Here is a 57671-nt window from a genome sequence, read left to right on the forward strand (position 1 = left end):
GACTAAAGAGTCTTTTGGCAGTTGTTTTACGCCAATAGCAGCACGTGCTGGGTAAGGTTGAGTGAAGTAACGTGCCATGATTTCATTCACAGTTGCAAAGTGAGATAAGTCAGTCAGGAAGATATTAAGCTTAACGATATCTGCCATACTGCCGCCTGCCGCTTCGGTAACAGCTGTTAAGTTTTCAAATACTTGAACAACTTGTTCTGAAAAGTCATCGCTAACCATTTGCATGGTGCTTGGTACAAGTGGGATTTGGCCAGACAGGTAAACAGTGCTACCTACTTTTACAGCTTGAGAATATGTGCCAATTGCTTGTGGAGCTTTATCAGTTGCGATAATGATTTTTTCTGCCATGACGCCCTCTGGGTAATTTAAATTAGATGCAAGCAAACCTAAGCCTGAATCTTATAAAAGAATCATTCAGCTTAGGTAGTTGCTTTAATCTTACTAGCGATTACGTGAGGTACGCAAGACTTCCGGTAATACACGAATACGGCGCATTACATTGGCGAGGTGAACACGGTCGTCGACCGAGATACGTAGGTTGATGAGATAAACTCGGCCATCACGTTCTTCAGTGCTCAAGTTATGAATATTTGAGCCTGCAGCTGCGATGATATTGGTGATTTTTGCTAATGCGCCTTGATGATTCACAATCTCAACACGTAGATTTGCTTGGTAAGTTTCGCCTTCGACGTTATCCCAATGAACAGGAATATACTTGTCAGGCTCACCTTGGTAACCACGAATGTTGGCGCAGTTTTCCATGTGGACCACTAAGCCTTTACCTGGACTTACGTGAGCAACAACCGCATCACCTGGAATAGGGCGACAACAGTTAGCAAAGGTCACTAACATGCCTTCAGCGCCACGGATTGGCATCAAGTGCTCTTCAGTGTCGTCATCTTTATCAGTAGTCGTCAGCTTTTGACCTAACAAACGCTGAGCAATCACAATACTCATGGCGTTGCCTAAACCGATATCAGCCAGCAATGAATTTAAATCGTCATGCTTGGTTTCTGAAATCACTTTATTGAGTTGTTCAGGGTCAATGCTATCAAGCTTGGTTTCACCCAAAGCGTGATTCAATAGGCGTTTACCTAGTGCTACAGCATCGTCACTGGTTAAGCTCTTTAACACTTGGCGTATTTTGCCGCGCGCTTTACCTGTAACCACAAAGTTTAGCCACGCCGCATTCGGGCGAGCACCTTTAGCAGTAATAATCTCAACGGTTTGACCGGAGATTAATGGCTGACTTAACGGATATGCTTGACGGTTAACGCGTGCGCCAACACAGGTATTACCTACATCGGTGTGGACTTCGTAAGCAAAATCGACTGCTGTTGAGTTAACGGGTAATTCTAAAATACGGCCTTCTGGGGTGAAGACGTAAATTTCTTCTGGGAATAGTTCGGTCTTAACGTTTTCCACAAACTCAAACGAACTGCTGGCGCTTTGTTGCAGCTCCAGCAAGCTTTGCATCCACTTATGGGCGCGAATTTGAGTGGTACTTTGTTGCGAACTATTGGTGCCGCTCTTATACATCCAGTGAGCAGCAACCCCTTTATCCGCCATGAGATCCATTTCTTCAGTACGAATTTGTACTTCAACAGGAACCGCATGAGGGCCAAATAATGAGGTATGCAATGATTGGTAACCATTGGCTTTAGGTATGGCAATATAATCTTTAAAGCGGCCAGGGTGTGGCTTATAAAGACCATGCATAGCACCTAACACGCGGTAACAGGTATCAATGGTATCGACCATGACTCTGAACGCATAGATGTCCATGACTTCTTGAAACTGCAGTTCTTTATTACTCATCTTACGATAGATGGAATAAAGGTTTTTCTCACGACCTTTGACAGTGCCTTTAATACCAGCATCTTCAAGGCGAGTCGTAATAGCACCTTCAATACTATTAATCAGTTCTTTTCTATTACCACGGGCTGCTTTGACGACTTCTTTAAGCACACGATAACGCATTGGATAATAGGCTTGGAAACCTAAATCCTCTAACTCGCTTTTGATATTATGAATACCAAGACGGTTGGCGATCGGAGCATAAATTTCTAAGGTTTCGCGGGCAATACGACGACGTTTGTCAGGACGTAATGCACCCAAAGTGCGCATGTTATGCGTTCTGTCTGCAAGTTTGATTAGAATAACGCGGATATCCTGCGTCATTGCCATCATCATCTTGCGGAAGTTTTCAGCTTGGGCTTCTTTTTTATCGCGGAACTTAATTTTGTCGAGCTTTGACACGCCTTCGACAAGTTCAGCCACAGTAACGCCGAATAACTCAGTGAGTTCTTCTTTGGTAACTGGGGTGTCTTCGATGGTGTCATGGAGCAGGGCTGCCATTAATGTCTCGTGATCGAGACGCATGTCAGCCACGATGCGGGCAACCGCAACGGGATGGGTAATATAAGGCTCGCCACTTGTGCGCATTTGCCCTTCATGGGCATCACGCGCAACAATATACGCCTGCTTGAGTAACTCTACTTGCGCGGGTTCTAAATAACCTGACGCAGACTCCTTTAGACCTTCAAACAGATACAAGTGGCGCTACTCCTTAAAGCGTACGGCCTTCAGCAATTGCAGCTACTGCAGCAATTTCAGCGGCTTCACGTTCGCGAACAGTTTGACGCTCATCAGCGTCTAAAGTGTTAGAGGTGACTAAGCCTAATTCGATTTCGCGTAAAGCGATAACCGTTGGCTTATCATTCATCTCTTCTACCATTGGGTCTTTACCTTGCACAGCGATTTGGCGTGCACGACGCGCTGCAACCAGGATCATATCAAAACGGTTGCCGATTTGTTCTACGGCGTCTTCTACAGTTACGCGAGCCATGTGGTGAAACTCCAGTGTTATATATGGGAAAAAATGACGCAAAATTGTACACTATGACAATTAATCTGCCAACAGATCGTTTATCATATCATTGTGAGTATGGATCTGACTAGCACAGGTTGATCTTTGACTGCGAATGATCGCACAAAGATCGCCTAAAGCGACGTCAAAATCATCATTAACAATAATATAATCTGCATCTTTATAGTGTGACATTTCTGATACGGCTTCAGCCATACGTCCATCAATGACTTCTTGACTGTCTTGACCGCGACCAGTTAGGCGACGTTCAAGCTCAGCTCTAGAAGGAGGTAAAATAAATACCCCAATCGCGTCAGGCATCAATTTTTTAGCTTGTTCGGCGCCTTGCCAATCAATATCTAAAAACACATCAATACCGTTCGCTAATGTTTGTTCAATAACCGTGCGGGATGTGCCGTAGTAATTACCAAACACTTCCGCCCATTCAAAAAAAGCTTCATCAGCGATAAGTGCTTTAAATTCTTCAACCGAAACAAAGTGATAATGTTGACCATTAACTTCACCTGGACGCGGTTTACGGGTGGTGTGTGACACAGACACTTGCATGTCGCTAGGTTTATCTTTTAGTAATGCAGAGATAAGTGAAGACTTACCGGCGCCACTTGGGGCAGACACAATAAATAGATTTCCATGAGCGCTCATAGTGCAATTTCCAACCAGATTATTTATCAGGGCGAGTATTATACTCAAAGCGATAAAATTTGCGAGATACGTGAAGGATAAAAGTGCACAAATCTGAGCTTTGAAAAAACAGATTTAATGCAGCGCCATTGTTTGCTAAGGCCTTTGTGGCATGCGCTTAACCCCCAGATAGACTGAAATTAACCTTAATTAAAAAGCAGACTGATTAAGCTTTCGAGCCGATTTAAGTTCAAATTGACATTTTTAGAATTTTTTAAGCCATTTTTTGGTGGTTTCACTGACTTTGGCGGTGAAATTGTTTAGTCTGCCAACAGATCATTTTTTAGATATTAGGATTTCTTGTGTCATTCGCATCCTTATTTTGTCGTCAAGGTCGAGACAACGGCCTAAGAGCTATCGCTATTCAAATAAGTTGTTTAGTGTTGGTATTACTCATCTCGCTATTATTTGCCAATACCGTTGTGACCTTAATCGCAGCTGTCATTGCGATACCTGTTTGTGCCCTAAGCTGTTTACGCCGTTTACGAGACGCCGCTAAACCTAGCTCTCTTGTCGCTGTGCCTGTGACTTTATTAATACTCTTTAGTTTATCGCTAAGCCTTAGTTTCCCCGCAGTTGTATCCAGTGTGCTGTTTATACTTGGCGTAGCGGTGGCTACTGGGTTTGGCTGGTTTGCTGATTCTAAAACGAATCAACGTAAAACAGTCTATGTGCAAGGCTATAACGGCCCGCATAACAAAGATGATGCAGGCCATGGGCACGCACGCCGAAGAAGAGAGCCAACCATTGGTGAGCAAAACCAAAGTAGCTTTAATACTGAGGACGTTGACAGTGGAAGTGACGCCAGCTTTTACGATGAAGAGCATGGATATGAGCCAGGTTACCAACAAGAAGCCGTATATAAAGAAACGCCAACGGCAGCAAACCATAGTGAGATACCTGAAGATAGTGAATCCCAATACGGCGCAGATGACAAACCAAGTTATCGGGTTGATCGCGGTGCACTAGAGTCTGGTTCATTGTCTGAATTACTTAAATCTTGGCTGATTTGGGCACAGGGCAATCAAAAAATGTTGATAATGGTCGCTAAAGGCTTAGGCGTTGTCCTAGCAATAAGCATTATTATCTATTTGATCAGTTTGCTATTTACCGGCGAAGAAGTAGAGCAAGCACCATTAGAAACAGCCCCGATTGAAGAGCCTGTTGCCATTAACGACACCACAAGGGTTAAATTACCCGATGGTTTTTGGTTAATTCTTGAAGATGAAGTATTAGTACTTCGCTGGTTAGGCGACGAAGGCGACGCACAATCTATTTGGCGACTTGATACCGCAGAAGGTGATAAGCGCTGTGCTGACATGACCTTTAATGATGGCAGCAAGTTTAGGCCAATGCAGGTCGATTTAATGGCTGACAGTGGCACAGAAGCCAGATTCTCACCATTAGATAATAGCCGCATTATTAATAATGTCGCCATGCGTGGCAGCTTTAAATTATGTGGCTATAACTTTAGCTTGAAAGGCAGCCAAGCCACGCTATCAAGTCAACCTGCCTTTGAGAAATACATTAAAGGTTTATGATAGAAAACATCGCGAATTACACTAAACGGTGTTAATTCGCGAGTAAATGTCTTTGTAAGTAAGTGTTGTGGTTTATATCAATCGTATTAAACTGTCTCGCTCGCAATGAAAAGATATGGAGAGTTGGGTGGTTGAGTTTATTAGGCAAACGATTTTGCCTTTGTATGGAATTAATGATGAACATGCGAGTATTTCGCCGTTAGGCAATGGCCATATTAACCAAACTTACTTAGTAAGATGGGCAACAGGCCAGATAGTGCTACAAAAAATTAATACCACAGTGTTTACTGAGCCTGAAGTGTTAATCGAAAATGCCGCTAAAGTCAGCCATCACCTCATTCAAAAAGCCAACAATGGTGAGTATCAGCTCGATGTGATTTCTCCGGTAGTGCTAAAAGACGGTCGCTTATCTGCCGATTTAGGCGATAAAGGATTTTGGCGCGCCATCAGCTATTTAGCTAACAGCCACACTATTGAAGTCGTAACTAATCAAGCAGAAGCCAAAATGGCCGCTAGTGCCTTTGGGCATTTCGCCCATGCATTAAGTGATTTAGATGCTAATAGCCTAAATGATGTTATTCCTAATTTTTTAAATCTCCCGCAGCGTATTACTCAGCTTAAACAAGCAATAGCAGATGATAAGTCAGCACGATTGGTTGATTGCCGCGAATGGGCAGAGCTTGTCTTGTCGCAGCAAAGCTTGTTTGATGAGCTTAAGCACGTGGAAAGTCAGCTGCCACTTCGTATTTGCCATAACGACACCAAAATCAACAATATGCTGTTTGATAAGCGTGATATGTCGAGCATGGCAGTCATCGATATCGACACCTGCATGAAAGGCTACTTAATGTATGACTTTGGTGACATGGTGCGCGCGTTTTGCTCGCCAGAGGAAGAAGACTCAACAGCGCTTGATAAAGTCATTGCACGACCAGAAATTATCAAAGCGGCTTGTGAAGCCTATACCGAGCAATTGGCAGATATTCTCACCCCGCTTGAAAAGCGCAGCCTTTGGTTAGGCATTAAAGTGATGGCACTCATGTTGGGTTCTCGCTTTTTAGCCGACCATTTAAATGGTGACGTGTACTTTGGTATTCATCGCGAAGGTCATAACCTAGATCGCGCAGCTAACCAGCTTACCGTATTCAAAAGTTTAGTCGCACAAGAGTCGTCACTTAAAGCATTTTTTGAATAAGACTTTTTGAATAAGTACCTGATTTAATAAAGGTCTTGTTGGTCAAAAAATCTTGATTAAATTGGCGATTTCGATTATTTAAATCTTCCTTATTTAAAAACATAAAGAGTAAGCAATGAAGTACCAATGGATATTGTTTGACGCAGACGAAACCTTGTTTGATTTCGATATTTTTGCTGGCTTAAAACTCATGTTTTCCCGTTTTGATATCGACTTTGATAACAATGATTTTGCTTTTTATCAGTCGGTAAACAAACAGCTCTGGGTCGATTATCAACAAGGCTTGATTGATGCAGCGCAATTACAACATACGCGTTTTTTACATTGGTCTGAAAAACTTGGGGTTACCACTAAGCGCTTGAACAGTGACTTTTTAGCTGCCATGGCAGACATTTGTCAGCCCTTACCAGGTGCAAAAAAACTGGTATCAAGCTTAGAAGGTAAAGCGACTCTGGGCATTATCACTAATGGTTTGACTGAATTGCAAAATGTACGCCTAGAGCGCACAGGCTTTAAATCTTCATTTGAACATGTGGTGATTTCAGAGCAATTTGGCAAAGCGAAGCCCGATGTGAGCATTTTCGAGCATACCTTTGAGCTCATGGGTAACCCAGATAAAAACACGGTGTTGATGGTGGGTGATAACCTTCATTCAGATATCTTAGGCGGCGTTAACGCTGGCATTGATACTTGCTGGCTTAATCATCACGGTAAAGAGACCGTTGATGGTATTACTCCTACTTTTGAAGTGAAAGATTTGCAGCAACTGCATGATGAGTTGCATGCTGTGAAGTAGGCTGCTCGTCTGTTTAGCATAAAAAGAAGCCACTCGATTGAGTGGCTTCTTTTTGGTAAATCGTTAGCTCGAAGTATTAGCCCGAACTATTAGCTCAAAGTACTAGCTCAAAGTACTAGCTCAAAGTAATAGCGTCAGCCGCTTTAGGAAATGCTTCATGATAAGCAATCATAAAGTCTTCTCTAATGTGTTGTTCTAAATGGGTTGCGCGCTCTGTTGGGCAAAAAATCATTATATGCACCATTTGCTCACCCGCAGGTCCACTATGGATATGAATGTGTGGCTCAGGTCCTGGTAAGTCAACGCCAGCATGTCTTTCGATAATATTGTTATAGCGAGTTGCCACTTCTAAAAAGTCCTCGCAATGCGCTTCAATCTTGCTGGTTAACGCTGGAAACAAAGGGTACAGATTTACAAACTCAACCACAGTAATCGTAAAGCTATGGTAAACATAACGCTTCATGAAATTGAGGTTTTTCACCGCATAACTAAAAAACATGCTGTTAGGGAAGGTGACTGTTTTACCCGTGTAGTGATACTGGCCATGGTGCAAATCGATTTCTTGGATCACCGTTGCCATTAAGTTGTGCTCAATGACCTCACCACAAAGCTTACCCACTTCAATCCAATCCCCAATCACAAATGAGCGAGAACTCGCCCGCTGAATCGAGCCAGTAAAACATAAGATAATTTCTTTAGATGCCACCACAAAGGCAATCGCAATTGCAGTCACTGACAGGGCAAATTTATTGATTTCGGTTTGCCACAATAAAAACAGGATCATGACAATTAAGATAAAAGTGCCATTTTTCGTTCGTGACATCCATTTACGTTGCCCTTCACTGACAAACGCAATATCACCGCGAATTTTAGACACCACAAAGCGTTTAAGCATCGACAGTAATAGGATGATTAATACGGTTACAAACAACTTATAGGTTGCTAAAAAGTCGATGACGATATTCAGTTCTTCCACAACACCCTCTTAAAAAACGGCAACTTAACGACAAAACAGTTAGATAACTCACTTTATCATAGCTATAGACTAAGTCAGCTTTGACCAGTGTTTTTTATTTTAAAAGAGTCAATTGGGGTTGGGTTGGATTGGGAAAGGCTTTAAAGCTTAAAAGTTGAAACCGCACTGGGTGATAAGGTGCGCGGCTTCAACTCAATTGTATGCAGGCTGTTTACTCTTTCAAGAAAATATAGCCTGCTTTTTCAGCGCCCCACACTTGTTTATCGTTACTGTCATAACCGCGATCCCAACTGACAATACTGTCTTTAGTTACCGTGACTTCAGAAGTGGCATAGCTTGCGCCGCGTAGCTGACTTAAGCAGCTTTTCTCATTAGTAGAGCCTGCAAATGATTGTGACTTATCAGACCAAGTTAACAACACAGTGCAGCCTGACTTTTCAGTTAAGTCTTTAGGCGTTAGCTCGCTCAGAGGTGCATCATCTTTATAAACGCCAGCGAAGCTTTTATCGTTTTCAAAGGTATACACTTTACTAGCAAACTCAGTTGCCGATAGTGCAGTGACCTCATAAACCCGCTGCCTGTACGGTTTTTCTAAATGTGTTGCAGCGGCTTGTTCAACATAAAGCCAAGTGGATTTATCCTCGGGCCAAATTTGCACCATATTGAGATGGATATTAAAAAAATCTTTATCACTAATAGATTGCTGTTCGCTATCAAAGTGGCCTTGCATCCACTCAAGTAATAAAGCTTGCTTGTCTTGTTCAGTTGCTTGAGACGTGATTGGCATAAAAGCCAGTGCTGAAAAAGCACTGAAAACCGCAATGCGGCTAAGAGATGTGTTCACAGGAAATCCTTTCCGATTAATGGTGTTTTTGTATTTTTAGTTCGTATTTGTAATGAGTCGTTTAGCCTCATTGCTAGGTAAGTTAACCCATCGGTTTGAAAGAGTAAAATAGGCAATGGCAGCTTATATCTGCTACAGCGTGTGAAAGTAATTTTAACGGTTATAGCGTGTGAAACTAATCTTAACGGTTGTACCGTGTAAATAGATCTTTAACGGTTATAGCGTGTGAAACTTGATTTACCTGCTGTAGCGTGTAAAGTGAATTGTATGCATGTTTATAGGTAGAAAAGTATGAAGGTAACAAACTCAAAGCAACTCAGCGCGTTTCTCAAAGATACACGGCTGAATATGAAACTGCCCCAAGCTAAAGTGGCAAGTAGCGTGGGTATTCGTCAGGATACTGTTTCAAGCTTTGAGAAAAATCCTGATTCAACAAAAGTAGACACCTTATTTAAAATCTTATCGGCATTAAACCTCGAACTCGATATTAAGGTGAGGGGGACTGAACCGGAAAGTCAGCGAACGGGTGATGACGTCAAAGCTGCGAAAGCACAGTGGAAAGAGGAATGGTAATGACCACGCTTGATGTTTACATGAATGGCTATTTGGTTGGCGAATTTACTAAATCCTCTACCGGTTCGCATGTCTTTAAGTATGCAGCACAATGGCTAAATACACCTAGTTGCCGCCCTATCTCTTTGTCTATGCCGCTGCGAGTGCAAAGCTATAAGGGAGATGAAGTGTATAACTTTTTCGATAACCTGCTGCCAGATAATATTGAAGTCAGAAATAGAATTGTTGCTCGGCATAACGCGCAATCGACCCAAGCATTCGATTTATTAGCCAAAGTGGGGCAGGACAGCGTTGGCGCGTTACAATTTGTGCCCCATGAACAGCTCCCTTTAGATGTTAAAAGCATTGAATCTAAACCGTTATCCAACATTGCGTTGGAAAAAGTCTTGCAAGGCTATCTTTCAAATATTCCGTTAGGCATGCTCACAGGTGAAGACGACTTTCGAATATCCATTGCAGGTGCACAAGAAAAAACAGCGCTGCTGAACTTAAAGAATACTCAAATAAATGCTTGGCGCCTCCCCATTAAAGCCACACCAACAACGCATATTATTAAGTTGCCGATTGGCAAAATACAAAGTCATTCCCACACAATTGATATGACAAACAGTGTCGAAAATGAATACCTGAGCATGATGATAGTCAGGGAGTTTGGCTTAGCGGTTCCGCAATGCTCAATACTAAACGTTGGCAATATGAAAGCACTGGCCGTTGAACGTTTTGACCGCAAACTATCATCAGATAAGCAATGGATTATGCGCTTACCTCAGGAGGATTTTTGCCAAACCTTGAATATCCCCTCTGCCAAAAAATACGAAAGCCATGGTGGGCCAGGTATTGAGCAAATCATGGGTTACTTATTGGGCTCAACCAATGCCGCACAAGATAGACGCGATTTTATGAAGTCCCAAGTGCTGTTTTGGCTGCTCGCTGCAACAGACGGCCATGCTAAAAACTTTTCACTGTTCATAGACGCTGGCGGCGGTTACAGGCTAACCCCTTTTTACGATATTTTATCCATGTATCCAGCAATGGGCGGCCAAGGATTAAATATTCGCGATGCCAAATTAGCCATGGGGCTTAAAGCGACTAAAGGTAAAAAATACGTTGTTGACAAAATATTACCCAGGCACTTTATCCAGACTGCTAAAGCGGTGGGGTTTGACCCGATAGTTATGACAGAGATATTGCGAGAAGTAGCAGATTCTGTGGAAGGTGTGATTCATCGAGTCACAGCCAAGTTACCAGATGATTTTCCTGAGCATATCAGGGATTCAATTTTAAATGGATTAAGTGAAAGAGCTAAAAGGCTGTCAATGAAGGAGAGTCTTCAGTAGGATCAATTTCCGACGGATAGAAAGATAAATATTGTCGGCTCACCAGTAATAAGGCGAACTCACTTTGCTCAATTATCAGCAGTTGATAATATGCGCTGTTTAGAGTACCCACATCAATAATTTTTTAATAGTAGTGAATAATGAATAGTAAACCAAATGTACTTCAGCAAGCGGAAAATCTTATCAAATCAATAGCAATGCCGCATGTGCCTGATGGTACAGAAGTTGAGGCAGTTGTTGACCAGTGGGTGCACGCTATCGCTACGGATAGTCAGTTTTTTTGTAATCAAAATTTGAAGTCCGCAGATGACCTCAAAGCTGAAGTCGTCAATCTACTAAAAGCGCATGCATTATTCATTGACCGAGAAAGCTTTTATGAGGCAGTTTTTGGGCACCTAGCATTGAAGCCTTCCAAAGATAGCGGTTTTAAGTTTATCGATTTATTCGCTGGGATTGGTGGCGTACGTTTGGGCTTCCAAAATAATGGTGGAGCATGTGTATTCTCATCAGAGTTTGATAAACATGCTCAAGCTACCTATAGCAACAATCATGGTGAGTTTCCATTTGGCGATATCACCTCAATAAACCCAACACATATTCCAGAACACGATTTGTTGTTAGCAGGATTCCCTTGTCAACCATTCTCGCATGCAGGGCTAAAGTTAGGTATCGAAGATACTCGAGGTACGTTGTTTCATAATATTGCACGTATTATTGAAGAGAAGCAGCCAAAATTTGCAATGTTAGAAAATGTAAAAGGTCTAGTCAGTCACGATAAAGGGCATACCTTAAAGGTTATTCTTAAAACGCTCACTGATATTGGGTACAGCTGTAATATTTCAAAAGAGTTGATTGAAAATGGAACGGCTAAACAGATTCAAACAGAAGCCAAAAAAATGGTTATGAAATCTGTTGATTTTGGCGTTCCACAAAATAGGCAGCGTATTTATATCGTGTTATGGAAAGATGGACTAATTGAAAAGTTTGAATACCCTAAACCGTTAAATGTAGCGACGAGAGTTGCGGATATTCTAGAAGAAGAACCTTGTGAAAAGTTAACCATATCAGATCGATTATGGGCAGGGCATCAACGCAGAAAAGTTGAAAACAAAGCTAAAGGCAAAGGGTTTGGTTATGGGCTGGTAACACCTGAGAGTGAATACACTAATACGATCTCTGCACGTTACTATAAAGATGGTAGCGAAATCTTGTTAGCTCAAGAAGGAAAGAACCCTAGAAAAATCAGCCCAAGAGAAGCTGCGAGATTGCAAGGTTTTCCTGAAGATTTTGTATTTAGCGCATCAAAAACTCAAGCTTATAAGCAGTTTGGGAATAGTGTCTCTGTACCTGTAATCGTTGCTTTAGCAAAGGTAATAAAAGGAAATTTAAATGGAATTGATTGACCTTAAATCAAAATTTAATGAAATTGAATCGAACGTTAATAAAGTAGAGTTTAGAGATGTTCGATTAGCAGAAAAATTTAAAGTAGAGTATGAAAAATACATCTCCGGTAATGCAGCTAATGGATACTCAGAAGTAGAGTGGGCTGACTTTTCCACAAGAATCATAACTACAACTGGAAAGTCCATTTTTTTAACTAACTACTGGTTCTTCATAGCATCTGAATTGGCTGGTTATTTGAAAGGGCTGAATGAACATAAGCACATTTTTAAGCAGATTTTTGAAGGTGAAAACCTTCAAGAGATAGCTGTATCCTTAAGGAAGGGATTAAATGATGTGCAATCAGAATTGATACAAAAGTTTTTTACTTCTAATGGACATTCTCTTCAGGAGTGTGAATTTTTTAAAACGTTTGTTTCTGATTACAGTAGTTGGGGTGGGGGGAAAACTATTGATAGAAATGATTATTATGTTTCTCCACTTTTACAGGCCGGTAAGCTTTTAGCTGAGACACAAAGTGCTGTTGCAGAAATTGCAAAGCAATTTGCAGAGGAATCAGCGCTTAGAGAATCATTTTTGCCAGTATTCGAGCCGCTTTCATCTAAACTGGATGTGAAAAAGTCATCTCCGTTATTATCAGAACACTCACGTGGAAAATTTGTATATTTATTAATAGAGTTCTTAATAACAAAAACAAGACAAGAACCTTTATTCAAGTACCTAATTGAAAAAGAGATCAGCCTTGGGAACTACAACCTTGAGTATAAAGGTTATAGATTAACAACTATTTTTAAGGTCTCTAATGTGCTTCTTAGCGAGGAACAACTCAGTAGTGGAGAAAAAAATCGTTTTTTTGAAAAGCCATTCATTTTAGACTCAAAGATGTATTACTTATCAAATCAATGGACTGATGGCACTTCATCTAGACTGGATATTCAGTCATTAATTCCCATATTCAATTCCTTGTACGTAAACTATGAAATACTCGTTGAGGATGGAATATATATTCTTAAGGAATCAAATAATCTAGTTTTGCAACAAGTTACCAAACCCTTCCTTCTTCTCGCTGGCATCTCAGGCACTGGTAAAACTCGCTTTGTGCGTGAGCAAGCCAAAAAAACTGGTTCTTTATCTGAAACCTATTGTCTTACCTCTGTTCGTCCCGATTGGCACGAACCCAGTGACTTACTCGGTTATGTTTCTAGGCTGGGTGGTAAACCTCAGTATGTTGCCACAGATGTATTGCGCTTTATTGTTAGAGCTTGGCGCGAAATTATTGAAAAAATTGAACGAGACAGCAACGGAGTAGCGATCGACTGGCGCGGCCATGAATTAGCTAAAATTCGTCCGTTTTGGCTGTGTTTAGATGAAATGAACCTTGCACCTGTTGAGCAATATTTTGCTGACTATTTATCGGTATTGGAAACGCGCTGTTGGAATGCACCGGATAAATTAAAAAAATCTGGTTTAAGTTATGTTTATGAATGCGACCCGCTCATTAAGGGTGAGGTCTTTAGCTCACTAGATGCTGATGTTTTCGGCAAAACTAGTGATAGTGAGAAACCTTCATCGCTGTTAGCGAAAGACCTAGGTTTTGATCTCAAAAATGATACAGATAAGGATATTTGGGACTACTTCTTAGCTCACGGAATTAGTATTCCATTTAATTTAATTGTTACTGGCACTGTGAATATGGATGAAACCACCCATGGTTTCTCTCGCAAAGTGATTGACCGTGCGCTGACGTTCGATTTTGGTGAGTTTTTCCCGAATAACATTGATGAGTTTTTTGAGGCTAAATTTGAACCGAAAAAACTCAGTTACCCAACATGTAGCCAAGCTAAGTTTGAGCAGTTTTCATCGGTAGCGGCCGACCCCAAAGCCCAAAAAACTACCGCTTTCTTTAAGGCCATGAATGCCGTATTGCAAGGTACGCCTTTTGAATTGGCATTTCGCGCCTTTAACGAGCTGTGTTTATCAGTGATTAGTTTTGCCCCTGAAAATGATGAGCAGTTAGCGGCAGTTTTTGATGACTTTTTGATGTGTAAGGTTTTGCCCCGTATCGAAGGTGATGAGGACAAGCTACAGACGCTTAAAGGTGAGGCATTATTACAAAGTTTTAAAGACGTTATAGCCAAAGAGCTTAACCATATTTGGGACGGTGAGCGTGTTGATTTACTGCGTGAAAACAAAGGTTCTGGTGAAAAGGTGATTAAGGTGCAATGTCGCTCAAAGATTAAACTTGAGAGTATGCAAACTCAGTTAAATAGCGGCTTTACTTCTTTTTGGCCGTAACAGCGTAGTAGGAATAGTCGAAGCAATGACAACCCGTAAACGCGCGACCATCAAACTTAAGCATCCAGACTTTATTGTTTATGTAAGTTGCGATGATATCGTGAGCCCGTTTAAAAAACTGACTCATACCTATTCGCAGCGCAGTGTCCCATTGCCATCAGGAGATATTATTGCTGTTTTGGCAGATGATGCCACAGCGACATTTGATGATGGGTTGCCTTTAGATAGTCCGTTCTTTTTTGAAAATCGCCAATACTGGTTTGAAATCGAGTTTGAGCCAGCGGTTACTAAAAACTCTGCGATTGTAAATCATAAGCATCGATTAATTGAGGGGGCTTTCCACTTAAACCGAAAAGGCAATGTGCTTCAAGCTGCGCTCAATTTTGGTAATGATGTTGGCCGTTGTGGTTTTAAAGTTGAGTATCAAATTGATGGCAAGCTTTGCTCGGCTAATATTAATTTTAATATTTTTGCGACTAAGATGGTGATGGAGCAAGACCTTAACCTTATTAATCTAGCCATTGATAAAGTTTACCCACTATGGCGCTACAGTTTAATTAGTAAAACCACTCAACAGGTCACTAAATCAAGCAGAAACACTGACAAGTTTGAACTGTTTTGGTTAGCCCAATTTGAAAGGTTAGTGGCGGAATTAGAGCGTGGCGTTAAGCAGATAATTAATTCCCCCCACAACCGATTGCAGTCATTTACCAAGCAGCAAAAGCTAGATCGCATTAGTAAGCAGCAAAAACCAAGACAAATTGAAAAGGCACTACAACTCATTGCGAGTGGCATTGCTAACCCACGTATTAGTGTTAGTTATAAAAAGCTCCATATAGACACTCCTGAAAACCGCTTTATTAAAATGGTGATCAATCGGATTAATGATACTTTGAAAGGCTTTATCATTGAGATTGATACTAAAGAACAGGCAAAAGTATCAGATTCATTTATCGATAAGCTAAAAACTTGGCAAAGAGTATTTAGCAAGATGACGAAGCAGCAACTTTGGCGAGAAGTTGGAAGTTATAGTGGGCTAAATAGTGACTCTAAGGTGCTCCAACAAGGTACCGGTTATGCCAAAGTTTACAAAGTATGGCAACAATTAAAATTCTACCTTAATAAGGCGGGAGGTCATGCTGATATTTCCATTAAGTCAGTGGCAGAGTTATATGAAATTTGGTGCTTTGTTGAGGTAATGGAGGTAATCAAAAGCCTTGGCTTTGAAGAACAAAAACGAGAGTTGTCTCAGTTAAAGCAAGTGCAGTTTGAAAAACACTTTAGCAAAAATGGTATGGCGGCGGCTTTTGAATTTTATCGCAGTGATGGGGTGGAGATAAAGCTTGCACATGAACCTACCTTTTCCCCTAATCATGAGGCTGAAAATCGCACTTGGCTGGCAAATCAACGCCCTGATATTGTGTTGCAAGTAACACTGAGAAATCAGGAATCATTTTTCATTATATTTGATGCTAAATACCGTATCGATAATGCTCAAATTAATGATAAAGACGCAGTACCTGAAGATGCCATTAATCAGATGCACCGTTATCGTGATGCGATTATTCATCAGCAGAAAATAACAAATGAAGCGCCAATTAAGAGCCGTCCCGTAATGGGAGCCTTTGCTTTATATCCCGGATTTTGTGATCAAACTAACTGCAATAACCCCTATCAAGATGCCATTGAACAAGTTGGTATCGGCGCGTTTGCTTTATTGCCTAGTAATGCAGACCAGCAAAATCATCGCTTGTGGTTGCAGAACTACTTGCTGCAGAAATTGGGTGCCGGCATAGATAAAGGTTTACCACTAAGTAATGATTATTATTTTGTAGAAGATGCTGCCCGAATTTCACCGTATGGGCAAAACGCGATTCGCCACACAGGCTTGACCATGGTTGCACCGGTTAACGAGATAAGCCGTGCAGAACAATATTTAGAGCATGCGAGACAAGGAAAATTACAGGGGTACCACACTCAATTGCTAGGAACCAATCGTCAGAATATTCATCGTAATATAATCCGGGAGATTCGTTATCTGATCGTCACGGTTCGCAATGAAGATTCTGATGCGGTTCAGGTAGGCAAATACCTTTACCGTGTCGCAAATGTAAAGCTGATGCCAAGGCATAGCATTGACGAACAACTAACTGGTAAAGCCAGTACAGTTGAACAGCTATATTGGTTATTTGAATTCTCAGGCGAAGCAACAAAGCTTGAAAGTGAAATCAGGCTACCTTACGAAGAACGCTTTAAGTTTAAACTGACTAAAGCGGAATACCTTAAAGAGGTTAAACACTGGAATGATATTACAGGTGAGCTTCAGCTGTATGCTGAGCTTGATGAAACTTGGTAATAGCTTTTAGGTTGATGTATCAAAATTAAAAAGCCCAGCTTTTGCTGGGCTTAGTGTTATATAACGCATGTAAAAAGGCTATTCAACGTTTTCGATCTGTTTGTAGGGTTCTTTGATATTACTTTTGTATATCAACAGTTTATGCGTTATTTTCTTGACTTTAATTTATTTTGTTCACAGATATACTCCCCCACTTAGTTTATCTGTTAAGGATCATTTGTTTCATTTCATAACTTAGTTGTTCTTGGTGTTGGTTAAAACTATCAATTATTCTGGCTCATTTGTTTTAAGCTACAAACATACCTACAAATAAACTTTGACTGTACCTTATAAGTGAAACTATAATTTCACTTAATAGCTAAAAGTGAAAGGATAGTTTCATTATGATGAGTAAGGATAAAGATGCAACACCTAAGCGTGGTGCAAGAGTATTCCCACGAAATATGAAAATACTCCATAACTTAGGTGAAAATATCGCACTGGCAATGAAGCGACGTGGGATCAGCCAAGAGATGATGTTTAGCAGGACTGGGATCTCTAAGCCGACGTTACGAAAAATCACTAAAGGTGACTCCTCTGTCTCTATTGGCCACTATGTGAATGTACTTGCAGTACTTGGTCTATTAGAAGATCTGGGTAAGGTCGCGCTTGATGATGAACTTGGTAGGAAACTACAGGACATCGAATTGCTAAATAAAAATTAGGACATTTGAAAAATGGAAATTTTTGTCTACGCTGATTGGCTTGATATCGGAACACCTCTGTTTGTAGGAACATTAAGGTCGTCGCTGATCCGCGGTAAAGAGCATTTCAGTTTTAAGTATGATCAAGGCTGGCTAGAATCTAAATACGCTCTTCAAATTGATCCATCACTTCAGTTATATATTGGGGAGCAGCACGCTGCTGATGACAATAACTTCAAAGTCTTTCTAGATTCGTGCCCTGATCGTTGGGGTCGCTTATTGATGCAACGTAGAGAAGCCGTTATCGCTCGTACTGAAGGGCGTAGAGCAAAAAAGTTGTACGAAACAGACTATTTATTAGGAGTGCACGACTCTTTCAGAATGGGCGCCTTAAGATTTTGCACTGAGTTAGGTGGCATTTTTCTTGATAGTAATGAAGACTTATCTGCGCCTGCAATAACCTCATTACCAGAGCTTGAACAAGCGGCCAACGGAATTGAAGATAAACCAGATTTTGATAATCCAGACTATCTCAAATGGCTAAATATGCTCATATCGCCAGGGTCATCACTTGGTGGAGCTAGACCTAAGGCATCAGTTAAAGATGTTGATGGTACGCTTTGGCTGGCTAAGTTTCCTAGTCGGCATGATGATTATGATATTGGCCTATGGGAGTATATCGTTTACAAAATGGCCCTTGATGCTGGGGTCAATATGTCTGAGTGTAAGGTTCAAGCTATTGGCTCAGATCATCATATCTTTCTCACTAAACGGTTTGATCGTGTAGAGGGTGGTAAAAGGCTTCAATTCACTTCTGCCATGACGCAGTTAGAGTATTTTGACGGTAATGATGAAGGGGCAAGTTACCTAGAGTTAGCTGAGTTTTTAACCTTAAATGGCTCTAACACCAAGGAAGATTTAGAGCAGCTTTGGACTCGTATGTTATTCAATATCATGGTTTCCAATAGTGATGACCACTTACGTAATCACGGCTTTATCTTTGATACTACTGGGTGGCGTTTATCACCAGCATACGACATTAACCCAACACAGAATGCTACAGGCTTACACCTAAACATCGATGATAGAGACAATGCCTTAGAGGTTGATCTAGCCTTTGAGGTTGCTGAGTACTTCCAGCTCACGGCGAAAGCTGCTAACGAAATTTATCAAAAGGTAGCTAATGCCATTTCAAAGTGGGAAGAACTTGCAATCGAAGCGGGGATTACAAGAGGTGAGCGGGATTTAATGAAAGATTGTTTCCTAGCTCCAGAGGTTTAATTATTTTATCGTTATGTTGGCTGTATTAACGTAGTTACTTTGCTACAGCTCAATATGTTTCATTTCTTCTGCTTGAGTTAGGTAGTACTCACATCGAGTTTTAATGGACTACTTATATGCAGCAGCATACTCAGATTCTGCTTCCGTAAGCTCCCCAGCTTGTTTTGCCACGTTATCCAGATTATCGATGATTGCTTTTGCCAGTTGCTTGAGGGTTAATTCAAGTATGGCTTGTTTAATTCCACATTCTTCTGCAAATGTCATTAATTGATAGGCGTGGATTTTGTTAGCTTCAAACTCATCTCCAATCGCCATTGCTAGTTCTTGATCAAAGTCTGGGTACATTTGCACGTTAACAAGGTCATACCATGGCGTCGCTTCAAGGCCTATAGGGGTAACATAGAATGAATAGTTTTTACCATGTGAGTCCGCATTGCATACGAGCAAGTTAAAGATTGTCCACCGTAGCATGTCAAACTTGGCTTGTGCTGGGTTAGCGCAGTGCTCAGCGATGCTAAATAGTTTTTTAAGGCTCACTCCTTCACGAATATCTCGCACGTTACGCCCACTACCCAGATGTCGTTCATATTTTCTTGCGACAGAATAGCCTAAAGCCTGACACGCATCGATTTGATGGCGACGCATTACTCTGTGACGCTTAGCGTCATAAAGGCGATCGAAGCGGGTGACAGATAATGCTTTGTACTTCCCTATTGGCATTATCTCAACTTCGGCTACCTGCATGCCTATAAGTTTAGCCAGTGTCATGGTCATAAATTCGTTGAGTACTAGATGCTGCTGGCTGTTCTTTTCAAATTTAATAATATGCGTTGAACAGAGATCTCCTTCGCCAAAACCGTATTCTGTATCGATGTGGAATAGGTTTAACTTTGATTGAACCCCTGCTACTGAAAGGCGTGGTTTTCCATCCCAGACTTCCATTGGCCAATATTCAGGGTCTTCGATGCGCTTGATAAGATCTGCTTTCCTAATTGGGGTAAAAGACGTCGCTGGTGCTTTAGTGCCTACTGGGAGATACAATATTGCCCCAGAGGTGTCGAATCCAATACCCTTGATCAGAGCAAATGTATTACTCCTGGCAATGCCGAGAGCTTCAATTAGGTGATCAAGTCCTTTATTTTCAGGTAATAGATTAGTTAAGTAAATGGAAATTTGAGAACTGCTAGCTTGGCCATCAAGCGGTAGTTTGGGTGAAATTGGAAACCCATCTTCTTGCCAAGCTTGAGTGTATTCGATAGAGAATTGTTCAGTGTTTATATCAAAATTTATCGCACCAATTACCCTATCTCTAAAATGCATTTCTAGAGTGTGAACATTAGAACCATTCATTGCTGCCACCAACTTTGTTATTAGGCGTATTAACGGTTAGTTTGATGCCAAGACCATTGAGGATTTTGATTATTGTTGAAAAGTACACATCATCGCCTTTCTCGACTCTAATTAAGGTTTTTTTAGTCACACCACAGAATGAGGCTGCGATTTCCTGATTCATTCCTGAGGCTTTTCGGCAGTCTTTGATGAGTTCGCCTAAACTGCTGGGGTCGAGTTGAGAGGCCATTTCATTATCCTAAAAAGTGTACGTACGGTTACTTTAGTGCTTTGAATATAACTTATCAAGCTAAAGGTGTAACAAGCTACACTATTTGACTGATTGAAAGTTGTTATTATCAAAAGGTGTATTATTGTACACTTTTAGTGGGTGTGTACCGTTATGTGCTTTAAAAGAGTAATAAGGTACACCTATTGGTAGAGCCGTCAGTCATTACTTTGTTGTTAGGGGCTGAACTTGAATGCTAATGGTTCGAGATTCGCTTATTTTTATATAGATTTTTCAATGATATTAATGCAAACAAAAAGCCCAGCATTCGCTGGGCTTAGTTTTATAAAACGTCTGTAAAAACCTTATTCAACGTTCTGAATTTGTTCTCTCATTTGCTCAATCAATACTTTAAGCTCTACCGCTGCTGCAGTAACTTCTGCGCTGATTGATTTAGACGCTAGGGTGTTAGATTCGCGGTTAAATTCTTGCATCATGAAGTCTAAACGGCGGCCTTGTGCGCCACCTTTTTTGAGGATTAAGCGCGTTTCAGCAACGTGTGCATCAAGGCGGTCCATTTCTTCTGCGACATCCATTTTTTGTGCAAGCAAAACCATTTCTTGTTCCATACGTGCTGGATCAAGTTCGCCGGTGATTTCGGCTAAACGGTTAGTGAGCTTGTCACGTTGCCATTGCATTACTGCAGGCATGTGCCCACGTACAATCGCTACTTGCTCAACGATTTGGTCTAAACGGGTTTGAAGCATAACGTTAATCGCTTCGCCTTCACGGCCACGGGCTTCGATGAATTGCTCTACTGCGCCGTCAAATGCAACCAATAATTCTTTGTTGATTGCGCCCATGTCTTTTTCTTCACCCGCCATCACACCAGGCCAGCGCAGGATATCGGCTAAGTTAAGCTCGCCTTGATTGGCTTCTTTTTTTAACCATTCAGCAGCATTGAGTAATTGCTTGGCTAAATCTTGGTTTAGGCGCATTTCACTGCTGCCTGAATCAGAGAGTTCGTAACGTAAGTTGACCTCAACTTTACCGCGATTTAAGCGTTTACGTAGGCGATCACGTAATACTGGCTCAAGGCTGCGCATTTGCTCTGGTAAACGCAGGTAAGTTTCTAAATAGCGTTGATTAACTGAGCGAAGTTCCCAAGAGGCAGTGCCCCATTCGGCTTTGTGCTCAATGCGAGCGTAGGCGGTCATACTTTGGATCATTGTTGAACCCTGATTAGTTAGCAGCAATATAGTGTGTCGATTATAGTCTGCTGAGGGCTAAGGTCAAAGCTTACAAAAACTTATGTGTGAGTTGAGGGCGGTTGTTTACAGGCTTATGCGCTTTTAGGGTTTATTGATTGTACTTCGCAGATTGCACAGTGCTGATCGTACTTCGCTAATCGTACTTAGCTAATCGTACTGTGCGGCATGAAACTAAAAGGGGTTAACTGAGTCTGAGCTTAGGGCGTTATCTTTAAGCTGTTTGTTTTTGTTTAATCGCGCCGTTTTAACCGTTTGCTTTTTAGTACTAGTTTAGTGCTGGTGAGTGATGACTATAGTGGGGTGTCGTGAGATGTTGCGGGTTAATTTCGCTTATCAAGGCTTTGTCATCGAATTAAGCTGATGAATTGTTTATAGTATGGCACATTCACGTTTAGACCTTGTGGTTTAGATGTTTTCAAATTTTGGAGTAGGCAAGTGGACCATTTTGTGTGGAACCTCGACCCAGTATTGATTTCTTTTATGGGTCTAAAAGTGCATTGGTATGGTGCGTTATTTGCGTTGGCAATTGCCAGTGGTTTTCAGGTAATGAAGCGCATGTACAAAAAAGAAGGCTTGGATGTTGAGTCGCTAGATAACCTACTCATGTATTGTGTGGTGGGGATTATTGTTGGTGCGCGTTTAGCCCATTGTTTCTTTTACGATCCGAGTTATTACTTTGCCAATCCGATGAAAATTTTAGCCATATGGGAAGGCGGCTTAGCCAGTCATGGCGGCGGGTTAGGGGCGATATTAGCGCTGTATTATTACAAGCGTAAAACCGATATGCCGTTTTTATTCTTATTGGATAGGTTGGCGATTGCGACGGCGATATTTGGCTTCTTTGTGCGTATGGCTAACTTTGCCAACTCTGAGATTTTAGGTCTGCCTACCACTAAACCTTGGGGCATTATTTTTGAGCGAGTGGACTTACTACCGCGCCATCCTGCGCAGCTTTATGAAGCCATCAGCTACTTGGTTATTTTCATTAGTTTATATGCGGTTTATAAGTTTACTAATTTAAAAGAAAAGCACGGCGTTATTTTCGGCTTGTTCTTATGTAGCGTATTCAGTGCGCGTTGGGCCATTGAAATGGTCAAAGTGAAGCAAGCAGCTTATGCCACTGAGTGGACCATGAGTGCAGGGCAGTTACTGAGTATTCCGTTTTTAGTTGTGGGTATTGCGCTGCTGATTTTACCTATGCTTAAAAAGAACAAGTAAATGCTAATTAGTTTGAGTTAGCGCTTTATTGGGCTAATAGATAAAAAGGCCGATGCTCTTAGTGAGTATCGGCCTTTTTATTATTCTGCTATTAGGTTTTGATGCTGAGGGTTCATCAAATAGCATTTTTATAAATGCTTTTAGAGAAAGCTCATTAAAAAAGCTCGCTATAGGGGTGTTATAAAAGCTCTGTGATATTGACTGGTATACCTTGTTCGAGTTTTTTGATACCGGCACAAATAGCCGCGTTAACGGGCGTGTTGACTTGATATTGCTTACCTAATTCAACAACTGCTTGGTTGAGGTAGTCTATTTCGGTTTTACGTTTAGCTTGAATATCTTCCCACATGGATGAACGCGCTTGAGGATCGATATCGAGCATCTGCTTTGCCAGTAAAGTAAATAAACCATCAGGCAGCGATAATATCAGTGGCAACCATTGAGGTTTTACTTTGGTAAATTGCGCTAGCGGTAAACGTGCTTTTTGACACACTGCTAACCATTCTTTCATCGCAAGGCTTAATAGTTTACGAGTTTGTTTTTGACTCAGTTGCTGCTTAATGGGTACATCGGTGATGGCATTGAGCGCATTATTGAGGTTAAGCAGTAGTTTGCCGTAAATGATTGGCGCCATGTCATCAACTAGTGTGCATGTTAGTCCTGCGGATTGCATTGCTTGTTGAACAGTTTGCGTATGGGGCGTGTTGGCAAAAATGAATTCGCCTTCAGTGCCCTTATGAAATGTCGCTTGCTGTTTTTGCAGGACATTAAACGGGGTTATGCCTTGTATCAGCAGTCTTGGCTGCGATGAGATGTTAGCGAGTGCTTGCTTAACTTCATCTAAACTGCCTAAGCCGTTTTGCATTAATACTATGGTGCTTTGCTGGTGGGATAACAGCAGTAGTTGCTCACTAATCTCGCGAACTTGATGACATTTTAAGGTGACAAAAATCAAATCGAATTTGGGTGTGTCTGCTTCAACTTCGGTAAACAGTGCGTTCGGCATGACTTTTTGATGTAAGCCTTGGTAGCTTGTGAGCGTGATGCCTTGATTGTCGGCAATGCTGCGTTTAATCCGCTCGCGACAAATTAAGCTGACATCGAGTTTAGCCATGAGTAATTCGCCGGCTAAGTAACATCCTGTTGAACCTGCACCAAAGATGGCTATTTTCATCATTTCCCTTAAAGCATGAGTCACATTCCGCCTACCAGTGTGCCGTTTTGTTAATAAAAATCCAATAAGGGTTTTGTTTGACGTGGCATCAAGGCTAACAAGTCACTATAATGCTGTTCAATTATGAGCGTTGATTGCTGGTTTTGTTTTGATTGAGACGTCGATTGAACGATAATTTACAGCCAATTTCAGCTTAAAACCCAATTTAGTCACTGATCCCACACAATAGGAAATGCATATGCGTCCAAGCGACAGAACACCTGCACAATCTCGTCCAGTTACGATTACTCGTCAATTTACAGCTCACGCTGAAGGTTCGGTGTTGGTCGAGTTTGGTGACACTAAAGTGTTATGTACTGCAAGCTTTGAAGAAGGCGTACCGCGTTTTCTTAAAGGCCAAGGTCAAGGTTGGGTGACTGCTGAGTACGGTATGCTTCCTCGTTCTACTCATAGTCGTATGCAACGTGAGGCGGCTCGTGGCAAACAGTCTGGTCGTACTCAAGAAATCCAACGCTTAATCGGCCGTTCATTACGTGCTGCTGTAGACATGAAAGCCTTAGGTGAAAACACTATCGTTATCGATTGTGATGTGATTCAAGCTGATGGTGGTACACGTACTGCTGCGATTACTGGTGCCTGTGTTGCATTAGTCGATGCATTAAACTGGGCGCGTGGTAAAGGCATTTTAAAAACTAACCCGCTTAAGTTCTTAATTGCTGCTGTAAGTGTGGGTATTTACAAAGGTGAGCCAATCTGCGATTTAGAATACATCGAAGATAGCGCTGCTGAAACAGACATGAACGTTGTGATGACTGAAACTGGCAAGATGATTGAAATCCAAGGCACTGCCGAAGGTGAGCCATTCAGCCATGAAGAGTTATTAAACTTGCTTGAGCTTGCGAAGCACGGCATTCGCGAAATTGTCGATACGCAAAAAGCGGCATTAAGCTAAAACGTATTTGATTAAGGGGCTCTGTTAATAAGAGCCCCTTTTTTTAAGCTTTATTTAGGCTTAATCATCATTAAATAAAAAATAGATAACAGTGTTAAGGAGATAATGTGAAAGCATATCAACGTGAGTTTATTGAATTCGCTCTTGAGCGTCAGGTATTACGCTTTGGTGAGTTCACCTTAAAATCAGGCCGTACTAGCCCTTACTTTTTCAATGCGGGTTTATTTAACACGGGTCGTGATTTAGCGCGTTTAGGTCGTTTTTATGCTGCTGCATTGGTTGATTCTGGTATCGACTACGATTTAGTGTTTGGTCCTGCTTATAAAGGTATCCCGATTGCGACAACTACCGTTGTGGCTTTATGTGATCATCACGATGTGGATGTGCCTTACTGCTTTAACCGTAAAGAAGCGAAAACCCATGGCGAAGGCGGTTCATTAGTGGGTAGCGAGCTAGCGGGTAAAATCATGTTAGTGGATGATGTGATCACCGCAGGTACAGCTATCCGTGAGTCGATGGAAATCATTGCTGCACACGATGCCAGCTTAGCGGGTGTGTTAATTGCGCTTGATAGACAAGAAAAAGGTAAAGGCGAGTTGTCAGCGATTCAAGAAGTTGAGCGCGACTTTGGCTGTGACATCGTATCTATCGTTAAGCTGTCTGACTTGATTAGCTACTTATCTGAAAAACCAGGTATGGAAAAAGAGCTAGCGTCAGTGAGTGCTTACCGCGAGCAATACGGTATTTAATCCGTCTTCACTATAAGCTAAAAGCAAAAGCCAGTCATATGACTGGCTTTTTTGATTCTGTCGTTTGGCAATGCTGCCCATTTATACCGAGTAAATTAGCACTTAGATTGGTGTAAAAACTCAGCGCGGGTAGCAGGGTTAGATTTAAAAATCCCGCCTAATGCAGTGGTGGTGGTTGAGCTGGTGGAGTCCATCACACCGCGAGATTTAACGCAGTAATGTACAGCATCCATTTTTACTGCCACATCTTTGGTTTCAAGCAAGGTTTGCAGGGCAACCAGCACTTGCTGAGTCAGCCTTTCTTGCACTTGTGGGCGCTGGGCAAAGAAGCGCACAATGCGGTTAATCTTCGACAGGCCAATAATTTTGGTACGTGGCAAATAAGCGACAGTAGCGTAACCATCAATGGTTACTAAATGGTGTTCACAGGTGCTGGTGAGGCTAATATCTTGTACTCGCACCATTTCATCAACGCCCATCTTGTTATCGATGACGGTGATTTTAGGGAAGTTTTGATAATCAAGACCAGAGAATATCTCATCAACATACATCTTTGCGATTCGACGTGGTGTGTCCATTAAGCTGTCATCTGATAAGTCTAACGCCATTAGGGTTAGCACTTCTTTCATGTGATGCTCAATTTTCTCTTTACGCACTTCAGGAGTATGAGTTTGCGGCAGCATCGGGGTTTCAAGCCCTTGCTCAGTTAGTGCTGCTTTAACTTTTATTGCTGCGTCACTTAATGCCATCTTATCCTCCAACCACAATGGTCAAACTTATTACTGAGTGTATGTTATAAATCGTCTTAGTGCTGAGTTAGAGCAAATAGCCCAGTAAGCATAAGGGACGGGGATAATAACGTGATTTGAGTCAAATTAATATTATTGAAATAAAAAAAGCCGACCTTTTTAGTCAAGTATCGGCTTTGGTGTTAGAGGATGATTATAATTTTAAATTATCTTTTAAAAACTTAAGTGATAATTGAAAGTATTCTTCCCGGCTTTCTGGGACATAAAATCCATGACCTGCTTTATCCCACACATGCTGCTGGTATGGATAGTTGGCTTTATCTAAAGCATCTGTCATCGCTTCAAATTGTTCCATTGACGCACGAACGTCTTCTTCGCCATGTAGTAATAAAATATTGGCTTTCAATTTATCAACGTTATGGCTTGGTGACATAGCTTTAAGCTTTGCTTTATCATCACCTAAGACAGTATCTAAAAAAGCTCCGCCTGAATAAGATTCTGGAATGTCACCGTTATCAAACAGTTCTTCTAGATCGTATACACCAGCTGTACCGATCGCACACTTATACATATCGGGTTCGATTGTTGGTGCCATAAGTGATGAGTACCCACCAAAGCTACCACCCGAAATACATATTCTTTCTTTGTCTGCTAAGCCTTGCTCAATGATGAACTTGGTTCCGTCAATGATGTCGTATTGAATTTTTGTTCCCCATGCTCGGTATCCATTTTCTTCAAATTGCTTTCCGTAGCCACCAGAGCCTGTAAAGTTAACTTGTAAAACAGCGATTCCATTTTGTGCTAGCAGTTGATTCTCTGAGTTGAACGCCCAGTAATCTCTAGGTCCGTGAGGTCCGCCATGAGGGTTAACTACAAATGGCATGTTCTTGTGTTCAATACCTTTAGGGAGAGTTAAGTAACCGTGAATTTTAGCGCCATAGCGATTAGTAAATTCAATAGGTTTTACCTCAGACATATGGCTTGGGTCTAACCAACTTTTTTCAGAAAATAGATATTTTATTTTCTTATTCTTAGTATCAAAAAGGTAATAGTCACCTGGGTTTTTATCATTCATGGCGAGAACAACCATTTTTTCGCCATTAAGTGTTTCACTTACAATACGAACACGATGATCAGGTATAGCCATCATTAATTGATTTAACTGTTTAGCCTTTGAGCTATCTTTATCCAAAAACTCATATTCTGGGTAACCATTTTCAAACTCAACCGCATAAAGCAGTTTTGTTTGATCATCGATATAGATTTCGGATGGATCTACCACCGGGTGTTGAATTATCTTTTCACGCTCGCCAGAAGGTAACTTGATTTGATAAATCGCTCTTGTTTGCTTATTTTCAATCGCTGAAGCATAAATAGAATTTCCGTCCTCAGAAAATGCAAGTGGGTAAAACTCTTCCAGCCCTTCAATGAAACTTGCTGCAGAAACCCATTTATCTAATTTTTCATCGAAATAGTAAACTAGATGATTATTTTTACGATCGCTCGCATAACTAAATCGAATATTTTTATCGTGATCGGCAAGAAAGTTTGCATTACTGATAGGAGAAACCGTCAACTTTTTGCGTTTGCCGTTATAGACGTTGACTTCATAAACTGATGTTGCAGCATTATTAGTGCCAGTCCATGGATATACCATGACTAAAATTTTCTTTTTATCTTCAGGTAATGTATCGAGTACGTAACCCGATGCTCTTAAGCCTTCTTTATACCCAAAAATATATTCCGAGCGACTACCATCGGCATTTACGGCAAGCATTTCGCCGCGGTAAGAAGAAGTTTCAAAGCGGACTCGTTTATACGTTTTTTGAACCACAATACGATCGGCATTAACCCAGTGGTAGTTGCCGACTTCTCCCTTGCCTTTGAAGTTGACAATGTAAGTCGGTTTGAGAGTTTCTAATTCAACAATGATGAGTGTGCGTTTATCGCTTTCTTTATCGATAACGACACCTGATAGGTAATCGCCTTCCGGTGATATTTTGATCTCGGTGAACTCAGCAGATGCACTGAATTCTTTGATTGTATTTTTTGGAGCAGCAGAAGTTGTATTGATTTGTAAGAAAAAAATCAATACAAAACTTAGAATTGCAAACCTCATAAATCTTCCTTGATGTTGCGTTTTTGTTATGTATAAAAACGCATTCTAAGTTGATAATTGAATTTTGCAATACTTAAGTTTTATTTCAGGGATTCTTGTTTTACCAACCCATTAAGAAGAAGTCGCGTATTCTTTCTCGACTGGCTTCTACACCACAAGAGATCATTTCTTCACAAGTTCTACCGGGTATATTGGTTCCAGTCCCTCTTCTCCCATTTGGATATGTAGAGTTAAAAATTGAAATTTGTAGCTCAAAGACCTCAGTGAGTTTTGGTGCTGTTACATTGATTGTTTCCATCTCATTTTTCGGCACCTGTATCTCTTGAAGCCTTAACGGCGCAGACTCGAAAATTTGGGCAAAATTGGTATCATCTTTATTGATGGCAATAAACTTCACTGTATCAGGGTATTTGTTGTCGTATGAGAAAGTTAAGTAAGATTGTGCTTTGTCGATATCTTTATCAACTAATTTACCTTCAAGATATACCAACCCAAGGAGGTGATTGGCTGCATTAAAGTCATTTTTGCTAGCTTGTTTAAGGTATTTAATACCACGTTCAATATCTTGAAACTCACCTTCTTTTAAGTAAATGACACCGGCTTTGAATTGCGCATGAGCAGAGTTGAATTTAGATGCTTTCCTATACCATTTTAAAGCTCTTTCGGTATTTTGTGGCGTTCCGTATCCTTGGTAATAAAATTCGGCTAACACATACATGGCCCCTACATATCCTTGCTTTGAGAAATTTTTGTATTTAACAAAGTAATTATGACATTCTTTTGTTTCGCAAGTGTTGACCAAACTTTTAGAGGTAGTCTGAATCATTGATTGTGCTGGAAATGTTGAAAACATTAGTAGCAATAAACCGAGCGTTAAATTTTTCATTTCAGTCCTTTGAATATTTAAGATAAAAAAAAGCGCACCTTCAAGATACGCTAATTGGTTTTAACTATATAATAGCTTGCTTTGTATATTGTGCTAGCTACGTAATAATTGTTGCTGCACAAACTGCCACTGTTCATCGAAGTGTTCTGTCGGCTTTTGCTTAAACTCACTGCGCACGAACTGAGCGATTCTGCCTTCTGCGATAGCTAAAAGTAGATTGGCTAAAATGGCTTCGTCTAAGTTAAAACCATGACCTTCGCGTAGTGTTTTCTCACGTAATATTTGCTTGATTTGAGTTTCAATTTTGGCAAATAACCCGCTGACACGGCTACGTAAACGTTCATTTTCACCTAATAGCGCATCGCCATTCAGTACCCGTGAAATACCCGGGTTACGTTCTGAAAAAACCAACAGTAACTGCAGGACTAACTCACAGCGTTTCATGGTGTCTTTTTCTTCATCCATGATGATATTAAGTCGAGACAAAATTGCATCTTCGATGAATTCTATTAGACCTTCAAACATTCTTGCTTTACTTGGAAAGTGGCGATAAAGCGCCGCTTCAGAAACACCAACTTCCGCGGCTAATTTAGCTGTGGTTATCCGTTGGCCAGGGCTGGTTTCCAGCATGTGCGCAAGACATTGTAAAATGTGCTCACGACGATTTATTTTTGGGCTAGCCGCCATTTGTTATTCCTAGGCTTGTGACTACTTGTAAAGGTTACTTGGTACCTGAGTGACCAAATCCACCTTCACCACGATCTGAGGTATCAAACTCATCGACTAAGGTAAATTGTGCTTGTACTACGGGGACAAAAACGAGCTGTGCTAATCGGTCTCCGATTTCTAAGGTAAATGGCTTATCACTGCGGTTCCAGCAAGAAACCATTAATGGGCCTTGGTAATCTGAATCAATTAAGCCGACTAAGTTACCTAACACGATGCCGTGCTTATGGCCTAACCCTGAGCGAGGTAAAATGACAGCCGCTAAGCTTGGATCTGCCACGTGCACTGCAACCCCTGTAGGGATTAATACTGTCTTACCAGGCTCAATCACCATGGTGGTATCAATCATGGCGCGTAGGTCCATGCCAGCGCTGCCCGGTGTGGCATAGCTTGGTAATGGGAACTCACTGCCGATGCGTGAGTCGAGTAATTTGAGTTCTACAGGTGTTTTCATGATGTTTTTATTTTTGTCGCTATCAGAGTAAGTAATTGTTTTGCCAACGTCAGTTTATCGGTTGCAGGCAGTTGTTGACTACCGTCTTGCCAAAAAACATGTAATGCATTGGCGTCGGCATTAAATCCAAGACCTGCTATTGATACGTCGTTAGCGGCAATTAAGTCCAACTTTTTACGTTCAAGCTTTCCGCGTGCATATTCTTCTACGTTATCGGTCTCTGCTGCAAAACCTACAGTAAAAGGTCGTTTAGTCAGCGCGGAAACGCTGGCTAAGATATCAGGGTTGCGCACAAGCGCAAGCTGCATATTCTCTGATGACTTTTTAATTTTTGACTCGGCCACTTCTGCAATTCGATAATCTGCGACTGCAGCGCAACCGATAAAAATATCTTGGTTATCGACATTATCCATCACGGCATCAAGCATATCTTGTGCTGACTCAACATCAATTCTTGTCACACCTAGCGGAGTGGCTAAGTTAACCGGTCCTGTCACTAAAGTGACTTCAGCGCCCATTTGGGTGGCTGCAGTGGCTAATGCGAAGCCCATTTTGCCAGAGCTGTGATTCGATATGTATCGCACTGGATCAATAGGTTCGCGTGTTGGGCCTGCAGTTAATAGTAGTTTATGACCTGTGAGTGGTTTAGGGCCAAAAAATTGCACTAATTGTTCAGCAATCGCTAGTGGTTCTTGCATACGGCCAGGGCCGACTTCACCACAAGCTTGATCGCCACTTGCTGGGCCCCAAACTGTGATTCCTTTGCGGGCAATATTGGCCAGGTTCTCTTGAGTGGCTTGATTACGATACATCTGTTGATTCATCGCAGGGCATACAATTACAGGTGCTTCAGTGGCTAAGCAGGTTGTGGTTAACAGCTCATCTGCCATGCCTGCATTAATGCGGGCAATGAGGTTGGCGGTTGCTGGTGCGACAATTACGACGTCAGCCCAACGTGCTAGCTCAATGTGCCCCATTGCTGCTTCAGCTGCTGGATCAAGTAAATCAGAGGCTACAGGATGGCCTGACAAGGCTTGAATCGTCAGTGGAGTAATAAACTCCATTGCGCTTTGGCTCATGACCACACGGACATCAGCGCCGCGCTCTTTAAGACGACGAATTAAATCAGCGCTTTTGTACGCTGCAATACCGCCACCAATTCCTAATAGGACATTTTTATTTGTCAGCATGTTGTGCTTAATCCTGCTATTCACTTTATTGCCGCTACGATATCACAATCCGATTAATGGGGGATGATCCGAATTTAAAAATTTAGACCATACTCTTTAGTCGCAAGTGGCCATAAAAGGTCATAAAGAAAAGAGTTAACTCGTTAACCTAGATTATAGAAGCAATAAACAAGGGAGTGTTTATGGCAATTAAAGATTGGCCAAAGGGAGAAGGACCGAGAGATAAACTATTAAAGCACGGTGCGGGGCATTTATCTGATGCAGAGTTATTGGCGGTATTACTGCGTAATGGGTTAGCGGGACATAATGCGGTTGATTTGGCCCGAGGGATGATCAGCCAGTTTGGTGGATTAAGGCCATTATTTGCAGCGCCAAAATCACAAGTGTGCAAATTGGCGGGTATTGGTCCAGTTAAATATGCTCAATTACAGGCTGCATCCGAGATTTCGAAGCGAATTTTTGAAGAAAATATGCATCGAGGGCAAATTTTAATAAATCCTGATTTAACTCGGGACTATTTAATGAGACAATTAGCAGACCGATCCTATGAAGTGTTCGCATTATTATTGTTGGATAGCCAACATAGAGTGATTCAGTTCGTAGAATTATTCCGCGGAACGATTAATTCGGCATCAGTTTATCCACGTGAAGTGGTGAGCTTAGTGCTGGAGAAAAAGGCTGCGGCAGTCATAGTGTGTCACAATCACCCGTCTGGCATTGCAGAGCCAAGTCAGGCAGATCGGCAAATTACTGACAGATTAAAAAAAGCCCTCTCAACTATCGATGTTTCTCTATTAGATCATATGGTTGTAGGCGATCAAGAGATAGTATCCTTCGCTGAACGCGGGTGGATATTATAAACAATGCTTGATCTTAGTTTTGTTATCGTGTATAAAATGCGCCCTCTTTGTGCCTCGGGCGACGGCCACACGAGGCACATAAATGCTCGAGCGTTTTAAAATTGTTTTTGGAGAAGATTGACATGTCAAGAGTATGCCAAGTTACTGGCAAGAAGCCTATGGTTGGTAACAACCGTTCGCACGCTAAAAATTCGACTCGTCGTCGTTTTTTACCTAACCTACAAAACCACCGTTTTTGGTTAGAAGAAGAAAAACGCTTCGTGCAACTACGTGTATCTACTAAAGGTATCCGTATCATCGACAAAAAAGGTATTGAAGTTGTAGTTAAAGAACTTCGTGCCCGCGGCGAGAAGGTATAATAGAAAATGGCTAAATCTAAAGGTAATCGTGAGAAGATCAAATTAGTATCTAGTGCTAAAACTGGTCACTTCTACACTACTGAAAAAAATAAGCGTAACATGCCTGAAAAAATGGAAATCAAGAAATTTGATCCAGTTATTCGTCAGCACGTTATGTACAAAGAAGCTAAAATCAAGTAATTGATTCGCATCTTTTAAAAAGCCCCTTTATTGGGGCTTTTTTTTGGCTTTTTTTCAGTTAACCAGCCCTAGCTTTTACTTGTATAAGCACGCTCTCGCTTTATCAAAACTTAGTCAACGTCACTGAAACTCACCTTTAAAACTAGCAAGATATCTTTACAGCCGTTGAATTTACTAATCCAAGTTTGGTAGTCATTCTGTCATCTTATGGGACTAGGCTGCCGATTTAGTGGCTGGCGCCTTCTGTTTCACCACAATAGCCTGATTAAAATGACCTAGCAGTGCACTGGTTGACTAGAGTCATAAATCATACTGTGTGTCCTTCGTTTGAATAGTGTGTGCAAAAATGTGTTAACACTGACGAATGATCGCCTTATTCTGTTGCTATTGTTGATGTGTTTAAACAAAGCAAATGCGACTTGTTTGAATAGAGTGGAGATGATTGAGTAGTAAATTGTTAGCCGTAATCAATAAGTATTCACTCGTAAAAGAATAAAAAGTCTTAGCTAGACCAATATAATGCTTTTAAAGTGAATTTAAATGCAATATTATTGATTAATTATATTGTTGGCGGATGCGCTAATAAAACCGATTAGTTTACTTGTTAGGGGTTAATGTGCCTTTGAGAACCACAGAACTTGTTGATGGCTTCCGTCATTCTGCGCCGTATGTCAACGTACATAGGGGTAAAACCTTTGTTGTCATGTTAGGCGGTGAAGCGCTATTACATAACCAGTTCCGCAGTATTTTAAACGATGTTGCGCTGCTGCATTCATTAGGTATTAAAGTGGTACTGGTCTATGGCGCTAGGCCGCAGATTGATGCAGCGCTTCATGATGCAAACATTGAACCGAGTTATCACAACGGCGTTCGTATTACTGATGAAGACTCGCTAAAGGTCATTAAACAAGTAGCAGGTGCGGTGCAGTTTGATATTACCGCTCGGTTATCAATGAGCCTTGGCAATACGCCGATGCAAAATGCGCAAATTAACTTAGTCAGTGGCAACTTTGTTATCGCACAGCCTCTAGGTATCGATGATGGTGTTGATTTTTGCCTAACGGGTAAAGTTCGTCGTATTGATACCCAAGGACTTGAGCGTCAGTTGAATAACAACTGTATTGTGTTGATGGGCCCTATGGCGGTCTCAGTGACTGGTGAGTGCTTTAACTTAACAGCGGAAGAGGTTGCCACCAAAGTTGCGATAAAATTGAAAGCAGACAAGATTATCGGCTTTAGTAGCACCCACGGTATTTTAGATCAAGCAGGTGAAGTGATTGCTGAGCTTATGCCAAATGGTGCGCAAACCATATGGGATGAGATGAATCAAGCTGGGCAAGCTTGTGTTGGTACTATGGCATTTTTAAAAGCCAGTATTGATGCTTGTCGAAATGGGGTTCCGCGTTGTCACTTAGTCAGTTATTTAGAAGATGGTACCTTGCTGCAAGAGCTGTTCTCTCGTGAAGGTATTGGTACCCAAATTGTTACTGAAAGTGCTGAACGTTTAAGACGGGCTAATATTGGCGATATCGGTGGGGTATTGGATTTAATCCGCCCATTAGAAGAGCAAGGTATTTTAGTACGTCGTTCACGTGAGCAACTTGAAATGGAAATTGAACAGTTCATGCTGATTGAGCGTGACAGTTTAGTGATTGGTTGTGCGGCTTTGTATCCTTTTGAAGAAGACAATGCCGGTGAGTTTGCATGTTTAGTGGTGCATCCTGATTATCGTGATGCGGATCGTGGCAGTGTGTTATTGAATAACATCATTGGTCAGGCGAGAGTGCGCGGTTATTCACGCTTATTTGCATTAACCACGCGTAGTATTCATTGGTTCTTAGAACATGGCTTTAATATCGTTGAAGTTGATGCTTTGCCGAATGTGAAAAAACAGCTTTATAACTTTCAGCGTAAATCAAAAATTTTAGCGTTAGATTTATAAACCTAACAAATTTGACGTAATAAATGCCACTTCATGGTCATACATGGGTGGCATTTTTGTTATGCTCGACAAAACTATCAGCTCGCTATTAGCACTTATAAGCCTTTGGAAAAATGATGAATATTGAACTTGCAGGACTCTCTAGTAATGCCATGGCGAATTTTATTGGCTTGTTAATTGGCTTAGTGCTGTTAACGATACTGCTCAAAGTAAAAAAATTGCCGAGTGCGGCGTTTTATTCAAGCTTAGGGATCATTATTGCAGTTTTCGCTTTGTTTTCGGTCACCATGTATCAATCGAGCCAGGCAAGGGTATCGGTAAGTCAGTCGGGTGCTGTTGAGGTGAATATTCCATTATATGGTCAACAGTTTGAGGCGGGCGAGGTGGATTGGCAGCAAGCGCAGTTAATAAACCTATCACAAGCGCCTCAATTCACCCCTAGTAGACGAACTAATGGATTGGGTCTGACTGGATACTCTTTAGGTTGGTTTACGCTTAAAAACGGCGATAAAGCCTTAGTGTCGGTAACAACTAATGAAGGTGTGCTGCTTGTGCCAACTGACAAAGGGTATTCGCTATTATTGTCAGTGGAAAATCCGCAAACAGCAATGGCTAGCATCACTGCGTTGCTAGATTAAGATTAAGTCTGCTTTAAACGTCGTCTGCGTTGCAGTGCCATGTCAGTGGTAAAGATCAGCAGTGCACTCCAAATAAAGCCGAAGGTAATGCCTTTTTCAATATCAAAAGGTTCATTGTATAAAAATATCGCCAGCACAAACATGATACTCGGGCCGATATATTGGAAGAAGCCCAGCATGGATAATGGAATGCGCATCGCAGCTCCTGCAAAACACAGGAGTGGCACTGTAGTGACAATACCGGCAGCGATAAGGGTTAAGTTCATCGTCAGATCATTGGTAAAGATGTTTGCTGTTGCCGTATCTAATGTCAGCATTAAATAGCCTAACGCCACCGGCAACAAAATCGCAGTTTCAACCAGCAAACCGGTTTTTGCATCAATGTTGACCTTTTTACGCAATAAGCCATAAAAACCAAAAGAACAGGCTAAAGCCAGCGATACCAGTGGAATTGAACCAAACGAGATAAGTTGGATCAGCACTCCAATACTGGCAAGCGCCACTGCCACCCATTGCAGTTTTCTAAGTCGCTCAGATAAGAACACCATGCCAAGTAACACATTGAATAATGGATTAATAAAATAGCCTAAGCTTGCATCTAGCATGTGGTCATTATTAATCGCCCAAATAAAAATCAGCCAGTTAACAGCAATCAGTACCGAGGTTACGGTTAACACCAGCAGTTGTTTGGGCTGTTTCAGAACGAGTTTCAGGCGCGAAAATCCACCGATAAACTGCATTAAGATAATGATAAAGAAAAATGACCACACAACACGGTGAGCCAAAGTTTCAAATGCAGACACATCGCTTAATAATTTAAAATAAAGCGGCGCAATTCCCCAAAGGAAATAGGCACAAATGGCAAGGGCAATGCCTTTACGGTGTTCAAGATCTTGCATGGAAACCAACTGCGCGGAAATAAAGAAAGGGCGATTGTAGGTTGCTCGGGATGATCACTCAAGTTATTAGCGTAATCATTTGTTTCATGATGTCTCTCAGGTACGTGATGAACTAGTGCAATATTACCCAAGTTCATCATATTAGCGCCTAGTTCCTTATATTAAACCATCACATTAGCCGACCATATAAGTGCCCGTGCCAAATGCTAAATGGGTGCCTTCTTCGTTATGCAGTTCCATACGGCATACTGAAACGCGGTTTCCTGAGCGAATAACACAACCTGTGCCTGTGAATACTTCACCGCGACCAGGGCGTAAAAAGTCTACACGCATGTCGATGGTACCTAAGGTGGTTAAGCGTTTTTCTAATTGCTCTATTGTCCAATCTTCTCGACTTGAAACTAACCCAGCAAATGCGGTTAACCCGCCAACCACATCGAGCAAGGTGGCTGTGACACCGCCATGGAGAATATTTTGATGTATATTGCCGATGAGTTCAGGCTTCATTCGAATGACAACCTCAACACCTTCAGTGTCGTAGCGTTTAATGTCTAATCCTAAAAGATTATGAAATGGCACATGCTTATCAAAAATTTCAGCCACTTGTTTTAGGGCATTTAATTGAACTTCCGTGGTCATAGATAGCCTTTTTATTGTTATTTTATCTGTAAAAACATGCTTTTAATTAGCTAGGGTCTATTGAACTTTTCTGGTTGAATTTTGTTCGAAATAAAAGCGTTTTAATCGAGGCGGATGAATTGATGCCTAGTCATCTAAGCAAAATTTATCCAACAAAGAGTAAAACGCTTTTAGTCGAACCCTTCGTGCAGCGTTTGTTGGTTATTTTTACTGCGGTATCGACTTATTATGTAGAATAACTACACTACAAAGTCTCTGCCTTGCGACCTTGATGCATAGAATGGCCAACAACTCGTTGTAAAAACAACCTTGAAAGATCAATAGACCCTAGAGTATTTAATCTAACTTAATTAGCTTTATAAAATCAATGATGCATATTTGAGCAGTTAAAGCTGGCTTAATCATATTGAGTCGAGACATCTGCACTGCAGTGCTTTAAAATGATGCTTCTTATCTGCAGCCCAATAGATGGATAGCCCTATTTCCAGTTCAAGCTCAAGCCAAGCGATAGATCAAATCGACATTGCCCCCGCTGATTCTCAACATGAGTCGCAGGATGTGCTTGGGCATCAGTTACAACAAATTTTTGGTTACCGTGATTTTCGCGAAGGGCAACGAGAGATTATTGAGCAGACACTAAGTGGTCAAGATACCTTGGTGATTATGCCTACGGGTGGCGGCAAGAGTATGTGCTACCAGCTGCCAGCATTAATTCTTCCGGGTTTAACTGTTGTTGTTTCTCCTTTGATTTCCTTGATGAAAGATCAAGTTGATAGCTTAACGCAATCGGGCGTTGCAGCCGCTTATTTGAACTCTTCTCTTCCGCGCGATGAAACCGTGGCTATTTTACGTCGTCTTCATCAAGGCGAAATTAAATTACTCTATGTCTCTCCTGAGCGTTTATTAAGACCTGACTTTATCGAGCGCTTACATGAACTCAATGTGTCATTATTTGCTATTGATGAAGCGCATTGTATCAGCCAGTGGGGACATGACTTTAGACCTGAGTACGCCGCACTTGGGCAGTTAAAACAGATATTTCCTTATATTCCTTTGATGGCACTAACGGCCACCGCAGATCAAGCGACCCGAGACAGCATTTGTCAGCGCCTGCAAATTCAGCCGTTTTGTCTTTTATCGAGCTTTGATAGACCGAATATTCGATATACCGTGGTTGAAAAACTCAATGCTGCCAATCAACTTAAGCAATTTTTACAATTGCAAAAAGGCAGTAATGGCATCATTTACTGCAGTAGTCGTCGCCGAGTCGACGAAGTCGCTGACAGGCTAAAACTGCAAGGTTTTAGTGCTGCGGCATATCATGCGGGCATGACTCAAGAAGAGCGCATTGATATTCAGGATAAGTTTTTAAAAGACAAAATTGACATTGTGGTCGCAACGGTTGCGTTTGGTATGGGGATTAACAAGTCCAATGTTCGCTTTGTGGTGCATTACGATATTCCCAAAAGTGTCGAATCTTACTATCAAGAAACCGGCCGTGCTGGGCGTGATGGCTTAGATGCCGAAGCGTATATGTTGTTTGACCCGGCAGATATTGGCCGCGTAAAACATCTGATTGAGCAATCAGAGCCAGGGCCACAGCAAGATGTTGAGTTTCATAAAATGAATACCATGGCGGCTTTTGCTGAAGCGCAAACTTGTCGTCGCCAAGTGTTATTGCATTACTTTGACGAAAGCGCAGATAAGCCTTGCGGTAACTGTGACGTTTGTATTGATCCGCCAAAGCGCTATGACGGTACTGAAGATGCAAAGAAAGTCCTTTCTTGTATCTTTAGGCTTAATCAACACTTTGGTGTTAATCAGGTGATTGATGTACTGCGCGGCTCAAAAGCCGCGAATGTGATGGACCGAGGTCATAATAAGTTATCGACTTGGGGCATTGGCAAAGAGCATAGTCATGAATATTGGTTATCGGTTACTCGTCAGCTCATTCATCGTGGACTGGCTAGCCAAGATATCACTCGAGGTTCATCGGTTAAGTTAAACGAGTCAGCAAGACCAGTATTAAGAGGCGATGTGACTTTGCAGCTAGCTGAGCCACGTATTCAGTTAGTGACCACCAAGCGCCGTTCGAGTTCATCACGTGCACCACAACAATATGATCGCAAATTGTTTGCTCGTCTTAAGTTACTGCGTCGTGAGTTAGCTGAAGAACATGATGTGCCACCTTACTTGGTGTTTAATGACGCAACCTTAGCCGAAATGTCGGCCATGGTGCCGACCAGTGCTGGCGAGATGTTGGCGGTCAATGGTGTCGGTGAACGTAAATTAAGCCGTTTCGGTAATGCGTTTTTAGATGAAATCAGTCAATACCTGATTGAGAACTAGTCCTTTCGCCTTTTATGGTGCCTTTGCTAATGTCCTTCCATAAAATGAACCCTTTAATGAACACTAAAGGCTGCGTTGTCACTCCTGAACCAATGTTTTAATTCTCGAACGATACTCACTTCTAAAAATTCTTTCTTGTGACTTACAGTAATAGCAATCAGATTAAGTTTATTTCATATTTTATATAATCAAAATGATGGATGCTTGTTCAATTTTTTTATGCAAATTTTATCCGTTGCTAACTTGGTTGTTTTTCAATGTAAAACTGAGTAAAAATAAATGCTTAAATCACTGTATATCAAGCTTTACGCTTAGTTGTTGTGTTCAAAAAGATTGGTTTTACTCCATTTATGCTAAGCAAACCTAAGGTATTCTCTTAACCAATGGTAAAAAGATGAATAAATTGGGGTTGACACAGCAGGCTGGTCACGTTAAAAAGTGGGTATAGAAAAATTTAATTTAAGAATAATTAGTTAACTTTAATGAATATTTATAGTGGTAACATTCTCCTAGGTCTCCTTCTTCTCTTACGCAATATTTGCGCGGAGTCCTTTGTGTTACTTGCTAAATAAGTTTACTGGCATTCACAAACCCCGCGCTAACAGCCGCGGGGTTTTTTGTTTCTAGAACCGATTGATTTTAAAAACAGACCAATTAAAGCAACAAATTGAACGAACAAATACAGCTAACGAATTGGATTTAAGCACGACCAGAAAGATGGGATTAAATCGTTAGCTAAGCGAACAAACTTTTACTTGAACAATAGGTTCGATGGAGAAAACTGATGTCCAATAGAGTCATAATATTTGATACTACATTGAGAGACGGCGAGCAGGCGTTAGCAGCGAGTTTAACGGTCAAAGAAAAACTGCAAATCGCACTGGCGCTTGAACGTTTAGGTGTTGATGTTATGGAAGTCGGTTTTCCTGTTTCATCACCTGGTGATTTCCAGTCGGTACAAACTATTGCGAAGACAATTAAAAATAGCCGCGTGTGTGCTTTGTCCCGTGCATTAGAAAAAGATATCGATGCTGCAGCGCAAGCAATGTCTGTTGCAGATCAGTTCCGTATTCACACCTTTATTTCAACTTCAACGATTCACGTAGAGAGCAAATTAAAGCGCTCTTTTGATGATGTGCTAGAAATGGCCGTGAGCGCAGTGAAGTACGCACGTCGTTTTACTGATGATGTTGAGTTCTCTTGTGAAGATGCTGGACGTACACCAATTGATAACTTGTGCCGCATGGTAGAGCAAGCAATTAAAGCAGGCGCGCGCACGATTAATATTCCTGACACTGTGGGCTACACAGTACCAAGTGAGTTTGGTGGCATCATTCAAACTTTATTCAACCGTGTCCCAAATATCGACCAAGCGGTTATCTCAGTGCATTGTCATGACGACTTAGGTTTATCGGTTGCTAACTCGATTACTGCAGTTGAACACGGCGCACGTCAAATTGAATGTACGGTTAACGGTATTGGTGAGCGTGCAGGTAACTGTTCATTAGAAGAAATCGCGATGATCCTTGCTACGCGCAAGAATTTGCTAGGGCTTGAAAGCAATATCAATGCAAAAGAAATCCACCGCACCTCATCGCTTGTCAGTCAGTTATGTAATATGCCAATCCAAGCTAATAAAGCGGTGGTGGGCACCAATGCATTCTCTCATTCTTCAGGTATTCACCAAGATGGCATGCTTAAAGCCAAGAACACCTATGAAATTATGACGCCAGAAAGCATTGGTTTAAATCGTAATAACTTAAACATGACCTCTCGTTCAGGCCGTCACGTGATTAAGCACCGTATGGAAGAAATGGGCTACAAGGCAACTGATTACGATATGGATACCTTGTACGAACAGTTCTTAAACTTGGCAGATAAAAAAGGCCAAGTGTTTGATTACGATCTTGAAGCATTGGTGTTTATGGAAGCGCAATCTCAAGACGATGATAACTATTCATTAGAGCACCTAATGGTGCATTCAGATTCGACAGAAGGTGTCGCAACGGCAACGGTTCGCATCATCGTGGATGGTAAAGAAATTACAGAGGCTGCGACCGGTAACGGTCCAGTTGATGCGGCGTATAACGCGATAGCTCGCGCTACTGGCCGCACCATCAATATTACTAATTACAAATTAGGTGCAAAAGGCGAAGGCCAAAATGCATTAGGTCAAGTGGATATAACTGCTGAGTACAATAAGCAGACATTCCACGGTGTTGGTCTAGCGACAGATGTGGTTGAGTCTTCAGCGCAAGCATTAGTGCATGTGATGAATTTGACATACCGCGCAGATAAGGTCGCCAATTATAAACAACAGATTCATAAAGATAGGGAGTTAGGTGGAGTATGAGTTATCAAGTAGCAGTATTAGCAGGTGATGGTATTGGTCCAGAAGTTATGGCTGAAGCACGTAAGGTGTTAAAAGAAGTTGAAGCCAGATTTGAACTAGACATTGAATATGCTGAGTACGATGTCGGTGGTATCGCCATTGATAACCATGGTTGTCCGCTGCCTGATTCGACCCTTAAGGGGTGTGAAGCTTCTGACGCAGTATTGTTTGGTAGTGTCGGTGGTCCTAAGTGGGAGCATTTAGCACCAAACGATCAGCCTGAACGTGGCGCACTTTTACCATTACGTGGTCACTTTGATTTATTCTGTAATTTACGCCCAGCCAAACTGCATGCAGGCCTTGAGCATATGTCTCCGCTGCGCAGCGATATTTCATCTCGCGGGTTTGATGTGCTTTGTGTACGTGAATTAACTGGCGGTATTTATTTTGGTAAGCCAAAAGGGCGCCAAGGTGAAGGCGCTGATGAAGAAGCCTTCGATACTATGCGTTACAGCCGCCGTGAAATCGAACGTATTGCACGTATTGCATTTGAAGCCGCCCAAGGTCGCAGTAAAAAAGTCACTTCGGTAGATAAAGCCAATGTACTTGCGTGTTCAGTGCTATGGCGTGAAGTGGTTGAAGGCGTGGCGAAAGATTTTCCTGATGTTGAGCTTGAGCATATCTACATTGATAACGCGACAATGCAGTTATTACGTCGTCCGAATGAATTTGACGTGATGTTATGTTCAAACTTATTTGGCGACATCATTTCAGATGAAATTGCCATGTTAACCGGCTCTATGGGCTTATTGTCGTCAGCCAGTTTAAACAGTTCAGGTTTTGGTATGTATGAGCCTGCTGGTGGCAGTGCACCTGATATCGCAGGACAAGGTATTGCAAACCCTGTGGCGCAAATTTTATCGGCGGCATTGTTACTTCGTCACAGTTTAAAACTTGAAGATGCAGCTAGTGCAATTGAACGTGCGGTGAGTAAAGCATTGTCGGCAGGGTATTTGACCGGTGAGTTATTAAGTAGCGATGAGCGTCACAATGCGAAATCGACCTCAGAAATGGGCGACTTTATCGCAAATGCTGTTAAGGAAGGTGTCTAATGGCCAATCAAGTTTCAGCGCAAACCTTATATGAAAAAGTCTGGGATGCTCATGTGTTAGCTTCGCCAGAAGCAGAAGCGCCGATTATTTATGTGGATCGTCATTTGGTACATGAGGTGACGTCCCCACAAGCTTTTAGTGGGTTGAAAACGGCGGGTAGAAAACTACGTGCGCCAGAAAAAACCTTTGCCACTATGGATCATAATATCTCTACCTTGAGCGCAAGCTTAGATGCCATGAGCCCAATGGCGCGTATTCAAGTGGAAACCTTAGCGCAAAACTGTAAAGAGTTTGGCGTCAAGCTTTACGATATTCACCACCCAAATCAAGGTATTGTCCATGTAATGGGCCCAGAACTTGGGATTACCTTACCGGGTACAGTCATTGTGTGTGGTGACTCTCATACCGCAACCCATGGTGCTTTTGGGGCTTTAGCATTTGGTATTGGTACCTCTGAAGTTGAACATGTATTAGCCACGCAAACCCTGCGTCAACTTAAAGCGAAAACCATGAAAGTGGAAGTACGTGGCAATGTAACCGAAGGGATTACTGCTAAAGACATCGTACTCGCTATCATTGGTCGCTTAGGCATGGATGGCGGCACAGGCTATGTTGTCGAGTTTTGTGGTGAAGCCATTGAAGCTTTATCAATGGAAGGCCGCATGACCTTATGTAACATGGCCATCGAAATGGGCGCTAAAGCGGGTATGGTTGCACCTGATCAAACTACGTTTGATTATCTAGAAGGCCGTGAGTTTTCACCTAAAGGTGATGACTGGGAACAAGCCGTAAAAGATTGGACTGCACTGAAAACAGATGCAGGTGCTCAGTTTGATGCTGAAGTGGTATTAGAAGCTGCAGATATTGCCCCGCAATTAACTTGGGGCACTAACCCTGGCCAAGTCGTGCCTATTGATGCAGAAGTGCCAAATCCTGCCACAGAATCTAATGCCACTGTACGTGGCAGTATGGAAAAAGCACTAAAGTACATTGGTTTAACGTCAGGGACTAAAATGGTCGATATTCCAATTAATAAGGTGTTTATCGGATCGTGTACTAACTCCCGTATCGAGGATTTACGTGCTGCTGCTTATCATGCAAAAGATCGCAAGGTTGCTGATGGCGTTGTGGCGATTGTGGTGCCGGGCTCTGGTCAAGTTAAGCTTCAAGCTGAAGCTGAAGGCTTAGATAAAGTGTTCCTAGAAGCAGGGTTTGAATGGCGTTTACCGGGCTGCTCAATGTGTTTAGCAATGAATGATGACCGTTTAGAAGCGGGCGATCGCTGCGCATCAACCAGTAATCGTAACTTCGAAGGTCGACAAGGCCGTGGTAGTCGAACTCACTTAGTGAGCCCAGCTATGGCAGCCGCAGCTGCTATTGCTGGTCACTTTGTGGATATTCGTAAGCCTTACTAACGGTCAAGCAAAAGGACAAACAGATGCAAGCTTTTACAGAACACACAGGCTTAGCGGTTGCTATTGATAGTGCCAACATCGATACCGATCAAATTATTCCTAAGCAGTTTTTATCGAAAGTGACTCGCGACGGTTTTGGAGTGCATTTATTCCATGACTGGCGTTATTTAGATGAAGCGGGTGAGCAAGATAACCCAACATTTTCGCTGAATTTACCTCGCTATAAAGGTGCGTCAGTCCTTTTAGCACAAGAAAACTTCGGTTGTGGCTCGAGTCGTGAACATGCGCCATGGGCATTAGCAGATTTCGGTTTACGAGTGGTTATTGCACCGACATTTGCGGATATTTTTTATGGTAATTCAATCAACAATGGTTTGTTGCCTGTCAAACTTACCCATGAGCAAGTAAATCAGCTCATGGCTGAAGTGGAGGCGAGTGAAGGTGCGGAAATTACGGTGAACTTAGAATCACTCACTGTGACTTCACCGTCAGGCAGTGTGTTTAGTTTCACTATTGCAGAATCAGCAAGACATAAGCTATTAAATGGATTAGATGCGATTGGCTTAACGCTTGAATATGCTCAAGCAATTACTGAATATGAAGCCGCTATTCCAGCTTGGCGTGGTTAGTTTCATGACTTAAATACGCTTTTAAAAGTCATTCCATTATAAAATGGAATATTGAGCGTACACGTGTACCAAGATTATATTAGACAAAGCCTCTACTGCTATCAGTTGAGGCTTTTTTATTGGCATCATAAAATAGTTGTACTTTATCTTACTGTATTTAAACGTTTAATATTTGTACTGGTGTCTTTTGTTAAAAGCTTAGCTGAATTCACTGGCAGTTTAAGCGAACCAGTGTTTTACATTTTTAACTTTATATCCATATGAAAAATAACAGTTTAACTATTGTTTTGTTTTTGTATCGTACCAAGCTTAGCGAATAATTTTTTGAAAACGCATCATTTTCATTAAAAATTGTGTGATACATGTCACTTAAAATGTTTCTTAATTATCAAAATGTAGTTATTTACTCTGTTTTAAGGCTTTTGGTTGTAAATTTATTCTGCATCAGTAAACTTGCCGCGATTTCAAATTGAGCAATTGCTCTAATGATGTAAGAGATTAGGCAAACATAAGATTTGCTATAAACAGAGACTAATAATGAAAAAGACAATATTGACTGTGGCCGTTAGTGCCATGCTTTTCGGGGCAACGACTCAAGTGAATGCTGCTGGATTCCAGTTAGCTGAATATTCTTCGACTGGTTTAGGTCGTGCTTTTGCTGGTGAAGCGGCTATGGCTGATAATGCTGCGGCTCAAGCAAGAAACCCTGCAATGCTAACGTACCTTGAAGGTCGTCAGCTTTCTGGTGGTGCGATTTACGTGATGCCAAATGTTGATGTGATGGGTGATGTCAGTATTTCTTCTCCATTATTAGGTGACGCTCCTGTTATGGTGCCAGCAGATGCTATCGATATTGCCGGTAACGCTGTAGTGCCAAATTTTTATTACTCAAATCAGCTGAATGATCAGTGGACTTGGGGTTTAGCTGTGAACTCTAATTATGGATTAGCAACAGAATTAGATGCTAACCATGCAGCAGCAATTTTTGGTTCAGAAACCGGTATTACCACTGTTGAATTCAACCCGAACATTGCTTACAAAATCAGCGAAGCATTCAGTGTCGGTGCAGGTTTACGTGTTGTATATGGCGAAGGTCATGTTGGCGCATCAATGCCAGGTTGGATTGATGGTGTTAAGCAAGCTGTGCCAGATTTAGCGCCAATGTTGCCTGATGCTGGTGCAAGCCTTAAATACATGGAAGGTGATGATATCGCGTTTGGCTGGCAATTAGGTACTAGCTGGCAGATTAACGAAACTCACCGTGTCGGTTTTGCTTATCATAGCGGTGTTGAGTTAGAACTTGATGGCGAGGCTTCAGGTTTACTTTATGATGGCGGCCAAGACGTTTACATCGAAGGTTACTTACCGATTGAGCTACCTGCTTTTGCTGAGTTAGCTTCTCATCATCAGTTCACTGACAACTGGGCAATGCACGCCAGTGTTAACTGGACTCAGTGGAGCGTTTTTGAAGAGTTAGTGGCTTATTTCCCTGGCGAAAACAAGCCGACTGGCGACCTTGAATCTGATTTAGTTAAAGAAGAAAACTTTAAAGACAACTGGCGCTTTGCTTTAGGCACGACTTATCAACTTAACGACAAGTGGTTAGTGCGTGGTGGTATGGCTTTAGATAAAGGCGCTGCTCAAGACGAATACCGTTCGACAACGATTCCTGATTCTGACCGCTTATGGTTCAGTGCGGGTGCAGGCTACCAAGCGACTAAAAACCTAACCGTTGATTTTGCTGTGACTTACCTTAAAGGTATCGGTGATGCACCAATCAATGAAACACAAGATTTATTGGGTTTAGCGTCGGTTAACTATACCGGTGACGTTGAAGCTGACGTATGGTTAGCGGGTATTCAACTTAGCTACAAAATGTAATGAGTTAGCCCATTACGATAGATTCATTTAAAGCCTCGCAATTGCGGGGCTTTTTATTGCGCTAGATTCCGCATTCTATGCTGAGTTGTGTGGTTAGTTACCTATTATGGAGTGTTGAATTCATCACATTATTAATCGCCTTGTTACAAGTGACTTGTGATTAGTCGATATCCGTCTTAACTTATTATGATGAAGTGAACATGGTGCTAGCATTAATTACAATGCACCTTCGGTATTGAAAGGCAAAAAATGAATTCAAAGAAATATGTTATCGCGCTCGATCAAGGTACCACCAGTTCAAGAGCCATTGTTTTCGATCATAAAGCCAATATGGTGGCAGTATCTCAGCGTGAGTTTACTCAAATATATCCTCAAGCAGGCTGGGTTGAGCATGATCCAATGGAAATCTGGTCTTCACAAAGTTCATCATTAATTGAAGTACTCGCAAGGGCGGGGATCAGTGGTGATGATGTTGCAGCTATTGGGATTACTAATCAGCGCGAAACGACAGTTGTGTGGAACAAGCACACGGGTAAACCTATTCACAATGCCATTGTGTGGCAATGTCGTCGTAGCCAAGCCATTTGTCAGCAATTTAAAGCTGATGGCTTAGAAGATGATATTAAGTCATCAACAGGCCTAGTGTTAGATCCTTATTTTTCGGCCAGTAAAATTAAGTGGCTATTAGACAATGTTGAAGGCGCGCGGGAACAGGCTGAAGCGGGAGATTTACTGTTTGGCACAATTGATACTTGGTTGGTGTGGAAACTCACCAAAGGAAAAGTCCATGTCACTGAGCCAACAAATGCATCTCGTACCATGCTATTCAATATTCATCAGCAGCAATGGGATGAAAAACTGTTAAATGCCTTTGGTATTCCCCGTGCAATGTTACCTGAAGTGAAACCATCGTGTGCGGTTTACGGTACGACGAGTATTGCGGGTGGCGAGATTGCCGTGGCTGGTATGGCAGGCGATCAGCAATCTGCTTTATTTGGACAGCTGTGTTTTGAGCCTGGTATGGCAAAAAATACTTATGGTACTGGCTGTTTCTTACTGATGAATACTGGCGACAAAGCTGTTACGTCGACCCATGGTTTATTAACTACGATTGGTATTGGTGCTGATTTATCGGTGAATTACGCTTTGGAAGGTGCTGTCTTTATGGGCGGCGCGGTTATTCAGTGGTTGCGGGATGAAATGGGCTTAATTCAAGACTCACAAGATACAGAGTACTTTGCTAATAAAGTCTCGGATACTAATGGGGTGTATTTAGTGCCCGCTTTTGTTGGGCTAGGTGCACCATATTGGGATGCCGATGCCCGAGGGGCCATTGTTGGATTAACCCGAGGCGTTAATCGAAGTCATATTATACGTGCGGCATTAGAGGCAATAGCGTATCAAAGTAAGGATTTACTTGAAGCGATGAGCCAAGATTCGGGTGTCGCACTGAAACAAATCAGAGTCGATGGCGGCGCTGTGGCCAATGATTTTTTGATGCAGTTTCAGGCTGATATTAGTGATGTTGATGTTATCCGTCCCCAAGTGACTGAAACTACCGCAATGGGCGCCGCATTTTTAGCGGGTTTGGCGGTTGGGTTTTGGCAATCAACTGATGAGCTTAAAAATATCGCTGTGACGGATAAACAATTTAGCGCTCAAATGCCATCCTCTACCCGAGAGCAACTTTATTTGGGGTGGAAAAAGGCAGTGAAACAAACCATGTCAGCATAAGATTAATGATATCAATTAAGGGAGTATGGCTAAACTTCGATATCAATGTGCTTGATATAAGGGGAATCAGCATCTTGAGCAGATTGCTCATGAGTAGGGTGCTCTTGAATAGATTGCTCTCGAGCTAATTGTGCTTTTGTGGACTGTTTTTTCACTGATGGATTATCTGCGGGCAGTTGTGATTGTGGATCTTCATGACTGTCAGCAGCAATAGAGTCACTATTACCAACTTTGTTTACCTTTCTTTTCACACCGTCAACTTGTCTAGGTGGCCTAGCGACAATGGCATATATGCTATCTAAACTCATGTTGACCTCCTTATTGCGATAGTTGTTTTACTGACACGGACTGGCTGTTAACTTTATATCGGCCATTGCTGATTATTATTTAATCTATTTTAGTATAGTACGCTTAGTAACAGCCCGACAAAAGCCACAGTCTAGTTGTTAATAACAATTTGGCAGTCAACCTTAAATGACTGGCACAATTTATACGTTAAAAGTGACCTATCACACATTGGATGGATATTTATTAATAAATAAATCTGCTGAGATCGATCCCTATTGTTATTTTTATATGAAAATAGTCACAATTTAGATCATATTCCCCACATTTATTACTGATATGAATGCTGTTATGTCTATGGTTTCGTTCATTTACCCGCCTAAAAGCCACTTTTCTCCACCTGAAACAACCTAATTATAATTTGCTGCTAACCCGCTTCAGAACTGGATTTAATTAATGTTCTCATCCCTTGACAATACTTGTGTTGTATCCCTAAACTTAAGGGTTGTGGGGAATTGTGGATATTTGTGGGAATTTTAATAACAATTAATAGGAATCGATGGCAGTGTTTCGGGGTGCTAGTGCGATAAATATGGATGCAAAAGGTCGGATCGCTATTCCAATGCGATACCGAGAATCCTTGCGCGCCGAGCACGAAGGCATTGTTGTTATCACGGTAGATATCCAATCACATTGTTTATTGATCTATCCGATCCACGAGTGGGAGTTGATAGAGGCGAAGTTACTGCAACTATCTGACACCGACAAAGTTGAACGTTCCATGAAACGAAGATTACTAGGCCACGCTCATGAATGTGAGTTAGATGGCAATGGACGTGCGCTCGTTCCTCCAGCTTTAAGACAGTATGCAGGGTTACAAAAGAAAACCATGCTGGTGGGCTTATTGAATAAGTTTGAATTGTGGGATGAAGCAGCTTGGCAGGTACAAATGGATGAAAGCCATGAGTTGATCCAAGCTGAAGATCTCGCTAGCCATGAAAGATTAGCGAATTTTTCATTATAAATAACCAATTAAGAAGAGTCTGATGAGCCAAGAATTTGCCCATTTATCTGTACTACTGAAAGAAACCGTTGATGGTTTGAATATCCATGAAGATGGCATCTATATCGATGGCACTTTTGGACGTGGTGGTCATTCTAGGCATGTGCTGAGTCAACTCGGTGAAAACGGTCGTTTAATAGCAATTGATCGCGATCCGCAAGCGATTGAAGCTGCGAAACAGTTTGCTGACGATCCACGTTTTCAAATTGTTCATGGTGGATTTGGCCAGTTAGCGGATTACGTTACTGAGCTTGGCCTTAAAGGCAAAATTGATGGTGTGTTACTTGATTTAGGTGTGTCATCACCTCAATTAGATGATGCTGAGCGTGGCTTTAGTTTCCTGCGTGATGGCCCATTAGACATGCGTATGGATAATAGCCAAGGTCAAACGGCAGCGCAGTGGATTGCCAAAGCAGAAATTGAAGATATGGCATGGGTCTTTAGAACCTATGGTGAAGAGAAAAACTCTCGCCATATTGCCCGTTGTATTGCTGCAGACCGTGATGAAACACCGTTTTTAAGAACTAAAGATTTAGCCGATTTAATTGCGCGAATTACTAAAAATAAAGAGCGTAATAAACATCCTGCTACGCGAGTGTTCCAAGCTATTCGTATTTATATCAATAGCGAGCTGGAGCAGATTGAACAAGCACTAGAAGGTGCTGTTTCTGTATTAGCGCCAGAAGGACGTTTATCAGTGATCAGCTTCCATTCGTTAGAAGACAGAATGGTGAAACGTTTCATTCGTAAGAATAGCCAAGGTGAGAGCGTGCCACATGGCCTGCCTATCACTGAAGCTGAAATCAATAAATCAAGAAAACTGAAAGCAATCGGTAAGGCCATGAAGCCTTCGGATATTGAAATTGAGCAAAATCCACGTTCACGTAGTTCGGTGTTACGTGTTGCGCAGCGTCTTGACTATTAATATTAAAATTGAACATTAAGCACTATTTTACGGTGTTTAACTCGGCCATATAAAGAACAAAATGGGGTTAACTTGGGGCAATCATCGATAAAATTATCACGTATTGTGCTTGCCGATATCTGGCGACATAAGTGGATTTTATTAATGTCGATAGTTGTACTGAGTAATGCAGTTGGGGTGGTGTATACCAGCCATGCTACGCGCAAATTAACCTCACAAATGGATCATCTATTACAAGAGCGCGATAGGTTAGATATTGAATGGCGTAACTTGTTGTTAGAAGAGCAATCTAAGTCAGAACATAGCCGTGTGACGAGGATTGCCACTAAAGATTTAAAAATGGTGCGACCATTACCAAAAGAAGAAGTGGTTATTCGGTTGCAGTAAATTGAGTGAGAGACTTCATTAAATAAGGATTGTTGGGTAAGTGACTCGAATATAACTATGAGCAGACAAGCCAAACGTAAGTTAAACCCAGAGCTAATTCCATGGCGATTATTCGTTGTGGTTGGCTTTGTGTTGCTTCTATTTACGGCGTTGATTGCTCGAGCGGCTTATATTCAAATTATTGAACCTGATAAATTACGTCACGAAAGTGATATGCGTACCTTAAGAACCAGCAGTAACCAGGTTCAACGTGGCTTAATTACTGATCGTAATGGCGAAATGTTAGCGGTAAGCGTGCCAGTTCGTGCCGTTTGGGCTGATCCTAAAATTTCCCATGATAAAGATGCTTTTAAAGACATGCGCCGCTGGCAAGCTCTGGCTGACGTGTTGCATGAACCCGTCGATAAAATTGTGAGTAAGGTACAGCGCGATCCCAAGCGTCGTTTTATCTACCTGAAGCGCCAGGTCACTCCAGCAGTTGCTGAATACATTAAGCAATTAAAAATTTCCGGTATTTATTTAAAGTCTGAATCGCGCCGTTATTACCCTGCAGGTGAAACTGCTGCTCAGCTTGTCGGCCTGACTAATATTGATGACGTTGGAATTGAAGGCATTGAAAATGCGTATGACAGCTGGTTAACAGGCACACCGTCAAAGCAGAAGGTGCGTAAATCTCGCGATGGTAAAGTGGTTCAACGACTAGATATTGTTGAAGAAGGCGAAAGTTCAAATGATTTAGTGCTCAGCATTGATCAGCGTATTCAACAGTTAGCCTATCGTGAACTTAAACGTACAACAGAAATTAACCAAGCCACCTCAGGTTCAGTGGTGGTACTTGATGTGCTTACTGGTGAAGTGCTTGCGATGGTCAATACACCATCTTACAACCCTAATTCACGTGAAAATTTACAGTCATATCGTATGCGTAATCGTGCATTAACCGATACGTTTGAGCCGGGTTCGACTGTGAAGCCATTTGTGGTTGCAGCTGCATTAGAAGCAGGCACGGTTGAACGTGATGAATTAATTAATACCTCTCCTGGTTGGATGCGTGTAGGTGGACGACAGGTCCGCGATACGATCAATTACGGCAACATGACTCTGGATAAGATCCTCGTGAAATCCAGTAACGTTGGCATCAGTAAAGTCTCGTTATCAATGCCAGTACAAGAATTATTGGGCACTTACCAATCAATGGGCTTAGGTAATTACTCAGGTATTAACCTTGCTGGTGAAAGTGCTGGTCTTATACATGATCGCCGCCGTTGGTCTGATTTTGAACGCGCAACCTTATCTTATGGTTATGGCCTTACGGCAACGCCACTACAGTTAGCAAGAATGTATGCAACCTTAGGCAGTGGCGGGGTTCTGTACCCAGTATCGATTTTAAAACTAAAGCAAGCGCCTCGTGGTGAACAAGTGATTTCAGAGCAGACGGCGAAAGATGTCATGGAAATGATGTTAGGCGTCACCGAAAGAGGTGGCACAGCCACTCAAGCTCATATCGATGGTTACCCTATAGCAGGTAAAACAGGTACAAGCCGCAAGTCTATCGCAGGTGGTTATGGCGATGATTATGTTTCACTGTTTGCGGGTGTAGCACCGGTACATAACCCGCGTTTAGCGATTTCAATTGTGGTGAACGAGCCAAAAGGCGATCGTTATCATGGTGGTGATGTTGCTGGCCCTGCGTTTGCAAAAATTATGTCTGGAGCATTACAAATGCTCAATGTTGAGCCATTAAATGAGAAAGAAAAAGTTGAACTGGCCGCAATCGCTAGGAGGGCAGAATAATGCTACTTAGTGATTTATTAGCCCCTTGGTTTCATTATGCTGGCCGTGAGTCGGTCTCAACGATGACTCTAGATAGCCGAGACGTCAGTGAAGGTTGTTTATTTGTGGCATTACCTGGTCATCAAGTTGATGGTCGCCAGTTCATTAATAAAGCAATTGCGCAAGGTGCTTTAGGTGCATTAATTCATACTGACAATCCTGATGAGCATGGTCAGGTTAATTACCATGATTCGGGCGCGGTATTGGTGTCCTTTTTTCAACTGAGCCGTCAATTGTCTGCAGTGGCAGCACAACTATATCCGTTACAAAATTCTGAGATGGCCATTATTGGCGTCACTGGCACTAACGGTAAGACTTCAGTGAGTCAGCTTATTGCGCAATTGGTTACCTTAAAACAGCAAAAAGCGGCTGTTATGGGCACATTAGGCAATGGTGTTTGGGGAAGCTTGATTGATAGTGGCAATACTACAGCAGATGCCATTACCTTGGTGCGTCAACTACACGAGTTTCAGCAGCAAACCGTCAACACCTGCGCGATAGAAGTGTCTAGCCATGGTTTAGTGCAAGGTCGTGTAGAAGCTGTACCTTTTAACACGGCAGTATTTACTAATTTAAGCCGCGATCACCTTGATTATCATGGTGACATGGACGCTTATGGCGCTGCTAAAAAACGCTTGTTTAATTTCCCATGTATCAAAAATGGTTTACTGAACCTTGATGATGCCGTTGGTGAACAATGGTTTACAGCGCTGCAATCGACCAACATATTCGGCTTTAGCCTTAAAAAGCATCCTTTAGCGCGTTTTTATACTGACAATATGCATTTTAATGATGCGGGTGTGACCTGCGATTTTTATTATCCCGAAGATATCCACGACAGTAGCTCAGTAATGTTGAAAGGTCAGTTGTCTTCGCCTCTTTTAGGTGACTTTAATCTATCAAATCTTGTTGCTTCGCTGGGCGCACTGTATTTGCAAGGTACTGACAACATCTTAGCTACTCAAGATGGTCTGATGGCCGAGTTACTCTCATTAGTACCGCATTTAACGCCTGTAGCTGGACGCATGGAGCGATTTAATCAAGCTAATGGCCCAACATTAGTGGTTGACTATGCTCATACACCTGATGCCATCGAGCATGCTTTGAAAGCACTGCGCATCCATTGCCAAGGCACCTTATGGTGCGTGTTTGGTTGTGGTGGCGATCGCGATACGGGCAAACGCCCCTTGATGGCTCAAGCTGCTGAACAATTTGCTGATAAAGTGATGGTGACGAGTGATAATGCCCGCAGCGAAGAGCCGATGAGTATTATCAATGATGTGGTTGCAGGATTAACGCATCCAGAGCAAGCATTGACTGAAGTCGATAGAATTAATGCGATTAAATCCGTGGCGCAATTAGCTAAAGCTGGCGACATTGTCTTATTAGCGGGTAAAGGTCATGAAACATATCAAGAAGTTGCTGGTAGCAGAATTGATTACGATGAACGCGCTTTAGCGATGCAATTAACAGGTGGCAATGAAGCCTCAGATGAACCTCTTGTTAGCACTGGAGGCCTTTGATGATTGATATTAGATTATCAACCTTAGCTGTTGAGCTTGATGCTCAACTTGTGGGTACTGACCTTATTATTGACGACGTCACCAGTGACAGCCGAAAAATGCACACTAATAGCCTTTTTGTTGCGTTAAAAGGTTTACGCTTTGATGGCCATAGTTTTGCTGCAACAGCGATTGAAAACGGTGCTAAAGCATTACTGGTTGAACATAAGCTGGATGTCGACATTCCTCAACTAATTGTCAAAAACAGCCAAAAGGCGATGGGGGCTATCGGTGCATATGTGCGCCAACAAGTGAACCCATATTCGATAGCACTAACAGGTTCTAACGGTAAAACTACCGTGAAAGAAATCGTCGCAACAATTTTGTCTCAGCATCACAAAGTGCTGTTTACTGCTGGTAATTTTAATAATGAAATCGGGGTGCCGTTAACCTTATTAAGATTAGCGCAAGAGCATGAATTTGGTGTGTTTGAGTTAGGTGCTAACCATCAGGGCGAAATTAATTATACTTCATCTTTAGTGACGCCTCAGGTGGCATTAGTGAATAATGTTGGCCGCGCTCACCTTGAAGGTTTTGGTTCAATTGAAGGTGTAGCCCAAGCTAAATCAGAAATATTTAATCACCTAAGTCCAGACGGTACAGCCATTATTAATGCTGACGATGATTTTGCAGATTTTATGGCAACTAAAGCGGCAGCATTTAAGCAACTTAGCTTCTCAGTTTCTGAAAACGTCAATGCTGATATTAAAGCGGTTGATATTGTTGCTGACGATAGCGGCTGTTATCAGTTTTCATTAGTGGTTTTAGGTCAATCTTACCCAGTACAACTTCCATTAGCTGGCTTGCATCAAGTAAGTAATGCACTAGCCGCTAGCGCCATTTGTATCGCACTCAATATCCCTGTCGCAGACATTGTGACGGGGTTAAGTGCGTTAACACCTGTTAAAGGTCGTATGGTGCCGCATAAAATGGGTCGTATTTTATTGGTTGATGATAGTTATAACGCAAACCCGACGTCTGTTGATGCCGCGATTAGCTGGTTAAAACAAACTCGAGGTTTTAAGTGTTTAGTGCTGGGAGATTTGGGCGAATTAGGTGACAATAGCGCCCTTTTGCATTTTGAGGTTGGCGAACAAGCCAAACTTGCTGGGATTGACGATCTGTTCTGTTGTGGTCAACTGACTGAATCGACAAGTAAAGCATTTGGTTCTGAGCACTTTAGTGACTCGGATTCCCTTGCTCAAGCATTAAAGGAAAAGATAAATCAGTTGCCGGATCAAGTAACTATTTTAGTAAAAGGTTCTCGAAGCGCAGCGATGGAAACTGTGGTCGAAGAGTTATTAAATGCCAATAGGCGCGGGGAGTTTGTTTAGATGCTGGCTTATTTAGCTGAGTATTTAACCCAGTTTTACAGTGGGTTTAATGTATTTTCTTATCTGACCTTAAGAGCCATTTTAGGGCTTATGACAGGTCTTATTTTTAGTTTATGGTTTGGTCCAAAACTGATTGAACGATTGCAGTTATTGCAAATAGGACAAGTCGTCAGAAATGATGGCCCAGAATCTCATTTTAGTAAACGCGGTACCCCTACAATGGGTGGTTTGCTGATACTCGCAGGGATTTTTGTCAGTGTTTTATTGTGGGGTGATTTATCCAATCGATATGTCATTGTGATGCTGTTTGTATTAGGTACCTTTGGCGGTATTGGTTTTCTTGATGACTACCTTAAAGTGGTTAAGAAAGATTCAAAAGGTCTGATTGCGCGTTGGAAATATGCATCGCAATCCATTGCCGCTTTGGCTGTGGCATTTTACTTGTACAGTTCAGCGACATTACCTGGTGAGACACAGTTAGTTGTGCCGTTTTTCAAAGATGTCATGCCGCAATTAGGTTTGCTTTATATCGTACTGGCTTATTTCACCATAGTAGGTGCGAGTAATGCGGTAAATCTAACCGACGGTCTTGATGGTTTAGCAATCATGCCTACAGTCATGGTTGCAGCGGCATTTGCACTGATTGCCTATTTATCAGGGCATGCACAGTTTGCCAGTTACTTACATATTCCGCATTTACCTGATGCAGGTGAACTAGTGATTGTCTGTACTGCAATAGTCGGTGCGGGTCTAGGATTTTTGTGGTTTAACACTTACCCTGCGCAAGTATTTATGGGCGATGTGGGATCGTTAGCTCTTGGAGCTGGACTCGGTGCCATTGCAGTATTAGTGCGCCAAGAAGTGTTATTAGTGATTATGGGCGGCGTTTTCGTTATGGAAACCGTATCGGTGATTTTACAAGTGGGTTCATACAAATTACGCGGCCAGCGTATTTTTAGAATGGCACCAATTCACCATCATTACGAATTGAAAGGTTGGCCAGAACCAAGAGTGATTGTTCGCTTTTGGATTATTTCGTTGTTCCTAGTGATGCTAGGACTGGCAACGCTTAAGTTAAGGTAGTTAGTAATGCAATCAAGCTATTCGCATATTGTTTTGGGCTTAGGTGCAACAGGTTTATCTGTTGTGCGTTATCTGATGTCCCAAGGTATTACACCATTGGTGATGGATAGCAGACGAACGCCACCTGGCCGAGAGACGTTAGCACAGGAATTTCCTGATGTTGAGCTACTGACAGGTGGGTTTGTATGTCGTTATTTGGTACAAGCAAAACACATTATTGTAAGCCCTGGCATTGCGGTTGATACGCCAGAGATTCGCGCTGCAATTGATATGGGCATTGAAGTGATTGGCGATGTTGAGCTGTTTGCTCAAGCCGTTGCTGATAG

The 57671-nt window shown here is 41.9% G+C and carries 51 protein-coding genes and 1 pseudogene (2 of these 52 running past the window's edge); 33 read left to right on the forward strand and 19 right to left on the reverse strand.

From position 1 onward, the window contains the following. The 4 genes from BCU84_RS03985 to gmk all read right to left on the reverse strand — a co-directional run. Positions 1 to 357, reverse strand: partial view of a RidA family protein gene (locus BCU84_RS03985; RefSeq protein WP_102526870.1) — the 5' portion only. It extends 27 nt beyond the left edge of the window; only the first 357 of its 384 coding nucleotides appear in the window; the start codon lies at positions 355 to 357; its stop codon lies beyond the left edge, outside the window. A gap of 93 nt (positions 358 to 450) precedes the next feature. After that, complete coding sequence (spoT, locus tag BCU84_RS03990; protein ID WP_102526808.1) at positions 451 to 2565, reverse strand: bifunctional GTP diphosphokinase/guanosine-3',5'-bis pyrophosphate 3'-pyrophosphohydrolase; 2115 nt, start codon at positions 2563 to 2565, stop codon at positions 451 to 453. A gap of 13 nt (positions 2566 to 2578) precedes the next feature. After that, the gene (gene rpoZ, locus BCU84_RS03995) at positions 2579 to 2857 is read right to left on the reverse strand and encodes a DNA-directed RNA polymerase subunit omega (protein WP_055025248.1); all 279 of its coding nucleotides are present in this window, start codon (positions 2855 to 2857) and stop codon (positions 2579 to 2581) included. Positions 2858 to 2917: 60 nt separating this feature from the next. Beyond that, entirely contained in the window at positions 2918 to 3541 is a 624-nt protein-coding gene (gene gmk, locus BCU84_RS04000) for a guanylate kinase (RefSeq protein WP_102526809.1), read from the reverse strand. Positions 3542 to 3882: 341 nt separating this feature from the next. Here gmk and BCU84_RS04005 point away from each other — a divergent pair, with 341 nt between their 5' ends. From BCU84_RS04005 to yjjG, 3 genes are all read left to right on the forward strand, one after another. Continuing rightward, positions 3883 to 5121, forward strand: coding sequence for a hypothetical protein (locus BCU84_RS04005; RefSeq protein WP_102526810.1), 1239 nt, complete (start codon positions 3883 to 3885; stop codon positions 5119 to 5121). Positions 5122 to 5248: 127 nt separating this feature from the next. Further along, positions 5249 to 6316, forward strand: a complete 1068-nt coding sequence (locus tag BCU84_RS04010; protein ID WP_102526871.1) for an aminoglycoside phosphotransferase family protein — start codon at positions 5249 to 5251, stop codon at positions 6314 to 6316. Positions 6317 to 6431: 115 nt separating this feature from the next. Next, entirely contained in the window at positions 6432 to 7112 is a 681-nt protein-coding gene (gene yjjG / locus BCU84_RS04015) for a pyrimidine 5'-nucleotidase (protein WP_102526811.1), read from the forward strand. 115 nt (positions 7113 to 7227) lie between these two features. Here the strand turns inward: yjjG and BCU84_RS04020 are convergent, their stop codons facing one another. Together BCU84_RS04020 and BCU84_RS04025 are read right to left on the reverse strand one after the other, a co-directional pair. Continuing rightward, a complete protein-coding gene (locus BCU84_RS04020; RefSeq protein WP_102526812.1) occupies positions 7228 to 8088 on the reverse strand; it encodes a mechanosensitive ion channel family protein in 861 nt (286 codons plus the stop codon). Positions 8089 to 8299: 211 nt separating this feature from the next. After that, positions 8300 to 8932, reverse strand: a complete 633-nt coding sequence (locus BCU84_RS04025; protein WP_102526813.1) for a chromophore lyase CpcT/CpeT — start codon at positions 8930 to 8932, stop codon at positions 8300 to 8302. A 291-nt stretch (positions 8933 to 9223) separates the two neighbouring features. Between BCU84_RS04025 and BCU84_RS04030 the strand changes: the two genes are divergently transcribed. From BCU84_RS04030 to BCU84_RS04060, 7 genes are all read left to right on the forward strand, one after another. Beyond that, the gene (locus tag BCU84_RS04030) at positions 9224 to 9505 is read left to right on the forward strand and encodes a helix-turn-helix domain-containing protein (protein ID WP_102526814.1); all 282 of its coding nucleotides are present in this window, start codon (positions 9224 to 9226) and stop codon (positions 9503 to 9505) included. Continuing rightward, complete coding sequence (locus BCU84_RS04035) at positions 9505 to 10842, forward strand: type II toxin-antitoxin system HipA family toxin (protein ID WP_102526815.1); 1338 nt, start codon at positions 9505 to 9507, stop codon at positions 10840 to 10842. The genes BCU84_RS04030 and BCU84_RS04035 overlap by 1 nt, the downstream gene beginning before the upstream one ends. A gap of 140 nt (positions 10843 to 10982) precedes the next feature. Next, positions 10983 to 12245 carry a DNA cytosine methyltransferase gene (locus BCU84_RS04040; RefSeq protein ID WP_102526816.1) on the forward strand — a complete coding sequence of 421 codons (1263 nt, stop codon included), beginning with the start codon at positions 10983 to 10985 and terminating at the stop codon, positions 12243 to 12245. Next, positions 12232 to 14538, forward strand: a complete 2307-nt coding sequence (locus BCU84_RS04045; RefSeq protein WP_102526817.1) for a restriction endonuclease — start codon at positions 12232 to 12234, stop codon at positions 14536 to 14538. The genes BCU84_RS04040 and BCU84_RS04045 overlap by 14 nt, the downstream gene beginning before the upstream one ends. Before the next feature lie 25 nt (positions 14539 to 14563). Beyond that, positions 14564 to 16894 carry a DUF2357 domain-containing protein gene (locus BCU84_RS04050; RefSeq protein ID WP_102526818.1) on the forward strand — a complete coding sequence of 777 codons (2331 nt, stop codon included), beginning with the start codon at positions 14564 to 14566 and terminating at the stop codon, positions 16892 to 16894. A 383-nt stretch (positions 16895 to 17277) separates the two neighbouring features. After that, on the forward strand, positions 17278 to 17598 hold the full coding sequence (locus tag BCU84_RS04055) for a helix-turn-helix transcriptional regulator (RefSeq protein WP_102526819.1): 321 nt from the start codon (positions 17278 to 17280) through the stop codon (positions 17596 to 17598). Between the two features lie 12 nt (positions 17599 to 17610). Next, complete coding sequence (locus BCU84_RS04060; protein ID WP_102526820.1) at positions 17611 to 18858, forward strand: HipA domain-containing protein; 1248 nt, start codon at positions 17611 to 17613, stop codon at positions 18856 to 18858. A gap of 42 nt (positions 18859 to 18900) precedes the next feature. Here the strand turns inward: BCU84_RS04060 and BCU84_RS04065 are convergent. The 3 genes and pseudogenes from BCU84_RS04065 to BCU84_RS04075 form a co-directional block, all read right to left on the reverse strand. After that, positions 18901 to 20208, reverse strand: a pseudogene (locus tag BCU84_RS04065) (HipA domain-containing protein). After that, a complete protein-coding gene (locus tag BCU84_RS04070; protein ID WP_102526821.1) occupies positions 20195 to 20437 on the reverse strand; it encodes a helix-turn-helix transcriptional regulator in 243 nt (80 codons plus the stop codon). Before BCU84_RS04070 ends, BCU84_RS04065 begins: the two are co-directional and overlap by 14 nt. A 344-nt stretch (positions 20438 to 20781) precedes the next feature. After that, the gene (locus tag BCU84_RS04075; RefSeq protein ID WP_102526822.1) at positions 20782 to 21645 is read right to left on the reverse strand and encodes a YicC/YloC family endoribonuclease; all 864 of its coding nucleotides are present in this window, start codon (positions 21643 to 21645) and stop codon (positions 20782 to 20784) included. Positions 21646 to 22122: 477 nt separating this feature from the next. Between BCU84_RS04075 and lgt the strand changes: the two genes are divergently transcribed. Continuing rightward, a complete protein-coding gene (gene lgt / locus BCU84_RS04080) occupies positions 22123 to 22905 on the forward strand; it encodes a prolipoprotein diacylglyceryl transferase (RefSeq protein WP_102526823.1) in 783 nt (260 codons plus the stop codon). Positions 22906 to 23083: 178 nt separating this feature from the next. Here lgt and BCU84_RS04085 read toward each other — a convergent pair whose 3' ends face one another. Then, the gene (locus BCU84_RS04085; RefSeq protein ID WP_102526824.1) at positions 23084 to 24079 is read right to left on the reverse strand and encodes a 2-dehydropantoate 2-reductase; all 996 of its coding nucleotides are present in this window, start codon (positions 24077 to 24079) and stop codon (positions 23084 to 23086) included. A gap of 238 nt (positions 24080 to 24317) precedes the next feature. Between BCU84_RS04085 and rph the strand changes: the two genes are divergently transcribed. Beyond that, positions 24318 to 25031, forward strand: a complete 714-nt coding sequence (rph, locus tag BCU84_RS04090; protein WP_102526825.1) for a ribonuclease PH — start codon at positions 24318 to 24320, stop codon at positions 25029 to 25031. 107 nt (positions 25032 to 25138) lie between these two features. Further along, complete coding sequence (pyrE, locus tag BCU84_RS04095; RefSeq protein ID WP_102526826.1) at positions 25139 to 25780, forward strand: orotate phosphoribosyltransferase; 642 nt, start codon at positions 25139 to 25141, stop codon at positions 25778 to 25780. A gap of 95 nt (positions 25781 to 25875) precedes the next feature. Here pyrE and folE read toward each other — a convergent pair whose 3' ends face one another. The 6 genes from folE to coaBC form a co-directional block, all read right to left on the reverse strand. After that, positions 25876 to 26529, reverse strand: coding sequence for a GTP cyclohydrolase I FolE (folE, locus tag BCU84_RS04100; RefSeq protein ID WP_102526827.1), 654 nt, complete (start codon positions 26527 to 26529; stop codon positions 25876 to 25878). Between the two features lie 193 nt (positions 26530 to 26722). After that, positions 26723 to 28648: a prolyl oligopeptidase family serine peptidase gene (locus tag BCU84_RS04105; RefSeq protein ID WP_102526828.1), complete on the reverse strand. Its 1926-nt coding sequence runs from the start codon at positions 28646 to 28648 to the stop codon at positions 26723 to 26725. A gap of 100 nt (positions 28649 to 28748) precedes the next feature. Beyond that, complete coding sequence (locus tag BCU84_RS04110) at positions 28749 to 29534, reverse strand: tetratricopeptide repeat protein (RefSeq protein WP_102526829.1); 786 nt, start codon at positions 29532 to 29534, stop codon at positions 28749 to 28751. A gap of 93 nt (positions 29535 to 29627) precedes the next feature. Continuing rightward, entirely contained in the window at positions 29628 to 30221 is a 594-nt protein-coding gene (gene slmA / locus BCU84_RS04115) for a nucleoid occlusion factor SlmA (protein ID WP_102526830.1), read from the reverse strand. A gap of 34 nt (positions 30222 to 30255) precedes the next feature. After that, positions 30256 to 30714 carry a dUTP diphosphatase gene (gene dut, locus BCU84_RS04120; protein ID WP_102526831.1) on the reverse strand — a complete coding sequence of 153 codons (459 nt, stop codon included), beginning with the start codon at positions 30712 to 30714 and terminating at the stop codon, positions 30256 to 30258. Beyond that, positions 30711 to 31904, reverse strand: coding sequence for a bifunctional phosphopantothenoylcysteine decarboxylase/phosphopantothenate--cysteine ligase CoaBC (coaBC, locus tag BCU84_RS04125; protein ID WP_102526832.1), 1194 nt, complete (start codon positions 31902 to 31904; stop codon positions 30711 to 30713). The genes dut and coaBC overlap by 4 nt, the downstream gene beginning before the upstream one ends. 182 nt (positions 31905 to 32086) lie before the next feature. On the opposite strand from coaBC, the gene radC reads away from it, so the two are divergent. The 5 genes from radC (at position 32087) to BCU84_RS04150 (ending at position 35883) form a co-directional block, all read left to right on the forward strand. After that, positions 32087 to 32764, forward strand: coding sequence for a DNA repair protein RadC (radC, locus tag BCU84_RS04130; RefSeq protein WP_102526833.1), 678 nt, complete (start codon positions 32087 to 32089; stop codon positions 32762 to 32764). 122 nt (positions 32765 to 32886) lie between these two features. Further along, the gene (gene rpmB / locus BCU84_RS04135) at positions 32887 to 33123 is read left to right on the forward strand and encodes a 50S ribosomal protein L28 (RefSeq protein WP_055025225.1); all 237 of its coding nucleotides are present in this window, start codon (positions 32887 to 32889) and stop codon (positions 33121 to 33123) included. Between the two features lie 6 nt (positions 33124 to 33129). Further along, positions 33130 to 33303, forward strand: a complete 174-nt coding sequence (gene rpmG, locus BCU84_RS04140; protein ID WP_011494790.1) for a 50S ribosomal protein L33 — start codon at positions 33130 to 33132, stop codon at positions 33301 to 33303. Positions 33304 to 33925: 622 nt separating this feature from the next. After that, positions 33926 to 35245, forward strand: a complete 1320-nt coding sequence (gene argA / locus BCU84_RS04145) for an amino-acid N-acetyltransferase (RefSeq protein WP_102526872.1) — start codon at positions 33926 to 33928, stop codon at positions 35243 to 35245. Between the two features lie 116 nt (positions 35246 to 35361). Next, positions 35362 to 35883, forward strand: a complete 522-nt coding sequence (locus BCU84_RS04150; protein ID WP_157936190.1) for a PH domain-containing protein — start codon at positions 35362 to 35364, stop codon at positions 35881 to 35883. 2 nt (positions 35884 to 35885) lie between these two features. Here the strand turns inward: BCU84_RS04150 and rarD are convergent, their stop codons facing one another. After that, entirely contained in the window at positions 35886 to 36782 is an 897-nt protein-coding gene (gene rarD / locus BCU84_RS04155) for an EamA family transporter RarD (RefSeq protein ID WP_102526835.1), read from the reverse strand. 174 nt (positions 36783 to 36956) lie between these two features. Next, positions 36957 to 37421, reverse strand: coding sequence for a thioesterase family protein (locus BCU84_RS04160; protein WP_102526836.1), 465 nt, complete (start codon positions 37419 to 37421; stop codon positions 36957 to 36959). Between the two features lie 468 nt (positions 37422 to 37889). On the opposite strand from BCU84_RS04160, the gene recQ reads away from it, so the two are divergent. The 7 genes from recQ (at position 37890) to glpK (ending at position 48873) form a co-directional block, all read left to right on the forward strand. After that, positions 37890 to 39770 carry a DNA helicase RecQ gene (gene recQ, locus BCU84_RS04165; protein WP_102526837.1) on the forward strand — a complete coding sequence of 627 codons (1881 nt, stop codon included), beginning with the start codon at positions 37890 to 37892 and terminating at the stop codon, positions 39768 to 39770. Positions 39771 to 40554: 784 nt separating this feature from the next. Further along, positions 40555 to 42123, forward strand: coding sequence for a 2-isopropylmalate synthase (leuA, locus tag BCU84_RS04170; protein ID WP_102526838.1), 1569 nt, complete (start codon positions 40555 to 40557; stop codon positions 42121 to 42123). Then, positions 42120 to 43214 carry a 3-isopropylmalate dehydrogenase gene (gene leuB / locus BCU84_RS04175; RefSeq protein WP_102526839.1) on the forward strand — a complete coding sequence of 365 codons (1095 nt, stop codon included), beginning with the start codon at positions 42120 to 42122 and terminating at the stop codon, positions 43212 to 43214. Before leuA ends, leuB begins: the two co-directional genes overlap by 4 nt. Next, complete coding sequence (gene leuC / locus BCU84_RS04180) at positions 43214 to 44629, forward strand: 3-isopropylmalate dehydratase large subunit (RefSeq protein WP_102526840.1); 1416 nt, start codon at positions 43214 to 43216, stop codon at positions 44627 to 44629. Before leuB ends, leuC begins: the two co-directional genes overlap by 1 nt. A gap of 23 nt (positions 44630 to 44652) precedes the next feature. Continuing rightward, complete coding sequence (leuD, locus tag BCU84_RS04185; protein ID WP_102526841.1) at positions 44653 to 45258, forward strand: 3-isopropylmalate dehydratase small subunit; 606 nt, start codon at positions 44653 to 44655, stop codon at positions 45256 to 45258. Positions 45259 to 45795: 537 nt separating this feature from the next. Then, positions 45796 to 47139, forward strand: a complete 1344-nt coding sequence (locus BCU84_RS04190; protein ID WP_102526842.1) for an outer membrane protein transport protein — start codon at positions 45796 to 45798, stop codon at positions 47137 to 47139. Positions 47140 to 47388: 249 nt separating this feature from the next. Continuing rightward, positions 47389 to 48873, forward strand: coding sequence for a glycerol kinase GlpK (gene glpK, locus BCU84_RS04195; RefSeq protein ID WP_102526843.1), 1485 nt, complete (start codon positions 47389 to 47391; stop codon positions 48871 to 48873). Positions 48874 to 48902: 29 nt separating this feature from the next. Here the strand turns inward: glpK and BCU84_RS04200 are convergent, their stop codons facing one another. Next, positions 48903 to 49181 (reverse strand): hypothetical protein, encoded by a 279-nt coding sequence (locus BCU84_RS04200; protein WP_102526844.1) that lies wholly within the window; start codon positions 49179 to 49181, stop codon positions 48903 to 48905. A gap of 542 nt (positions 49182 to 49723) precedes the next feature. Between BCU84_RS04200 and mraZ the strand changes: the two genes are divergently transcribed. From mraZ to murD, 8 genes are all read left to right on the forward strand, one after another. After that, positions 49724 to 50182, forward strand: a complete 459-nt coding sequence (gene mraZ, locus BCU84_RS04205) for a division/cell wall cluster transcriptional repressor MraZ (RefSeq protein ID WP_102526873.1) — start codon at positions 49724 to 49726, stop codon at positions 50180 to 50182. Between the two features lie 22 nt (positions 50183 to 50204). Further along, a complete protein-coding gene (gene rsmH / locus BCU84_RS04210; RefSeq protein WP_102526845.1) occupies positions 50205 to 51146 on the forward strand; it encodes a 16S rRNA (cytosine(1402)-N(4))-methyltransferase RsmH in 942 nt (313 codons plus the stop codon). Between the two features lie 72 nt (positions 51147 to 51218). Then, a complete protein-coding gene (gene ftsL, locus BCU84_RS04215) occupies positions 51219 to 51533 on the forward strand; it encodes a cell division protein FtsL (RefSeq protein ID WP_102526846.1) in 315 nt (104 codons plus the stop codon). A gap of 57 nt (positions 51534 to 51590) precedes the next feature. Continuing rightward, on the forward strand, positions 51591 to 53327 hold the full coding sequence (locus BCU84_RS04220) for a penicillin-binding transpeptidase domain-containing protein (RefSeq protein WP_102526847.1): 1737 nt from the start codon (positions 51591 to 51593) through the stop codon (positions 53325 to 53327). Next, positions 53324 to 54889 carry a UDP-N-acetylmuramoyl-L-alanyl-D-glutamate--2,6-diaminopimelate ligase gene (murE, locus tag BCU84_RS04225; RefSeq protein WP_102526848.1) on the forward strand — a complete coding sequence of 522 codons (1566 nt, stop codon included), beginning with the start codon at positions 53324 to 53326 and terminating at the stop codon, positions 54887 to 54889. The genes BCU84_RS04220 and murE overlap by 4 nt, the downstream gene beginning before the upstream one ends. Beyond that, the gene (murF, locus tag BCU84_RS04230) at positions 54889 to 56262 is read left to right on the forward strand and encodes a UDP-N-acetylmuramoyl-tripeptide--D-alanyl-D-alanine ligase (RefSeq protein WP_102526849.1); all 1374 of its coding nucleotides are present in this window, start codon (positions 54889 to 54891) and stop codon (positions 56260 to 56262) included. Before murE ends, murF begins: the two co-directional genes overlap by 1 nt. Next, positions 56263 to 57345 carry a phospho-N-acetylmuramoyl-pentapeptide-transferase gene (mraY, locus tag BCU84_RS04235; RefSeq protein WP_102526850.1) on the forward strand — a complete coding sequence of 361 codons (1083 nt, stop codon included), beginning with the start codon at positions 56263 to 56265 and terminating at the stop codon, positions 57343 to 57345. A gap of 6 nt (positions 57346 to 57351) precedes the next feature. Beyond that, on the forward strand, positions 57352 to 57671 hold the 5' portion of the coding sequence (murD, locus tag BCU84_RS04240) for a UDP-N-acetylmuramoyl-L-alanine--D-glutamate ligase (RefSeq protein WP_102526851.1). 1006 nt of this gene lie beyond the right edge of the window; the window shows 320 of its 1326 coding nt (coding positions 1-320); it begins with the start codon at positions 57352 to 57354; its stop codon lies off the right edge, out of view.

Origin of the sequence: Shewanella sp. 10N.286.51.B7 (assembly GCF_002873615.1) — a bacterium.
GTDB lineage: Bacteria > Pseudomonadota > Gammaproteobacteria > Enterobacterales > Shewanellaceae > Shewanella > Shewanella electrodiphila.

Excerpts from the sequence above, each read along its gene's own strand:
- dut (WP_102526831.1), bottom strand. The coding sequence starts at position 30,714 with ATGAAAACACCTGTAGAACTCAAATTACTCGACTCACGCATCGGCAGT.
- BCU84_RS04070 (WP_102526821.1), bottom strand. The coding sequence starts at position 20,437 with ATGGCCTCTCAACTCGACCCCAGCAGTTTAGGCGAACTCATCAAAGAC.
- yjjG (WP_102526811.1), top strand. The coding sequence starts at position 6,432 with ATGAAGTACCAATGGATATTGTTTGACGCAGACGAAACCTTGTTTGAT.
- BCU84_RS04035 (WP_102526815.1), top strand. The coding sequence starts at position 9,505 with ATGACCACGCTTGATGTTTACATGAATGGCTATTTGGTTGGCGAATTT.
- BCU84_RS04190 (WP_102526842.1), top strand. The coding sequence starts at position 45,796 with ATGAAAAAGACAATATTGACTGTGGCCGTTAGTGCCATGCTTTTCGGG.
- mraY (WP_102526850.1), top strand. The coding sequence starts at position 56,263 with ATGCTGGCTTATTTAGCTGAGTATTTAACCCAGTTTTACAGTGGGTTT.
- BCU84_RS04030 (WP_102526814.1), top strand. The coding sequence starts at position 9,224 with ATGAAGGTAACAAACTCAAAGCAACTCAGCGCGTTTCTCAAAGATACA.
- BCU84_RS04050 (WP_102526818.1), top strand. The coding sequence starts at position 14,564 with ATGACAACCCGTAAACGCGCGACCATCAAACTTAAGCATCCAGACTTT.
- rsmH (WP_102526845.1), top strand. The coding sequence starts at position 50,205 with ATGAGCCAAGAATTTGCCCATTTATCTGTACTACTGAAAGAAACCGTT.
- BCU84_RS04110 (WP_102526829.1), bottom strand. The coding sequence starts at position 29,534 with ATGAAAAATTTAACGCTCGGTTTATTGCTACTAATGTTTTCAACATTT.
- rph (WP_102526825.1), top strand. The coding sequence starts at position 24,318 with ATGCGTCCAAGCGACAGAACACCTGCACAATCTCGTCCAGTTACGATT.
- BCU84_RS04220 (WP_102526847.1), top strand. The coding sequence starts at position 51,591 with ATGAGCAGACAAGCCAAACGTAAGTTAAACCCAGAGCTAATTCCATGG.
- leuD (WP_102526841.1), top strand. The coding sequence starts at position 44,653 with ATGCAAGCTTTTACAGAACACACAGGCTTAGCGGTTGCTATTGATAGT.
- BCU84_RS04160 (WP_102526836.1), bottom strand. The coding sequence starts at position 37,421 with ATGACCACGGAAGTTCAATTAAATGCCCTAAAACAAGTGGCTGAAATT.
- glpK (WP_102526843.1), top strand. The coding sequence starts at position 47,389 with ATGAATTCAAAGAAATATGTTATCGCGCTCGATCAAGGTACCACCAGT.
- BCU84_RS04075 (WP_102526822.1), bottom strand. The coding sequence starts at position 21,645 with ATGATCCAAAGTATGACCGCCTACGCTCGCATTGAGCACAAAGCCGAA.
- rarD (WP_102526835.1), bottom strand. The coding sequence starts at position 36,782 with ATGCAAGATCTTGAACACCGTAAAGGCATTGCCCTTGCCATTTGTGCC.
- folE (WP_102526827.1), bottom strand. The coding sequence starts at position 26,529 with ATGGCATTAAGTGACGCAGCAATAAAAGTTAAAGCAGCACTAACTGAG.
- leuC (WP_102526840.1), top strand. The coding sequence starts at position 43,214 with ATGGCCAATCAAGTTTCAGCGCAAACCTTATATGAAAAAGTCTGGGAT.
- BCU84_RS04105 (WP_102526828.1), bottom strand. The coding sequence starts at position 28,648 with ATGAGGTTTGCAATTCTAAGTTTTGTATTGATTTTTTTCTTACAAATC.
- BCU84_RS04055 (WP_102526819.1), top strand. The coding sequence starts at position 17,278 with ATGATGAGTAAGGATAAAGATGCAACACCTAAGCGTGGTGCAAGAGTA.
- radC (WP_102526833.1), top strand. The coding sequence starts at position 32,087 with ATGGCAATTAAAGATTGGCCAAAGGGAGAAGGACCGAGAGATAAACTA.
- rpmG (WP_011494790.1), top strand. The coding sequence starts at position 33,130 with ATGGCTAAATCTAAAGGTAATCGTGAGAAGATCAAATTAGTATCTAGT.
- BCU84_RS04085 (WP_102526824.1), bottom strand. The coding sequence starts at position 24,079 with ATGAAAATAGCCATCTTTGGTGCAGGTTCAACAGGATGTTACTTAGCC.
- coaBC (WP_102526832.1), bottom strand. The coding sequence starts at position 31,904 with ATGCTGACAAATAAAAATGTCCTATTAGGAATTGGTGGCGGTATTGCA.
- BCU84_RS04150 (WP_157936190.1), top strand. The coding sequence starts at position 35,362 with ATGAATATTGAACTTGCAGGACTCTCTAGTAATGCCATGGCGAATTTT.
- BCU84_RS04060 (WP_102526820.1), top strand. The coding sequence starts at position 17,611 with ATGGAAATTTTTGTCTACGCTGATTGGCTTGATATCGGAACACCTCTG.
- rpmB (WP_055025225.1), top strand. The coding sequence starts at position 32,887 with ATGTCAAGAGTATGCCAAGTTACTGGCAAGAAGCCTATGGTTGGTAAC.
- slmA (WP_102526830.1), bottom strand. The coding sequence starts at position 30,221 with ATGGCGGCTAGCCCAAAAATAAATCGTCGTGAGCACATTTTACAATGT.
- leuB (WP_102526839.1), top strand. The coding sequence starts at position 42,120 with ATGAGTTATCAAGTAGCAGTATTAGCAGGTGATGGTATTGGTCCAGAA.
- BCU84_RS04045 (WP_102526817.1), top strand. The coding sequence starts at position 12,232 with ATGGAATTGATTGACCTTAAATCAAAATTTAATGAAATTGAATCGAAC.
- BCU84_RS04040 (WP_102526816.1), top strand. The coding sequence starts at position 10,983 with ATGAATAGTAAACCAAATGTACTTCAGCAAGCGGAAAATCTTATCAAA.
- rpoZ (WP_055025248.1), bottom strand. The coding sequence starts at position 2,857 with ATGGCTCGCGTAACTGTAGAAGACGCCGTAGAACAAATCGGCAACCGT.
- gmk (WP_102526809.1), bottom strand. The coding sequence starts at position 3,541 with ATGAGCGCTCATGGAAATCTATTTATTGTGTCTGCCCCAAGTGGCGCC.
- leuA (WP_102526838.1), top strand. The coding sequence starts at position 40,555 with ATGTCCAATAGAGTCATAATATTTGATACTACATTGAGAGACGGCGAG.
- murF (WP_102526849.1), top strand. The coding sequence starts at position 54,889 with ATGATTGATATTAGATTATCAACCTTAGCTGTTGAGCTTGATGCTCAA.
- BCU84_RS04200 (WP_102526844.1), bottom strand. The coding sequence starts at position 49,181 with ATGAGTTTAGATAGCATATATGCCATTGTCGCTAGGCCACCTAGACAA.
- recQ (WP_102526837.1), top strand. The coding sequence starts at position 37,890 with ATGGATAGCCCTATTTCCAGTTCAAGCTCAAGCCAAGCGATAGATCAA.